General features: G+C 62.7%; 47 protein-coding genes (2 of these 47 cut by a window edge). 15 read left to right on the top strand and 32 right to left on the bottom strand.

The annotated features are described in order from the left end of the window. A protein-coding gene (gene argS, locus G8E10_RS06350; RefSeq protein ID WP_167127866.1) for an arginine--tRNA ligase crosses the window boundary here: on the bottom strand, window positions 1-1,006 show its 5' portion. The gene continues 755 nt to the left of window position 1, outside the view; the window shows 1,006 of its 1,761 coding nt (coding positions 1-1,006); the start codon lies at window positions 1,004-1,006; the stop codon falls past the left edge of the window. A gap of 104 nt (window positions 1,007-1,110) precedes the next feature. Beyond that, window positions 1,111-2,328 carry a deoxyguanosinetriphosphate triphosphohydrolase gene (locus G8E10_RS06345; RefSeq protein ID WP_132449313.1) on the bottom strand — a complete coding sequence of 406 codons (1,218 nt, stop codon included), beginning with the start codon at window positions 2,326-2,328 and terminating at the stop codon, window positions 1,111-1,113. A 199-nt stretch (window positions 2,329-2,527) separates the two neighbouring features. On the opposite strand from G8E10_RS06345, the gene erpA reads away from it, so the two are divergent. Next, on the top strand, window positions 2,528-2,860 hold the full coding sequence (gene erpA / locus G8E10_RS06340) for an iron-sulfur cluster insertion protein ErpA (protein ID WP_110732429.1): 333 nt from the start codon (window positions 2,528-2,530) through the stop codon (window positions 2,858-2,860). Window positions 2,861-2,899: 39 nt separating this feature from the next. Here the strand turns inward: erpA and G8E10_RS06335 are convergent, their stop codons facing one another. Beyond that, window positions 2,900-4,363, bottom strand: coding sequence for a phospholipase D-like domain-containing protein (locus G8E10_RS06335; protein ID WP_167127863.1), 1,464 nt, complete (start codon window positions 4,361-4,363; stop codon window positions 2,900-2,902). Between the two features lie 234 nt (window positions 4,364-4,597). On the opposite strand from G8E10_RS06335, the gene xth reads away from it, so the two are divergent. Continuing rightward, entirely contained in the window at window positions 4,598-5,404 is an 807-nt protein-coding gene (gene xth, locus G8E10_RS06330; protein WP_132663343.1) for an exodeoxyribonuclease III, read from the top strand. Between the two features lie 100 nt (window positions 5,405-5,504). Here xth and exoR read toward each other — a convergent pair whose 3' ends face one another. From exoR to G8E10_RS06285, 9 genes are all read right to left on the bottom strand, one after another. Beyond that, entirely contained in the window at window positions 5,505-6,302 is a 798-nt protein-coding gene (gene exoR, locus G8E10_RS06325; RefSeq protein ID WP_110798839.1) for an exopolysaccharide production regulator ExoR, read from the bottom strand. A gap of 766 nt (window positions 6,303-7,068) precedes the next feature. Beyond that, the gene (locus G8E10_RS06320; RefSeq protein WP_110798838.1) at window positions 7,069-8,325 is read right to left on the bottom strand and encodes an OmpP1/FadL family transporter; all 1,257 of its coding nucleotides are present in this window, start codon (window positions 8,323-8,325) and stop codon (window positions 7,069-7,071) included. Window positions 8,326-8,779: 454 nt separating this feature from the next. Then, complete coding sequence (locus G8E10_RS06315) at window positions 8,780-11,623, bottom strand: valine--tRNA ligase (protein WP_167127860.1); 2,844 nt, start codon at window positions 11,621-11,623, stop codon at window positions 8,780-8,782. A gap of 235 nt (window positions 11,624-11,858) precedes the next feature. Further along, window positions 11,859-12,824 (bottom strand): PopZ family protein, encoded by a 966-nt coding sequence (locus tag G8E10_RS06310; RefSeq protein ID WP_167127857.1) that lies wholly within the window; start codon window positions 12,822-12,824, stop codon window positions 11,859-11,861. A 166-nt stretch (window positions 12,825-12,990) separates the two neighbouring features. After that, window positions 12,991-14,349, bottom strand: coding sequence for a TolC family outer membrane protein (locus tag G8E10_RS06305; protein ID WP_132710805.1), 1,359 nt, complete (start codon window positions 14,347-14,349; stop codon window positions 12,991-12,993). 367 nt (window positions 14,350-14,716) lie between these two features. Next, window positions 14,717-15,376, bottom strand: coding sequence for a protein-L-isoaspartate O-methyltransferase family protein (locus G8E10_RS06300; protein WP_167127854.1), 660 nt, complete (start codon window positions 15,374-15,376; stop codon window positions 14,717-14,719). Between the two features lie 176 nt (window positions 15,377-15,552). Continuing rightward, window positions 15,553-15,987, bottom strand: coding sequence for a TonB system transport protein ExbD (gene exbD, locus G8E10_RS06295; protein ID WP_110729698.1), 435 nt, complete (start codon window positions 15,985-15,987; stop codon window positions 15,553-15,555). A gap of 3 nt (window positions 15,988-15,990) precedes the next feature. After that, complete coding sequence (exbB, locus tag G8E10_RS06290; protein WP_281517424.1) at window positions 15,991-17,013, bottom strand: tonB-system energizer ExbB; 1,023 nt, start codon at window positions 17,011-17,013, stop codon at window positions 15,991-15,993. Between the two features lie 156 nt (window positions 17,014-17,169). Continuing rightward, a complete protein-coding gene (locus G8E10_RS06285; RefSeq protein ID WP_281517423.1) occupies window positions 17,170-19,635 on the bottom strand; it encodes a ComEC/Rec2 family competence protein in 2,466 nt (821 codons plus the stop codon). Between the two features lie 331 nt (window positions 19,636-19,966). Between G8E10_RS06285 and gltA the strand changes: the two genes are divergently transcribed. After that, window positions 19,967-21,256: a citrate synthase gene (gene gltA / locus G8E10_RS06280; protein ID WP_167127851.1), complete on the top strand. Its 1,290-nt coding sequence runs from the start codon at window positions 19,967-19,969 to the stop codon at window positions 21,254-21,256. 156 nt (window positions 21,257-21,412) lie between these two features. Here the strand turns inward: gltA and G8E10_RS06275 are convergent, their stop codons facing one another. Next, on the bottom strand, window positions 21,413-23,308 hold the full coding sequence (locus tag G8E10_RS06275) for a L,D-transpeptidase family protein (protein WP_167127848.1): 1,896 nt from the start codon (window positions 23,306-23,308) through the stop codon (window positions 21,413-21,415). Between the two features lie 509 nt (window positions 23,309-23,817). On the opposite strand from G8E10_RS06275, the gene fumC reads away from it, so the two are divergent. Both fumC and G8E10_RS06265 read left to right on the top strand, forming a co-directional pair. Continuing rightward, a complete protein-coding gene (gene fumC / locus G8E10_RS06270) occupies window positions 23,818-25,209 on the top strand; it encodes a class II fumarate hydratase (RefSeq protein ID WP_110798831.1) in 1,392 nt (463 codons plus the stop codon). A 310-nt stretch (window positions 25,210-25,519) separates the two neighbouring features. Continuing rightward, entirely contained in the window at window positions 25,520-26,590 is a 1,071-nt protein-coding gene (locus G8E10_RS06265) for a GGDEF domain-containing protein (protein WP_110798830.1), read from the top strand. 123 nt (window positions 26,591-26,713) lie between these two features. Here the strand turns inward: G8E10_RS06265 and G8E10_RS06260 are convergent, their stop codons facing one another. Genes G8E10_RS06260 through G8E10_RS06250 form a run of 3 tightly spaced genes read right to left on the bottom strand, consistent with a single transcriptional unit; the run spans window position 26,714 to window position 28,912 of the window. Next, complete coding sequence (locus G8E10_RS06260) at window positions 26,714-27,292, bottom strand: nucleoside 2-deoxyribosyltransferase (protein WP_110798829.1); 579 nt, start codon at window positions 27,290-27,292, stop codon at window positions 26,714-26,716. 34 nt (window positions 27,293-27,326) lie between these two features. Beyond that, entirely contained in the window at window positions 27,327-28,514 is a 1,188-nt protein-coding gene (locus G8E10_RS06255) for a low temperature requirement protein A (RefSeq protein ID WP_425530819.1), read from the bottom strand. Further along, window positions 28,511-28,912: a gamma-butyrobetaine hydroxylase family protein gene (locus G8E10_RS06250; protein ID WP_167127845.1), complete on the bottom strand. Its 402-nt coding sequence runs from the start codon at window positions 28,910-28,912 to the stop codon at window positions 28,511-28,513. Before G8E10_RS06250 ends, G8E10_RS06255 begins: the two co-directional genes overlap by 4 nt. A 255-nt stretch (window positions 28,913-29,167) precedes the next feature. On the opposite strand from G8E10_RS06250, the gene moaA reads away from it, so the two are divergent. The 3 genes from moaA to mobB are packed head-to-tail and all read left to right on the top strand — an operon-like array spanning window position 29,168 to window position 31,315. Continuing rightward, on the top strand, window positions 29,168-30,157 hold the full coding sequence (moaA, locus tag G8E10_RS06245; RefSeq protein ID WP_425530826.1) for a GTP 3',8-cyclase MoaA: 990 nt from the start codon (window positions 29,168-29,170) through the stop codon (window positions 30,155-30,157). A gap of 1 nt (window position 30,158) precedes the next feature. After that, window positions 30,159-30,803 (top strand): molybdenum cofactor guanylyltransferase MobA, encoded by a 645-nt coding sequence (gene mobA, locus G8E10_RS06240; RefSeq protein ID WP_343289705.1) that lies wholly within the window; start codon window positions 30,159-30,161, stop codon window positions 30,801-30,803. Then, the gene (gene mobB / locus G8E10_RS06235; RefSeq protein WP_167127842.1) at window positions 30,800-31,315 is read left to right on the top strand and encodes a molybdopterin-guanine dinucleotide biosynthesis protein B; all 516 of its coding nucleotides are present in this window, start codon (window positions 30,800-30,802) and stop codon (window positions 31,313-31,315) included. The genes mobA and mobB overlap by 4 nt, the downstream gene beginning before the upstream one ends. A 9-nt stretch (window positions 31,316-31,324) precedes the next feature. Here the strand turns inward: mobB and G8E10_RS06230 are convergent, their stop codons facing one another. Together G8E10_RS06230 and G8E10_RS06225 are read right to left on the bottom strand one after the other, a co-directional pair. After that, complete coding sequence (locus G8E10_RS06230) at window positions 31,325-32,059, bottom strand: polysaccharide deacetylase family protein (protein ID WP_167127839.1); 735 nt, start codon at window positions 32,057-32,059, stop codon at window positions 31,325-31,327. A 122-nt stretch (window positions 32,060-32,181) separates the two neighbouring features. After that, entirely contained in the window at window positions 32,182-34,479 is a 2,298-nt protein-coding gene (locus G8E10_RS06225) for an OmpA family protein (RefSeq protein ID WP_167127836.1), read from the bottom strand. A gap of 357 nt (window positions 34,480-34,836) precedes the next feature. Between G8E10_RS06225 and G8E10_RS06220 the strand changes: the two genes are divergently transcribed. The 6 genes from G8E10_RS06220 to G8E10_RS06195 all read left to right on the top strand — a co-directional run bounded on the left by G8E10_RS06220 (window position 34,837) and on the right by G8E10_RS06195 (window position 39,690). Then, window positions 34,837-35,619, top strand: a complete 783-nt coding sequence (locus tag G8E10_RS06220; protein WP_110729688.1) for an ABC transporter substrate-binding protein — start codon at window positions 34,837-34,839, stop codon at window positions 35,617-35,619. Window positions 35,620-35,739: 120 nt separating this feature from the next. Continuing rightward, entirely contained in the window at window positions 35,740-36,543 is an 804-nt protein-coding gene (locus tag G8E10_RS06215; RefSeq protein ID WP_167127833.1) for an ABC transporter permease, read from the top strand. A 53-nt stretch (window positions 36,544-36,596) separates the two neighbouring features. Next, window positions 36,597-37,457, top strand: coding sequence for an ABC transporter permease (locus tag G8E10_RS06210; RefSeq protein WP_167128072.1), 861 nt, complete (start codon window positions 36,597-36,599; stop codon window positions 37,455-37,457). A 149-nt stretch (window positions 37,458-37,606) separates the two neighbouring features. Then, window positions 37,607-37,873 carry an usg protein gene (locus tag G8E10_RS06205; RefSeq protein ID WP_092933569.1) on the top strand — a complete coding sequence of 89 codons (267 nt, stop codon included), beginning with the start codon at window positions 37,607-37,609 and terminating at the stop codon, window positions 37,871-37,873. A gap of 83 nt (window positions 37,874-37,956) precedes the next feature. Beyond that, window positions 37,957-38,781, top strand: coding sequence for a class I SAM-dependent methyltransferase (locus G8E10_RS06200; RefSeq protein ID WP_110798822.1), 825 nt, complete (start codon window positions 37,957-37,959; stop codon window positions 38,779-38,781). Window positions 38,782-38,817: 36 nt separating this feature from the next. Next, window positions 38,818-39,690 (top strand): NAD(P)-dependent oxidoreductase, encoded by an 873-nt coding sequence (locus tag G8E10_RS06195; RefSeq protein ID WP_110798821.1) that lies wholly within the window; start codon window positions 38,818-38,820, stop codon window positions 39,688-39,690. Window positions 39,691-39,733: 43 nt separating this feature from the next. Here G8E10_RS06195 and G8E10_RS06190 read toward each other — a convergent pair whose 3' ends face one another. The 3 genes from G8E10_RS06190 to G8E10_RS06180 all read right to left on the bottom strand — a co-directional run bounded on the left by G8E10_RS06190 (window position 39,734) and on the right by G8E10_RS06180 (window position 41,455). Next, window positions 39,734-40,222 carry an Lrp/AsnC family transcriptional regulator gene (locus G8E10_RS06190; RefSeq protein WP_062596499.1) on the bottom strand — a complete coding sequence of 163 codons (489 nt, stop codon included), beginning with the start codon at window positions 40,220-40,222 and terminating at the stop codon, window positions 39,734-39,736. Window positions 40,223-40,289: 67 nt separating this feature from the next. Beyond that, window positions 40,290-40,931: a uracil-DNA glycosylase family protein gene (locus G8E10_RS06185; RefSeq protein WP_110798820.1), complete on the bottom strand. Its 642-nt coding sequence runs from the start codon at window positions 40,929-40,931 to the stop codon at window positions 40,290-40,292. After that, a complete protein-coding gene (locus tag G8E10_RS06180; protein ID WP_281517422.1) occupies window positions 40,916-41,455 on the bottom strand; it encodes a thermonuclease family protein in 540 nt (179 codons plus the stop codon). Before G8E10_RS06180 ends, G8E10_RS06185 begins: the two co-directional genes overlap by 16 nt. A 153-nt stretch (window positions 41,456-41,608) precedes the next feature. Between G8E10_RS06180 and G8E10_RS06175 the strand changes: the two genes are divergently transcribed. Continuing rightward, on the top strand, window positions 41,609-43,144 hold the full coding sequence (locus G8E10_RS06175; RefSeq protein ID WP_167127827.1) for a sensor histidine kinase: 1,536 nt from the start codon (window positions 41,609-41,611) through the stop codon (window positions 43,142-43,144). A 19-nt stretch (window positions 43,145-43,163) separates the two neighbouring features. On the opposite strand, the gene G8E10_RS06170 is transcribed toward G8E10_RS06175, so the two are convergent. The 11 genes from G8E10_RS06170 to G8E10_RS06120 form a co-directional block, all read right to left on the bottom strand. Then, window positions 43,164-44,240, bottom strand: a complete 1,077-nt coding sequence (locus G8E10_RS06170) for an ABC transporter ATP-binding protein (RefSeq protein ID WP_167127824.1) — start codon at window positions 44,238-44,240, stop codon at window positions 43,164-43,166. Beyond that, the gene (locus G8E10_RS06165) at window positions 44,237-45,787 is read right to left on the bottom strand and encodes an ABC transporter permease (RefSeq protein WP_281517458.1); all 1,551 of its coding nucleotides are present in this window, start codon (window positions 45,785-45,787) and stop codon (window positions 44,237-44,239) included. The genes G8E10_RS06170 and G8E10_RS06165 overlap by 4 nt, the downstream gene beginning before the upstream one ends. Window positions 45,788-45,996: 209 nt before the next feature. Beyond that, window positions 45,997-46,953: an iron ABC transporter substrate-binding protein gene (locus G8E10_RS06160; protein WP_425530825.1), complete on the bottom strand. Its 957-nt coding sequence runs from the start codon at window positions 46,951-46,953 to the stop codon at window positions 45,997-45,999. Window positions 46,954-47,147: 194 nt separating this feature from the next. Further along, window positions 47,148-47,588 (bottom strand): diacylglycerol kinase, encoded by a 441-nt coding sequence (locus tag G8E10_RS06155; protein WP_425530818.1) that lies wholly within the window; start codon window positions 47,586-47,588, stop codon window positions 47,148-47,150. A gap of 1 nt (window position 47,589) precedes the next feature. Beyond that, the gene (locus tag G8E10_RS06150; protein WP_167127815.1) at window positions 47,590-49,215 is read right to left on the bottom strand and encodes a phosphoethanolamine transferase; all 1,626 of its coding nucleotides are present in this window, start codon (window positions 49,213-49,215) and stop codon (window positions 47,590-47,592) included. A gap of 153 nt (window positions 49,216-49,368) precedes the next feature. Next, complete coding sequence (gene hflX / locus G8E10_RS06145; protein WP_167127811.1) at window positions 49,369-50,691, bottom strand: GTPase HflX; 1,323 nt, start codon at window positions 50,689-50,691, stop codon at window positions 49,369-49,371. 79 nt (window positions 50,692-50,770) lie between these two features. Continuing rightward, on the bottom strand, window positions 50,771-51,013 hold the full coding sequence (hfq, locus tag G8E10_RS06140) for an RNA chaperone Hfq (RefSeq protein ID WP_018325164.1): 243 nt from the start codon (window positions 51,011-51,013) through the stop codon (window positions 50,771-50,773). Between the two features lie 190 nt (window positions 51,014-51,203). Further along, window positions 51,204-52,568, bottom strand: a complete 1,365-nt coding sequence (ntrX, locus tag G8E10_RS06135; protein ID WP_062596507.1) for a nitrogen assimilation response regulator NtrX — start codon at window positions 52,566-52,568, stop codon at window positions 51,204-51,206. Next, on the bottom strand, window positions 52,558-54,918 hold the full coding sequence (locus tag G8E10_RS06130) for a sensor histidine kinase NtrY-like (protein ID WP_167128066.1): 2,361 nt from the start codon (window positions 54,916-54,918) through the stop codon (window positions 52,558-52,560). Before G8E10_RS06130 ends, ntrX begins: the two co-directional genes overlap by 11 nt. Before the next feature lie 178 nt (window positions 54,919-55,096). Continuing rightward, window positions 55,097-56,551, bottom strand: a complete 1,455-nt coding sequence (gene ntrC / locus G8E10_RS06125) for a nitrogen regulation protein NR(I) (RefSeq protein ID WP_092933547.1) — start codon at window positions 56,549-56,551, stop codon at window positions 55,097-55,099. Beyond that, on the bottom strand, window positions 56,548-57,671 hold the 3' portion of the coding sequence (locus tag G8E10_RS06120) for a two-component system sensor histidine kinase NtrB (RefSeq protein ID WP_132710834.1). Its footprint extends 22 nt past the window's final position; 1,124 of the gene's 1,146 nt are visible here — the last part of the coding sequence; its start codon lies beyond the right edge, outside the window; the stop codon is at window positions 56,548-56,550. Before G8E10_RS06120 ends, ntrC begins: the two co-directional genes overlap by 4 nt.

Raw genomic sequence — 57,671 nt, 5'->3', positions numbered from 1 at the left:
CTGCGAAATAGGTGTAGGAGCCGTCGGACTTGATCAGCGGGCGATCAATATCGTCGCCGACATCCGTCGAGCGGAACAGCGTCTGCTCGCGGTCTTCCCAATCTTCCGGCACCTGCCCCTTCGGCGGCGGCAGGCTTCCCTTGTAGACATGGCCTTTGAACGTCAGGTCGTTGATGGCGGAGCGGATACGCTGGGCGCCGTCGGCATGCAGCGTGCGCTCTGAAAAGAAGACGTCGTGATGGACGTTGAGCGCGGCCAGATCCTCGCGGATCATCGCCATCATCGCCGCGATGGTGCGCTCCTTGACGAGCGGCATCCACCCGTCTTCAGGCATGCCAAGCAGGCTCGAACCGAACTCGTCCGCGAGCGCCTGCCCGACCGGCACGAGATAATCGCCGGGATAGAGACCTGCCGGGATCTCCCCGATCGTTTCGCCCAGAGCTTCGCGATACCGCAGCATGGCGGACTTGGCGAGGACGTCGATCTGCGAGCCCGCATCGTTGATGTAGTATTCCTTGGTCACATCCCAGCCGGCGAAGCCGAGCAGGTTGGCCAGCGTGTCGCCCACCACCGCGCCCCGGCAGTGGCCGACATGCATGGGGCCGGTCGGGTTGGCGGAGACGTACTCGACATTGATCCTGCGTCCGGCGCCGACCTGGCTCCGGCCATAGGTGTCGCCGGCGGTGACGATCGCCGCCAGAAGCTTCTGCCAGTAGCCGACCGACAGGCGGATGTTGATGAAGCCCGGGCCGGCGACGGAGACCTCGGCGATATCGGCATCTTCCCGGAGCGCTGCGGCAATGGTTTCGGCGAGCGAACGGGGATTGGTACCCAGCGGCTTTGCCAGCACCATGGCGGCGTTGGTGGCGACGTCACCATGGCTCGGGTCGCGCGGAGTCTCGACCGCAACACGCTGGAAATCGACCTCTGAGCGCTTTTCCTTTACCAGATCAATGGCTTCAAGGACGTTCTTCACTCTGGCTTCGAGGTCGGTGTAAATGTTCATGATATCCATCGTCCGGGAGGGCGCGCCTCATCAGGCCGCGGTCCGCATCAAGGTGGCCCGGCTCTGACAGACCAAGATCTGCGACCGGGCGGGTGGCTGGCGCTCTAGCGCAAATCCGGGGTGTGGTCAAACAAACGCCGGTGCGTGGAAATCGCGTAGGTATCGGTCATTCCGGCGATATAATCGGCGACATGACGGGCCTTTGCGGGCTCCGCGAGCCCGGCAATCTGATCGATCCAGTAGTGCGTCTGCATCTCGCGCGGCTCGGCCATGAAGGCATGGTAGAGATCGACGACGATCCTAGCGGCGTTCTCGCGCACCCGCATGACGTCGGCGTGGCGATAGATGCGGGTCATCAGCATGCGCTTGATCTGCCGGTCGGTCTCCGCCATTTCGGGAGAAAAGGTGGCAATGACACGTCCGGCCATGCGGATGTCGGTGGCACTTTCCGGGCGGATGTCGCGCAGGTTGCCTTGCGCGACGCCGATGACGTCCTCGACCATGGCGGTGATCTGCCTGCGCATGATCTCATGGGTGAAGCGGGCCGCCTCCAGACCCGGATATTTCGCCCGGACTTCCTGCATGAGGCTGGCGAGAAACGGGATCTCTTCCAGCATGTCGAAGGTCAGGTAACCCGAGCGCAGGCCATCATCGATGTCATGCGTGTTGTAGGCGATATCGTCGGCGATGGCCGCCACCTGTGCCTCAAGGCTGGCGAACGTGCCAAGCTCCAGATCGTGCAAAGCGCAATAATCGAGGATCGGTTGCGGCACGACGGGATGGAGCGGATCGGCCGCCGGCCCCGTTAGAGGTCCGTTGTGCTTGACCAGCCCCTCTAGGCTCTCCCATGTGAGGTTCAGCCCGTCGAACTCGGCGTAGCGTCGCTCCAGCTTGGTGACGATACGCAGCGACTGCGCGTTGTGATCGAATCCACCGTGGGCGGAGAGCACGTCCTGAAGGGCATCCTCGCCCGTGTGACCGAAGGGGGTGTGGCCGAAATCGTGGACGAGCGCGACACCCTCCGCCAGATCCTCATCGAGACGCATCGCGCGTGCAAGCGCCCGCGCGATCTGCGCCACCTCGATCGTGTGGGTCAGCCGGGTGCGGTAGTGATCACCATCGGCGGCGATGAAGACCTGTGTTTTATGCTTCAGCCGGCGGAAGGCCGTGGTATGGACGATACGGTCGCGGTCGCGCTGGAAATCGGAACGCGTCGTGCTGGTGCCCTCGGGGTGAAGGCGCCCCCTGTTCGTCCAGGGATCGGACGCGAAAATCGCCCGTTGTCCGGTGCCGAAACCCAGTGCATCCTTGTCCAAAGCCATTTGCATGCAGCATCCCATTGACGCGGTTTTAAAGCCTTCATACCTATAGTGTTGGCCGCATGAAAGCATGGACTGTTACTCTACGGCATGATCCGTTCAGAATCATGACGTTGGCGGCCGCAGCGCAGACCATGGATACAGATTTCGCCGTAAGCGGCGACAAACTCTCCGGATCTTGACCCCGGCAGGAGACACCAGAATGACCGAGACCACCGTTACTCTCTCCGATTCCGCCGCAAAGCGCATCGGCACGATTCTCAAAGGCGATGCGGAGAAGCACGCGATGCGTGTTTCCGTCGAAGGCGGCGGCTGCTCCGGCTTCTCCTATAAGTTCGATCTCGTCGACGATGGATCGGACGACGATCTCGTTCTGGAGAAGGGCGAAGCGAAAGTGCTGATCGACAGCCTGTCGCTCGTCTATATGGAGGGGTCCGAGATCGACTTCGTCGACAATCTTCTCGGCCAGTCCTTCCAGATCCGCAATCCGAACGCGGTTGCGAGCTGTGGCTGCGGGACCAGCTTCTCGATCTAACAGATCAGAAAACATGTATAACTTGCTGTAAGGTATACATTAAAGATATGGCGACCCAAGCCAGAAGACCCGGTAGAGAAGTCGCGTCAAGAACGGCCGGGCACGGAGCCCGGCCAGAGTCACCTCAGTCGACGCGCCGCGCACGGCTTCGAAACGGCGCTCAAGATCAGCGGCGAACGTCGTATCGAGCACCTCGAGGTCGATCTCGAAATTGAGCCGCAGCGATCTCGGATCGATGTTCGAGGAACCGATATAGGACCAGCGTCCATCGATGGTCAGCAGCTTGGAATGGTTGAAGGTGCCCTGTGCCCGCCAGACCCGGCAACCGCCTTTCAGAACTTGGTCAAACTGCGCGGTCATGGCCCGATCGACGAGCGTCAGATTGTTGACGGCGGGCACGATGATGTCGACGTCGACGCCACGCAGTGCCGCTGTCACCAAGGCACTCACCAGTTCCCGATCCGGCAGGAAGTAGGGCGACATGATCCGGATACTTTTGCGAGCGACCGAGATCGCCCCCATCAGCATCTTGTGATTGGCCTCGTTGGCGCGGTCTGGCCCGGTGGGTATGGCGCGCAGGATCATCGGCGACTTGCGCTCGCTGTCCGGCGGCGGATCGACGCCCCAGATGTCGCCTTCCAGCACCTCGCCAACGGCGAACTGCCAGTCCTCGCAGGCGACATGCAGCAGATCGGCGACCACGGGACCCCGCACCTCGAAATGCGTGTCGTGCGCTTCCTCGCCCGCTGCGAATTCCGATGTGAAGCCGGCGCGGATGTTCATACCGCCGGTATAGGCGACACTGCCATCGACCACGAGGATCTTCCGGTGTGTGCGGAGGTTCGCATAGGGCAAACGCAACCCCATGACGATATTGCCGTTGAAGGTCCGTGTGGTCACGCCACCCTTGCGCAGATGGCCGACAATGCTCGGCACGGAATAGCGCGCACCGACCGCGTCGATCAGCACCCGTACCTCAACGCCACGCTCGGCGGCCGCAATCAATGCATCGGCAAAGCGCAGGCCGATCGGGTCCCGGTCGAAGATGTAGGTCTCCAGCAGGATGGAGCGCGTGGCACCGGCAATCGCCTCCAGCATGCGGGCATAGGCGATGTCACCGCCTTCCAGCATAACGATTCTGTTGCCGGCCGACATGTGGTGACGGCTGACCTTGTCGCCGAGAACCTTCATCGAGCAGAAGCGCTGACCGAAGTGTTCGGCGACGAGGGCATCGTTGACATCGAAGCGCCGCAGCGCGTCGGCCGTCCGGTCCTTGAGCAGCGAACGCTGCAGGCCGATGGAGCTGCGCCGGATGCGGTTGATACCGGCGACGGCATAGATGATGGCGCCGAGGACCGGAGAGAGAACGATGACGCCGACCCAGCCGAGCGCCGCCCGCACCTCATCCTTGGTCATGGTGGCATGGATGGCAGCGGGAACGCCTATGAGCACCGAGAGAACGGCGAGAATGTGCGGCCAGTAGGTGGCAAGCGTCTGGATCATGCTCCCCGGTCTATCCCTTCTCATCAACAGTGGCGTGACGTGTCTGTGACGTCATCTGCTGACTTAGCGCATCGGAAGGTAAACGTGTATCTCAGGCCGGAGATTATTGGCGTTCTCCTATCTTCTCACCCTCACGGGCATCGGATACCGGGAACAACGATTTTCCCGCCGACGCGTTTGTCAAAGCGTGCGGTGCGCTTTAAGACGAGGCGGCAGCCACGGGAGACAGAGACCATGAAGATCGCGACCTGGAACATCAACGGCGTCAGGGCCCGCATCGACGCTCTCCTTGCCTGGCTGCAGGAGTCCCGACCCGACATCGCCTGCCTGCAGGAGATCAAGACGGTCGATGAGGGCTTTCCCCGCGCCGAGATCGAGGCGCTCGGCTACCATGTCTTCACCCATGGCCAGAAGGGCTTCAACGGCGTCGCGCTTCTGACGCGCATCAAGCCGGACGAGATCACCAACGGCCTTGCCGGCGATGACGAGGACGTACAGTCACGCTTCATCGAAGGTGTGTTTTCCGTCGAAGGCGGGGTCATCCGGGTGTGCTCGCTCTATCTCCCGAACGGCAACCCGCCGGAAACGGAGAAATACACCTACAAGCTTAGCTGGATGGAGCGTCTTCAGGCCTTCGCGGCATCACGGCTGACGCTGGAAGAGCCGCTGATCCTTGCCGGCGACTACAATGTGATCGCGGAGCCGCATGACTGCTGGGACCCGCGCGTCTGGGAGAACGACGCCCTCTTCCTGCCGCGCACGCGGGCAGCCTTTCGCCGACTGGAACAGTTGGGCCTCACCGACGCCGTTCGCGCCACGACCGACGCCGCCTCGCACTATTCCTTCTGGGATTATCAGGCCGGCGCTTGGCCCAAGAACCATGGCATTCGTATCGACCATCTGATGCTGTCGCCCGAGGCGACCGACAAGCTCATCTCCACCGATATCGAGAAGCATGTCCGCGCTTGGGAAAAGCCGTCCGACCACGTGCCCGTCATCGCACATTTCGACTTCACGCCAATCGACGTCGTTGCTGCCTGAAACGTCTAGCGTCGAACGGTTATGATCGGAGGTCACGGAGGTGACGCCGTATCGGCGCTCAACAGCATTTTTCAGAATCGGTTGAGCGGCGACGGAGTGCTCAGTCCGCTTCGCCCGGACGGATGGCGTGGGACATGTTGATCGCGACGCGGCGATCGGACTCGGTGGCAAGCGAGAAGGCCTGCTCCTGCATCGGCTGCAGCCACTGACGGTCCTTCGGCGAGCACTGGTCGAGCGCTGCCGTCATGTAGGCGAGGCCGCGAACGGTCTGGCCTTCCTGGAAGATGACGTTGCCGAAGACGCCCATGGCGCCAGCATGGCCCTTCTTGCGGGCGCGGTTCAGCCACTTCTTGGCCTGCTGGACATTGACGCTGCCGCCATCACCGGACAGCAGCATCTTGGCCAGCTGGAACTGGGCTTCCGCGACACCGAAGGTCGAGGCAGCCTGGAAGTAGAGCTGACGCGCCTGGCTGAGGTCGGCGGAAACGGGTGTATCGGGAATGCCGCGGCGGTAATAGCCGGCGAGAGAGATCAGCGCGTTGACGAAATAGCCCGTATCCTGCGAGCCTGGCTCAACACCATTCTCGGCGATCTCGCTATAGATCTTGAAGGCTTCGAGGTCGTTTTCGGTGACACCGTCACCATCGGCATACATGTTGGCCAGAGCCCAGCGAGACGCCGTATGGCCCTTTTCGGCGGCATAGCGATAAGCCTCGATGGCCTCATCCTTGCGGCCGTTCTTGTAGGCGGAGAAGCCGAATTTGAAGAGTGCGAACGGACCGGATTCCTTCGTGACGCCGGCATTGGGGTCAAAGGCGCGAACCGCACCGCAAGACGCCCCAAGCGCTGCCGCCAAACTCAATACCACCAACGTCAACGACCTGCATTCGCGTAGCATATTCGTCAAAATCTTCCGTTCAACCCGGCTCGCCTCATGTTCGATCCGGCGCTTCCCCACTCGGTCCATGCCTGCCGAAATGCCGCAGCGACCCCTCGCCCGCATTCCCCTGTCGCAACCGCTGCCGGCTGCCGTCTCCTTGAGTGTCAAAGCCAGGCTAGCGCCGATTTTCGGCGACACTGCGGCCCTGTCTCGATCCTCTGCAGATCCGGGGTTCCCCATACCGGTTCCACCCGTCGATGTTCTCGAAGTTCGCCATGTAACATCATGAAACATCACTACTTCGTTTCACCTGCCGAAAATTGTTCCCCTTGGAGCACTCTTGGTTCGCTCGGGGTTCATCTTCCTGCGGCAGGAGATCGATGCTCTCTGTTTGTGGCGGGAAATAGACTGAAACAAGGGCCTGCGGGGGCCACCAAACCATTCAAACCGCGTGTTGCGGAATCGTCACAAAATGCGTGTGTCAGGAGGCGATTTCCCGTCGCACTCTTCTCTTTCAGGTTCAGCCACCACCTGCAGATCGCGCCTGACTGCGAGACGGCAGTTGACCGTCTATGGATGTCGCGAACTGCGAGCCCTGACGATCGACACGGTACGCGGTCGGCGGCGCTGCGTCATCGTCACCCACAGCGCATCGTAGAGGTCGACCCGCCGTATCCACCGCTCTACCCGAATACGGGCTCGCCTCACGCACCTGCGTCTCCAAACGCAAAAGCGCCCGGCTTTGAACCGGGCGCTCTTTGACTTTGCATCTGGTCGCGATGGATCAGAAGCGAACTTTCAGCGACGTCGAGACGGCGGTGACGACGTCGTTGCCGTAATCATAGCTGACGTTGCTGCCGAACGGCACGCCATTGATGGTGGTCGAGCGGGACGAACCGCTGGTCAGGATGCCCACTGCACCAGCCAGACGGAACTCGACGTTTTCGACCGGCTTGTAGGCAACGCCCGTGCCGAGCGTCCAGGTGTCGCTCTGCGCATTGATGACCGTGCTAGTACCGCGATCCCAGGTCAGGCTGACGGCGCCGCTCCACTGATCGTTGAACTTGTGACCGACACCTGCCGTGACGGTCAGGCCGTCGCGGTAGAGCAGGTCGAGGCTGGTGCAGGGTGTCAGAGGACTTGCTGTCGCCGGGCAGAAGGCGACCGACTGCAACACGCTCCAGTCGGTCCACTTGATCGATCCGAAGGCCAGCCAGTCGGGTGCGATACCGCTCTGGATCTTGTACTCCAGCGACTGCGGTACGGATGCCTCACCGCTTATGTCATACTTACCGAACTGGATCGGGCGGGTCGGTCCCAGCGGACCGGGTACGCGCACTTCGCTAAGGTCGATCGTGCCTTCGATATCGTCGAACTTGACTTCGCTGTTGTAAACAAGGCTCGTCAGGAAGGCATATTCCGGAATTTCATACGCAAGACCAACGCGACCGCCCCATCCGTTGGCCTCAAGATCCAAGCGACCGATGCCGTTGCCTGTACCGTAGAAGTTCGGCGCGACCAGACGCTCCTTGAAGCCGTTGACCTCCTGGTAGAAGCCGCCACCGATGACCCGGATCTTACCCGGACCCATGGCCCACTTATAGGAACAGGTCACCGCGTAGTTGTCGGTTTCGATCTTGGTCTTGGTATTGTCGTTGGCACCGATCCAGTTGCGGCCCGGATTGGTGTAGGCACCGAACGGCTGCGAATAGTCGGCCATGCAGTCGATGCCGCTATCGCCGAGAGCTGCCTTGATGCCGACACGCGGTACCCAGTAGCTTTCCGTGTCACGCGTCGATGTCGAACCACCGCCGCGACCATCGGCGCCAAGGCCGTTCGCCGGATTGGTGTCGCGGCCGTTCTTCAGGTCGCGCTGCGGGTTCACGTATGTCGTCGTGGCCTCAAGAGCATAGGCAGAGGGATCGAACAGAAGGTCGATGTTGTAGCCGCCGCGCTCCAGACCACCTGCGTGAGCCGATGTTGCTGTCATCGCGGCGAGAACTGCCATGGCGACGACGGACCGTGTATGTTTGAAATTCATGTAACCTCCCACTCAACGTGACGACACGCCCTCGGATGCCGCCTTATTGAACATGAGGATATGCGAATACAAACCGAATGCAATTCCCATAAATTGATGGTCACATCTGGTTGCATGCAGAAATTGACGTAAGAATTTCGTCTGCATGCCGAATTTTGGGTGATTTGGAAATTTTTTTCTAGTGAACTGGGGTTTTCCGATCGAGAGGGTATGAATTTGCTCTGCTCCCTGCACTGTCACCCACATGCCACAACCTGCCCTTTTTCAGACATGTTTCGCTCCCGGTCGTGCCCCGGACGGAACTTTCCTCGTGTGACACTATCTCTTTCTCAGCGACGTCCTCGCATCGCTGAGTCGCTGGATCCACGAACTCGGACATGAGAAGGGGCCGCGACGATGTCGCGGCCCCTTCGATGCTCACATCATCCTACATGCGATAGCCCGGTCGCGAACCTCAGCTCGCGTCCGCGATGCGTCCTAGGGCGACATCGAGCGCGGTCTTCTGGCCGTCGAGTTCGACCAGTCGCTCACGCTCGGCCTCCACGACCTCCGGCTTGGCGTTGGCCACGAACTTCTCGTTCGACAGCTTGCCGAGGATACGCTGACGTTCGATTTCGATCTTGTCGATCGCCTTGCCGAGGCGTGCCTTTTCGGCGACCAGATCAATCAAAGCACCGAGCGGCAGGCAGAACGTCGCCTCGCCGACCACGATCTGCGCGCTGCCCTTGGGCGCCATCGTCGCGATGTCGATCGCATCGACGCGAGCGAGCCGGCGGATGGCGGCGGCGTGACGTTCCAGCCGCTCGCGTGTGGGAATGCCGGCATCGACCACCACCAGCGGCGCAATCGCCGACGGGGGCACGTTCATTTCCGAGCGAACCGAGCGGATGCCAGAGACGAGATCGATGAGCCAGTTGATCTCCGCCGCTGCGTGCTCATTGGCAAAGCCGGCAGCGGGCCACGCCGCGTGGCACAGCAGGCCGTCCCGCTGGGCGCCCTCGTCTGCGGTCGCCGTCCACAGCTCCTCCGTCATGAAGGGCATGAACGGATGCAGAAGCTTGTAGGCCGCTTCGAGAACATAGGCGACGCAGGCCTGGGACTCGGCCTTCGCGGCTTCGTCCTCACCGGCAAAGACCGGCTTCAGCAGTTCCAGATACCAGTCGCAGACCTGGTTCCAGACGAAACGATACAGGCTACCGGCGGCCTCATTGAAGCGGTAGGTTTCGATGGAGGCCGTGACATCGCGAACCGTGCGCGACAGTTCGGTCAGGATCCACTGGTTGACCGGGAGGACGCAGGCCTCCGGCAGGAAGGACGGATCGGCCTTCACACCATTCATCTCGGCAAAGCGCGTCGCATTCCAGAGCTTGGTGCCGAAATTGCGGTAACCGGCGATACGCGCGGGATCGAGCTTCACGTCGCGCCCCTGCGCCGCCATGATGGCCAGCGTGAAGCGCAGAGCGTCGGCCCCGTACTCATCGATCAGGTCGAGCGGATCGATGACGTTGCCCTTCGACTTCGACATCTTCTGCCCGTTCTTGTCGCGAACGAGAGCGTGAACATAGACAGTGTGGAACGGCTCGACCGGGTTGCCGCTCTCGTCCTTCATGAAGTGAAGGCCCATCATCATCATCCGGGCAACCCAGAAGAAGATGATGTCGAAACCCGTGACCAGAACGTCCGTCTGGTAGTACTTCGCCAGTTCCTTGGTCTGATCGGGCCAGCCGAGCGTGGAGAACGGCCAGAGCGCGGAGGAAAACCACGTGTCAAGAACGTCTTCATCCCGCGTCAGGATCTCGCCGACGGCAAAATTCTCGATCCGATCCTGAACGAAAGCCTTCATCGGGCCTTCATGTGACAGGTAATGCTGGATGGCGGCGTGCAGCGCCTCTTCCTCGGACTTCTCGACGAAGACCTGGCCATCCGGTCCGTACCATGCCGGAATCTGGTGTCCCCACCAGAGCTGACGGGAAACGCACCACGGCTGGATGTTTTCCATCCACTCGTAATAGGTTTTTTCCCAGTTCTTCGGGACGAAGTTGGTCCGGCCCTCGCGAACGGACGCGATGGCAGGCTTGGCGAGTGTCGCCGCATCGACGTACCATTGCTCCGTCAGGCGCGGCTCGATCGGCACGCCACCGCGGTCGCCATGGGGAACCATGTGCTTGTGCGGCTCGATCTTGTCGAGCAGGCCGCGTTCTTCGAACAAAGAAACGATGATCTTGCGGGCCGCGAAACGCTCGACGTTTTCGAGAATTTCGATCAGCGCATCGAGTTCGCCGGTCGCCGGCAGGCCTTCGAGGAAGTCCTCGTTGTCCTTCAGCGTGACATGGCCATCGATCGTCAGAATGTTGATCTTGCGCAGATCATGACGGCGCGCGACCTCGAAGTCGTTGAAATCGTGGGCCGGCGTCATCTTGACGGCGCCGGTGCCGGCGGTCGGATCGGCGTAATCGTCGGCAACGATCGGAATGCGGCGGCCAACCAGCGGCAGCACGACGTGCTTGCCGACGATCGCGCGATAGCGCTCGTCTTCCGGATTGACCGCGATGCCGGTGTCGCCAAGCATGGTCTCTGGCCGCGTCGTCGCAACGACCAGATAGTCGCGCGTCTCGAACGCGGTGGGTTCGCCCTCTTCGTTGAAAGCAACGGGGTGCTGGTAGGTAACGCCGGGCTCCAGCGGATAACGCAGATGCCAGAGATTGCCGGCAACCTCGATCTGCTCGACCTCGAGATCCGAAATCGCAGTCAGGAGCTTCGGATCCCAGTTGACGAGCCGGTTGTCCTTATAGATCAGGCCCTGCTTGTAGAGCGTGACGAAGACCTCGAGGACAGCCTTCGAGAGCCCCTCGTCCATGGTAAAGCGCTCGCGCGACCAGTCGCAGGAGGCGCCGAGGCGCTTCAGCTGGTTAAAGATCAGACCGCCCGATTCGTCCTTCCAATCCCAGATCCGGTCGATGAAGGCATCGCGGCCCATATCGCGCCGGCCGGGAAGCTGGCGTTCCATCAGCTGGCGCTCCACGACCATCTGCGTCGCGATGCCGGCATGGTCCATGCCCGGCTGCCACAGCACGTCCTTGCCGCGCATCCGCTCGAAGCGGATCATGATGTCCTGCAACGTGTTGTTGAGCGCATGGCCCATGTGCAGAGAGCCGGTCACGTTCGGCGGGGGAATGACGATGCAGAAGGGCTCGGCGCCGGGCTTGGCGCCCGCACCAGCGCGAAAGACGTCGGCATCGTCCCAAAGCTTGGCGATACGCGGTTCGACCGCAGCGGAATCATAGGTTTTGTCAAGCATTTCGGAGCCAAACGTGCTGGTGGATGTGGGAGGCTTGTAAACCGGAACCGCGCAAGCACGCAACATTCCGCCCCGCGAATATGGGAGGTGTTGACCGAGAATGCTATGCCTGCGGGTATCAGGAGACGAACAGAAGACTGCCCGCAGTGCCTGAACGCCCTGCGGTTGATGATCAGGCGTCGGCGTGCCGAACGCGCAAGAATGCGCTCCTGCCGGACGCTGCTATCGAAGGGGGTTAGCGGCGCGGGCCGCGCGCAACGCGTTCGATTTCTTCGCGCACGAGGCGCTCCACCAGCGTCGGAAGATTGTCGTCGAGCCATTCATGAAGCATCGGGCGGAGCATTTCTTCCGCGATCTCATCGAAGGAACGGCGCGGGCTGCTGTCGATTGCCAGCGCCAGTTCGCCGAACGAGCGGGACACCTGCTCGCTGACCGCATCCGAAAGGATGGCGGTGACGTCTTTTTCCCGGGACTGCGACGATGCGTCGGACGACGCAATCGGCGCTGCAGCTGGCGTTTCCGGCTGTGTCGTCACGGTCGTTCCAGCATTGGCGGTCTCGGGGGCGGCAACCTCGTTTGTCACGAGGTGCGGCGTGACAACGTCGCGCGCCATGGCGCGAATGGATGCCTCCACCTCGGCCTGATGAGCAAGATCATGCTCGCTCTGTGTCTCCACGACAACCGGTTCGCGGTAGGCTGCCACACGAGTCGGTTCCGGCTCGGAAGCCGCTGCGACGTTTGCCTGAGGCAGAGGTTGCTGCATGTCCTGGCGCGGTGCGGTGGTCTGGGGTGCCCTCGCCTGCTGATCGCGGGGTGTGGCAACGGCTTCGCGCGGCATCGTCTGGCGTTCGGACGCAGCCCGAACGCGGGCGGCAACATCTGCCAGCGACAGCGGGGCGGAGGGCACTGTGCGGGGTGGCTCTTCCATGGCGTAGGACGGGGACGGCACCTGACGATGACCGGTATCGGCCTCGGATGCATCGAACTCGGGGAAGACGGTGTCGTCGATCGTCAGCTGGATGTCTTCGGCCTGCTCCTCGTCGAGGTAGGCTCGGTCGCTGGCGTAATAGCTGTCCGACATCGGACCGTGATCATTGGCGGGAAGACCAGGGCCCGTCGCCTCGTTGCTCTCGATGATCTTGCGGATCGAAGCGAGAATTTCGTCCATCGACGGTTCGCGCGCCAGGTTCGATTGTGCCATTGCAGATCCTCGTTTCATTCAACGCGCGCCGCCGCTTCGCGCAGAGCCTGATGACCCTTAAGCGACTTGTCCGTTAGGCGGAATGCCGCGAATCATCCTCCCGCGATGATGCACAGATTTGTTTCTCCCGTCATCCGGTCCTTGCAGGCAAACGAGACTTCGGCGGTCAACGCCCCTCAACAGGGCTCAAGCCGAACCATTTGTTCTTCACCGCCTCGTAGTGTTCTTCCGGACGATATTCCGCAACGTTCAGGTTCTGACCTCGTACGGTGAGCGCGCCCATGCTGGCGAGCAGAGAATAGCTGGCGACGACGGCGTTGCGCTGTGATGCCGCGAGGCTTTCGCGCGCGATCAGCACCGATTGCTGGGCGTCGAGCACGTCGAGCGTCGTGCGTTGCCCCACCTTGCGCTCCTCGATGACACCAGCCAGCGCCTGGTTCGCAGCCCGGATCTGCTCCTTATTGGCGGTAATGGAAGCGCGGGCGGCATCCAGTTGGGCGTGGGCGCTGACGACCGTCTTCTCAACGTCGAGCCGGACACTGTCGACGACGATACGTTGCTGGCCTGCCCGCTCCTTGGCCTGCCGCACCTGGCCGTATTCGGCACCACCCTGGTAGATGGGCACCTGAAGGCGCGCGGTGATCGACCCCGAGGTGCTGTCGATCCCGCCATTGTTGACAGAATCGCCGGTGTTGCGGCTGACCGAGCCCTGGATCGTCACGCCGGGCAGCATGGTGCCCTCCGCCTGCTTCACCCGGTAGCCGGCGGCATCGACGGCATATTCCGCGGCAATGATCTGCGGATTGTCCCGAAGGCCTGCGGCGACGGCCTGGTCGAGCGTGCGCGGCATGCCGATCTTGGCGGGTGACGCTGCCTTGATATCGCGAGGCGCGCCACCGACGATCTGGACATAGACCGCCTCACTCTGCTTCAGCTGCGATACCGCCGTGGCAAGCAGCGCCTTGGCACTTGCAAGCTCCGCCTCGGCTTGGCTGACATCCGTACGCGTGCCCTCGCCCACCGTCAGCCGGGCATTTGCGGCCTTCAGCTGCTCCTTGAGGAAGGCAAGGTTCTGGCGGCGAATGCCGACGACCTGCTGGTCGCGGACGATATTGGCATAGGCTTCCGCAGCCGAGAGCAAGATGGAGATCTCGTTGGCCTTCAGGCTTTCCCGATTGGAAAGGACGGTGGATTCGGAGGCGCGGACCTCGTTCAGGGTCTGGAAACCGTCGAAGATCTGCTGGGTGATCGTCAGTCCGGCGGAACCTTGGTGGAAATCGCGCGGCCGCCTCTGCAACTCGCTATCGAAGCGCGTCTGCGTGCCGCTCGCCACCGCCGAAACCTGGGGCCGGTAACCGGACTTCGCGATCGTGACAGATTCGTCCACAGCCCGAAGACCGGCGCGCGCCGCGTTCAGGTCCGGGTTGTTGGCATAGGCCTTCGCCATGGCTTCCGCGATCGTCTCGGCAGAGGCAGGGGAAACGAGAGCCAGCCCGAGTATAGCAGCGGTGTGCAGCATTTTCATGCGATGCCTCCAGTATGACAGGACCCAGCAATTCGGCACCCGCACATCGACGTCAGTGTTTCCGCGGCAACAGCCATACCGACGGTGGGACAGCTACGACCGCAGGACTATTCGATGCCAGCCCTGCAGCAATGTGCGCAAGACGGAAACGGCTCTGCGTAACCTTACAGTGGCGTAGCGTTGCTGTCGCGCATCAGGTCGCTCTAAAGCCGGACCGGTATTCAAGCTAGACCTAATTGGCCAGCATGGCGCCGGGCTGACCATAGCACGTTCGGGCGAGCCGCGGCGGTTCGCGGGCATGAAAAAGCCGGGACGCTTTCTCGGCGGCCCGGCTTCTCGTATCCATCGAAGATTGGCGATCAGACGATCAGAACACGAATTCCTTGGCGATGCGGAAGCCCGGCAGCGGCTTGACGGCCGTGTTGAAAGCTTTGCGCTCGGATGCCTTGCCACCCTCGCGCATGAAAACCTTGGCCCGCGAAGCATTGCCGAAGCCGACGACGGCGATCAGGCGACCACCATCCCTCAGCTGGGATGTCAGAGCTGCGGGAACCGTTTCGATCGCGCCATTGACGAAGATGACATCATACGGCGCTTTGCTGGGGTAACCGGCTTCAAGGGGACCCGTCACGACATTGACGTTCGCGTAGCCGAGGCTGGACAGGTTGGCTTTCGCCTGGGCGGCCAGATCGGCGTCGCTTTCCAGCGCGATCACATCCTTGCCCAGCAGAGACAGGAGGGCCGAGGTGTATCCAGTCGTGCAGCCGATCTCGAGAATGGCGTCAGTCACGGTGATCTCGCCAAGCTGCAGCAGCTTCGCCAACGGCGACGGCTCCATGACATAGCGGCCGCCATCGGCCTGGGACACAGCGATATCCGTGTCGATATAGGCGAGTTGCTTGCGGTTTTCCGGAACGAACGCTTCGCGGGGAACCGCGAGGAAAGCGGAAAGGACCGTATGAGAGGTGACATCCGTGGTGCGAACCTGGTTGTCGACCATCTTGATACGTGCTGCTTCGAAATCCATCGCGCGTGCCTCTTCGATCCGCTTTGAACGCCGCCCTTATGGACCATTGTCCGGACGGCCTGCGTCCGCCGCATTGGCGGGCTGCCTTGCAAAGCTCATAAATCGCCGCTTCGTGCGTTTCAAGCGGCGAATGCAGGGATCGGAAAATCGCTCTTCGTCCCGTGCGCCTGAAGCACTCATCGTGCGGCCGGTGCACCCTCGAGGCCGACCAGTGCGATCTTGCTGTAACCTGCCTGCTGGATTCTGTTCATCAGGTCCATCAACGCGCCGTAATCGACCGTCTTGTCAGCCCGCAGGAGGATGCGCGTCTGTTTGTTGCCTTCGGTCATACCATCGAGATCCGCAGCAAAACGCGTTTCGTCCGTCGTCTCGTTGCCGAGCGCAAGCGTCAGGTCGGACTTCAGGGTGATGAACACAGGCTTGTCGTCACTGCGCGGGGTCGGCTTTGCCGCCGATTGCGGAAGATCCACCTTCATATCGACGGTGGCCAGCGGCGCGGCGACCATGAAGATGATCAGAAGCACCAGCATGACATCGATGAAGGGTGTGACGTTGATCTCTGCATTTTCCTCGAGATCGCCGCCACCGCTGTCGCCAAGTCGCGTTGCCATGGTCTACCTCGCCCGTGCGACGGGCGTTTCGCCCTGCTTGATGGTGTCGGCCAGCCGTGGCGCGGTGCGGCGGGCCAGGCGGAAATCGAGGTCGCGGCTGACGAGACGATCGACGGCTGCGGCCGTGTCCGCGAGAATCAGGCGGTAGCCGGCGATGGAGCGAGCGAAGTAATTGTAGATGACCACAGCCGGGATCGCCGCGACAAGACCGATCGCCGTCGCCAGAAGCGCCTCGGCGATGCCGGGTGCGACGATGGCAAGGTTCGTGGTCTGGGCCTGGCTGATGCCGATGAAGGAATTCATGATGCCCCAGACGGTGCCGAACAGGCCGACGAAGGGCGAGATGGAGCCGACGGTGGCAAGCACGCCCGTGCCGGACGCGATCTTCTTGCCCGCACCGGCTTCGATGCGCTGAAGGCGCGAGGCGACGCGCTCCTTGACGCCTTCACCCGGCACGAGATCAAGGACTGGCTCGGATTTGGTCAGTTCCTGACCTGCCGCCGTCAGCATCGCCACTGCCGGTCCGCTGCGAACTGCACCGTTTTCGGACGCGTCACGCAGGCCTGTCGCATCGGTGAGATGGGCGAGCGCACGGCGCAGGCGCGCCTTGGCTGCCGAGAGTTCGAAGACCTTGAAGACGAGAATCGACCAAGTGGCGACCGAGGCGAGCGCCAGCGCGATCATCACGCCCTTCACCACATAGTCAGCCGCCAGGAACATGCCGACCGGCGACAGATCATGCGGCAGCGCCGGGTTGGCGCCGTCTTCAGCGGTGAGCTCCTGAAGTTCCGTCGGGGGCTCGTCGGGCGCAGGCGTGGCCGGAGCCGTTTCGGATGCCGCCGGTGTCGTCGTCTGTGGCGCTGGTACCGATGCGGCGGGATCGGTGGGCGTCAGCTGGGCCGAAGGCGCCGGCTCCGTGGCGGGTGCCGGAGGGGCAGCCGTCTGGGCGTAGCCCGGCAAGGACATCGCGAGGGCCCCCATCAGGGCGGCGGCGAAAAAGGGCGTGGAAAACTTGCGGTTCGACATGATCCGTCCATCTCAAGCGATCCATCCGTGCCAAGTGGCGGAGGATGATCTCGGGCGCCGGCCGCAGCCGGTTTCGTCACCTCTGTGACGTCGTTCGCGCTCTCATATGACAGAGACGGTGTGGAAGGCAAGATTTGTAGAGTGTTTTGATCATGATTATTCACCGACGGCAGACTCGAGGGCTTCGCCGCTGGCGGGCGCATCGTCTAGAAACGAATCGAGCCGCCAGTCATAGGCGCGGTGGCGCTGCCACGGACGGCTGAGCCCATCCATCGCCGGGACGATCCGTCTGCCGTCCGGCGCGCTTGAGTCAGCGTAGATTTCGAGCGCGCCCGTTTTCCGGAGCATGCGGGCGCCGGCGAGGAATGCTCCGGACCGGCAGGTGGGAAAGGCAAGGCTCGCGGATGTCACGACGAGATCGGCGAGATCGCAGGCCGCACCCACGAGCCTTCGATCCTCCACCGTCACGACGACCCAACCCTGACGCGACGTCGTGGCACACCATTGTTCGGGGACGCAGGTGAAACGGCCCTTTTCGCCTTCGCCAATCAGCCGGCTGAGAACAGCGCGGGCTGCGGAGGGTTCGAAGGCAGGCCGGTTCCGCCTGTCGGTGGTCGGCGATGGCGGCTCGGGCAGAGCGAGATCGATCCGGGCAGTCGGTGCATCGTGTCTGTCCAGACGGAGCGCCCGCGTCCACTGGCCATAAATGAAGGCGGGTGGCCGGGTTCGATTGCTGGCGCCGGCCGTACCGTCGATGATCGCGGCAAGCCGTCCGTCCTCGGCGATCACCACAGCCGGACGTTCGGACGGAGCAGCGATGGCAATACAGAGGCCAAGGATGGCGAGCCCGAGACCAGCGAGCGCGAGTCGCGTTCGCAATAGGCAGAGAACAACACCTCCGATGGCGATCAGCGCGAAGGCCGCGTGCGGCAGGCGCCCGGTCATGATCTGGCCACCCAGCGACGAGACGAAGCGGGCGACCGCCAGCATAACCTCCAGCCCGTATCCCATCACGATCAGCGGCAGGGTATCGAGCCCGAGCGGCATCAGCAGCATCGCGATAAGCCCGGCCGGCATCACCACGATGCCGATGACAGGCATGGCCAGCATATTGCCAAGCAGGCCATAGGCCGGCAGCTGGTTGAAGTGGGCTGCGGAATAGATCATCGTCGAGACACCACCGATCAGCGAGCTGAGAAACAGGCCCGCGAGGAAACCGCGAATGCCGGCAAGCATTTCGTTTCCCTCGCGCCGGCCGGTGGGCACCTCGCGCTCCCGCCAGCGCGCATAGCCGGCGACGAGCGCCAGCGTTGCGGCAAAGGACATCTGGAACCCGGGACCGGACACGGCGGACGGGTCCACCGAGAGGATCACGAGCGCTGCGATGGCGACATTGCGGAGGCTGATCGAAGGGCGATCGAAGAAGACGGCGACGAGCATGATGACGATCATGATCCACGACCGGACCGCGGAAACGGCACCTCCGGAAATCAGGATGTAGAAGCACACCATCAGCAGAGCCCCGGCCGCTGCGATTTTCTTGATCGGTGCGCGGTGCGCGAGGCCGGGCACAAGGCTGAGACCCGTTCGCAAGCCGACCAGCAGCGTGCCCGCGGCCAGCACCATATTGAGCCCCGAGATCGCCAGCACATGGCCGAGACCGGAATTTCGCAAGGCGGTAATGCTGTCGCGGCTGATCGCTCGCTCCTCCGCCGTGACCAGAGCCGCCGCAATGGCGCCCGCATCCCCGGGGATCGTCGTACGGATCCGGATACCGATCGCTTCGCGCCAAACAGCCAGGCCGGCCCAGCCCCTATCGATCAAGGACACATTGCCCGTCTCTCGGCCGCCGGCATCAGCAACGACCTGCGGTTTTCCATAGGCATAGCCCACGGCACCAATGCCTTTGAAGAAGCTGTCGAAGCCGAAATCGTTGAGGCCAGCGAGTGCGGGACCGGAGGGAGGCGAAAGACGCGCCCTGCCCTTGATGACATCGCCGACCTTCGCCGCGCCACCGTTGCGAACGACGAGCGTCAGGGTCGTCGGCGGCCGCCGCAGCGTCGGCGCCTCGGTGCGCTGAAGGGCGACGATGTATCGATAGGCATTTCTTCCGGCGATCTCCCGGCTCAGGATTCGCCCTGTCATCGTCGTCGTTACCGGCGAGTCCAGCATGACGGTGGCCGTCCGGGCGGTCTCGAAGGCCGCCGATGTCGCGCCCAGCAGCAGGCCCGTTGCCATGAGCACGACCAGACGCACCCATCCGGGCCGCGACAGGAGCACGCCACTCGCCATGCAAAAAACACATGCCAGCACTGCAACATTGACGAGACCGGGTGGATCGCGTGCGGAAAACCAGAGAAGAGCCCCCAAGGCAATCAGCAGCGGCAGGAAGAGAAACGGATGCCCGAAAGCCGCCTCCTCTTCCCAAGCCGCGCGGCAACGATCCGGCCAGGTGGAAGGGCGCAGCCGCAGGGCGGCGATCCGGCGACCTTGTGCGCGCATCGAAAGCTGCGGAAATCGCGGGAAACTCCGGTTGGCCGGGGACGAGACGACCAGCGGGCGTTCCTCAGAACGCGGCTCATGAAGAGCGCGATCGGCCCAAGGCGGGCGGACGTCCGTCATCGTTTCGGGCACCTTACGCATCACATGCATGCCCCCTCTCACCACCGTCGGAAAATGTTGCAGAAAACAGACCGATTTACAATTTCGAGTTACTGCCTAATTCTTCATCATGTCGCCGATCAAGCGCGGAAAGCCGCGACTTTCCTATGCAGCTGCGATTGGAACTGCCGACAATCCATGCAACTATCGCGCCGCAAGATGTTTATGCTGCATCGCAAAACGTAAGCCCCCGAGCGCTTGGCAGGGGGTATCAAATGCGGTAGCACTGAGGCAACAACGATGAATTGCGGCACGCTTTCGTGCCGTTTCGGTGCAAATGGAGGATCGCTATATGGCAGGCAAAAGCGCAACGGTGACGGTCAACGATAAATCGGTCGAGCTGCCGGTGCGGTCCGGGTCCATCGGCCCAGAGGTCGTCGATATCGGCACGCTCTACAAGCAGACGGGCCAGTTCACCTACGATCCGGGCTTCACGTCGACCGCGTCCTGCGAGTCCAAGATTACCTATATCGACGGTGACGAAGGCATTCTTCTCCACCGCGGCTTTCCCATCGAGCAGCTCGCCGAACAGGGCGATTTCCTCGAGGTCTGCTACCTTCTTCTCTACGGCGAACTGCCGACCAAGACGCAGAAGATCGACTTCGATCACCGCGTCACGCACCACACCATGGTGCACGAGCAGATGTCGCGATTCTTCACCGGCTTCCGCCGCGATGCCCACCCGATGGCTGTCATGTGCGGCTGTGTCGGCGCGCTTTCGGCTTTCTATCACGACTCGACGGATATCACCGATCCGCACCAGCGTATGGTTGCAAGCCTGCGCATGATCGCAAAGATGCCGACGCTCGCCGCTATGGCCTACAAGTACCATATCGGCCAGCCCTTCGTTTACCCGAAGAACGACCTCGATTACGCATCGAACTTCCTGCACATGTGCTTTGCGGTTCCGTGTGAAGACTACAAGGTCAACCCGGTGCTCGCACGCGCCATGGACCGAATCTTCATCCTCCATGCCGACCACGAGCAGAACGCATCGACCTCGACGGTTCGTCTCGCCGGCTCGTCGGGCGCAAACCCCTTCGCCTGTATCGCGGCCGGCATTGCCTGCCTCTGGGGCCCGGCTCACGGCGGCGCCAACGAAGCGGCTCTCAACATGCTGGCGGAAATCGGCACGGTCGATCGTATTCCGGAATATGTCGCCAAGGCCAAGGACAAGAACGATCCGTTCCGTCTGATGGGCTTCGGTCACCGCGTCTACAAGAACTACGATCCGCGCGCCAAGATCATGCAGAAGACCACGCATGAAGTGCTGGCCGAACTCGGCCACAAGGACGATCCGCTGCTGCAGGTCGCCATGGAACTCGAGCGCATCGCGCTGACCGATCCCTACTTCATCGAGAAGAAGCTCTACCCGAACATCGACTTCTACTCGGGCATCACGCTGAAGGCGCTCGGCTTCCCCACGACCATGTTCACCGTGTTGTTCGCGCTGGCTCGCACCGTCGGCTGGATCGCGCAGTGGAACGAAATGATCGAGGATCCGGAACAGCGCATCGGCCGTCCGCGCCAGCTCTATGTCGGCGAACCGAAGCGCGACTACATCCCGGTTTCCAAGCGCTGACATTCAACATTTCGTTGAAAGACAAGCCGCGGGTTCACAGCCCGCGGCTTTTTCGTATCCGCCTTCGGATGAAGACTCACGCACACGAAAAAGCCGGCCCGTTCAACGGGCCGGCTCGGATAAGACTTTGCAGAGGGGCTGGCGCGATGCGAAGGCTCAGCCTTCGATGCGGCGGACCTGGCGTGTCGCGTCGAACGCGCGGTTCATGTACATGTCGCGATCGTAGACATCGTCGAAATAGGCGATGCGCCCATCCTTGTCCGGCCACGCCGTGAAGTAGGCGACGTAAACGGGGATGCGGCCGGGAACCGAGACGCCCTTGTTGCGGCCGCCGGCGATCTGCTTGGCGACATCGTCCACTGTCGTGCCGAGCACGGCAGCGGCCATGCGGCGGGGATCGGCGAGCCGGACGCAGCCATGGCTGAGCGCCCGCATGTCCTTCTTGAAGAAGCTCTTGGACGGCGTGTCGTGCATGTAGATCGCATGCGCGTTGGGGAACAGGATCTTCAGTTCGCCAAGCGCGTTGTCATCAGACGGCGGCTGGCGCACGGAGACACCCTTGGTGGAGCCGTACCAGTCGACGTCGTAGGACGACACGGCGCGGCCGGCGACTTCCACCTGATAGCCCAGACGATCGAGATAGCCCGGATCGCTGCGCAGCTTCGGCAGCATTTCGTTGATGATGATCGACTGCGGCACGCCCCAATAGGGGTTGAACTCGACGGTCTGGATCTGGTCTTCGAAGAAATACGTCTGGTTCGTCTTCGAACCGACGACGACGCGCATGTTGAACTGCTCAACGCCCGCGTCATGATAGGACGCCGTGAAGGCCGGCTGGTTGATGAAGACGTAGCGGCTGCCGAGGTCGGCGGGAAGCCAGCGAGCCTGCTCCATGGCGATGCGGAGCTTGGCGATCTTGTCGGCATTGCTATCGCCGCCGCTCAGGATACGGATCGAGGCGCGTCCGACGATGCCATCCGGCTTCAGGCCGTTTTCCTTCTGGAATCCCTCGACCAGCGCCACGAGATCGGGCGTATAGTCCTCGCTGCCCTGATAGGCGGCGAGTGTCGCGGCATGGTCCGTTTTCAGCGCATCGGACCCCTTTACCTTGATGGCAGCGACGACAGCCGGCATGCCGGGATCGGCGATACCCGGCTTCAGGAGCGTACCTTCCGGGATCTCGATGCGCGGCTGGCCGTCGGCAGTTGCCTCCAGCCGCTTCAGCTCGTCGCGAAGGGCGGTGAATTCAGGGTTGGACGGCGTCTGCGTCGCCAGGAAGGCAGCGACATCGTGGCTGGCGGCGATGACGCGCAGTTTGCCAGCGAGGTTGACGTCCTTGCGCTTGAAATCGTGGTAGCCGGAGATCGCATTCGGATCGATACGACCGCGAACCGTATCCTGCACATAGGTCATTACGGCCGCGCTCAGGCGGATCTCGAAGGAGACAAGGGATTTTTCACGGGCGGCCATATCGGTCGCATCAGGCGTTTCCGAGGGAAGCGTGACGGCGTAATCCTGGGGATCGAGCCCGATGCTGGCGGCATCCGCCAGTACGGCCATGGCGGCACGCGCGCGGTCGTTCACGCCGGCGGCGTCGATCCAGATCAGCGCATCCGTCCCGGCGTAATAGGCCTCGATCGTCTTGGCGACATCGGGAGCCGCATAAGCGGTGACGGACGGCATGTAAGGCCTGATATCGCTGAGCGGCGTCGTGTTGCCGGTCGATACCAGATCGGGGCGGAGCGAGCCGGTGACGACCGGATCGACGAGGCGATCGGTCTCGATGCGGCGTGGGGCTTCAGCCTTGTAGGTGTAATATTTGGGGCCGACGACACGGGGTGCCGGCGATGACGAGGCGCTCCGCCTGGCCGGTGCGGACTGCTCCTGAGCGGGAGCCGGAGCAACCTCAGGCAGGGTCTGAAGGGTCTCTGGCGCGCGGTTGCGACGGAACAGGTCCATCAGCGTCATGGCGTCGGCATGACCGACGTGGAGCGTGGTCAGGGCGCACCCCGACATGAGGGTGACGATCGCTGCTGTCTTCTTCAATGTCATAGCCGAACTTTCCGTATCGCAGTGCCGCCTCATGGCGGGTGGCGCCCGATGCCGTTCATGTCACCAAGCATCCGACTTATAAGAAATGTTGGTGAATGAAAAGGAAACGCGCTTGGCGGAATCAGGCGGGTACTTACGGAAAAAACCCGTCTCGACGAAGAGTGGAGCAGGTCAAGAAACTGATAGTTCTTGCTTTTCGCCTTGATGGATTTACAGCGCCGGCCGTGATTATTTTCGGCATGCGGCCAAGGGTTTTCGAGAGACATTCAGCCTGTGTTACAAAAGGCACAGAAAGCGCCTCCGAGCCGCTGTCACCGGGACGTGTCGAGTTCCTTCACCGCCCGGGATCTTTCAAACGATTGTACGGCCGGCAGCCCTCTCCTGCCTCTTTACAACCGGGCGGCTCCTGGGCCACAGAAGACGCCAGCCCGGCCGGGCCTTGTCGCGGCCGGCTCCGGGGATCTTGCAGCGCTCGACGGTGCCGCATCAGACGAAGCAGGGAAGAGACGATGACAGCCACCCGCACGGAAACAGATACATTCGGCCCGATCGAGGTCCAGAACGACCGCTATTGGGGCGCACAGGCCCAGCGTTCCCTCGGCAATTTCAAGATCGGCTGGGAAAAGCAGCCGCTATCCATCGTGCGGGCCCTCGGCATCGTCAAGCAGGCGGCGGCCAAGGCCAACATGGCACTGGGACGCCTTGACCCCGCCGTCGGCGAACCGATCATCCGCGCTTCTCAGGAAGTGATCGACGGCAAGCTCGACGATCATTTTCCGCTCGTCGTCTGGCAGACCGGTTCCGGCACGCAGTCGAACATGAACGCAAACGAGGTCATCTCGAACCGGGCGATCGAACTGCTCGGCGGCGTCATGGGCTCCAAGAAGCCGGTTCACCCGAACGACCACGTCAATATGAGCCAGTCGTCCAACGACACGTTCCCGACCGCCATGCACATCGCCTGCGCGGAACGCGTGGTGCACGACCTGCTGCCGGCACTGAAACATCTGCATGTGGCGCTTGAGGCCAAGGTGAAGGCCTTCGACCACATCATCAAGATCGGCCGCACGCATACGCAGGACGCAACCCCGCTGACGCTCGGCCAGGAGTTCTCCGGCTATGCAGCGCAGGTGGCCTCCTCCATCAAGCGCATCGAGATGACTCTTCCCGGCCTGCAGGAACTCGCCCAGGGTGGCACCGCGGTCGGCACCGGGCTCAATGCCCCGATCGGCTTTGCCGAAAAGGTCGCCGAAGAGATCGCAGCGATCACCGGCATCGCCTTCACCTCGGCGCCGAACAAGTTCGAGGCGCTGGCCGCTCACGATTCCATGGTGTTCAGCCATGGCGCCATCAATTCGACGGCAGCCGCTCTTTTCAAGATCGCCAACGATATCCGGCTTCTCGGCTCCGGTCCGCGCTCGGGCCTCGGCGAGCTGTCGCTGCCGGAAAACGAGCCGGGCTCCTCGATCATGCCGGGCAAGGTCAATCCGACGCAGTGCGAAGCGCTGACCCAGGTCTGCGTTCAGGTCTTCGGCAACAACGCCTCGCTGACCTTCGCCGGCAGCCAGGGCCATTTCGAGCTGAACGTCTACAATCCGCTGATGGCCTACAACTTCCTGCAGTCCGTCCAGCTGCTAGCGGACGCCGCCGTATCCTTCACCGACAACTGCGTCATCGGCATCGAGGCGCGCGAAGACAACATCAAGGCGGCCCTCGACCGTTCGCTGATGCTCGTCACGGCGCTGGCGCCGAAGATCGGCTACGACAACGCCGCCAAGATTGCCAAGACCGCTCATAAGAACGGGACGACGCTCCGCGAAGAAGCCGTCGGCGGCGGCTATGTGACGAACGAGGAGTTCGATGCTGTGGTTCGCCCGGAAACGATGATCAGCCCTTCGTGATGGCGATCATAGCCTGATCCACTGAAACGAAGCATGCGGCCGCTTGCGGACGAGCGGCTGAAACGATTGCCTCAAAAACCTTGCTGGTCTCCAGCAAGGTTTTTTTGTGCGCACGCGAAGCTCCGGTCTTGATGGGTTAAAGAATGTTTTGAACAATTGTTAAACTTTCTCTCATCTTTTCCTCCCTAGAATACGCCATTGCAGAACGCCTCCTCCGATCGATCGAGAGGCACACCTGCAGCCAAGTGCGTTCGCGGAGCGACAATGACGTCGTTCCCGATGCCAAGGTCAGGAAAACAGGAGGGCGTTCGTGCAGCCTGCGACATCACCCAAGGGGCAAGCTCCGGATATTGCGGCGCAGGTTACCTTTGCGATGCGGATCATGGGCATTGCCCCGATCCCGCGCAATTACGAGCTCTATTACGAAGCCTATATCGGCTCGAACCCGCGCCTGACGAAAGAGCTCGCTGCTCTCGGCAGCAAGGCCACGCAGGAAGAACTGGACGAGATCGGCGCCCGCTACTTCGCCCATATCCATCACGCTGCCGGCGTCGAGCGCGCGCATAGCCGTCTTGCCGCGCAGTTGAACGACCTCCTGGCCCTGATGCGCGACGAGCAGTTCGCGCTCGAGAGCTACAATCGGGTCCTCGGGGAAGCCGCCGACAACATCAACAACAAGAGCGCTGCGAGCGTCGAGATCCTTCGCAGTGCGGTGACGCTGCTCTCCCGCGCCACCGAAGACACGATGAGCCAGGGCAAGGAACTGGCCGAGAACGTCTCCCTGAAATCGGTGGAGATGGATGTCATCCGGCAGGAACTGGACGAGTACAAGCGGATCGCCAACACCGATTCTCTCACCCGCCTTGCCAACCGACGAGCCTTCGACGAAAAGCTGTCGTCGGTCTACAATTCGGATCAGATCAAGACCTATACCGGGCTTCTGATCGCCGATATCGATCACTTCAAGAAGGTCAACGACACGTTCGGCCATCCGGTCGGCGACAAGATCCTCGCGACGGTCGGCACGGTCATCCGCTCGAACCTGCGCCGGGAAGCCTTTGTCGCGCGCACCGGCGGCGAAGAGTTCGCGATCATCCTCAACGACCAGACCGTCGAGGAATGCGTGCAGGTCGCCGACCGCATCCGCACGGCGCTGGCCAACACGCCGTTCAAGAATTCGAAGACGGGCGTGAACTACGGCCCGATCACGCTATCCATCGGTGTCTGCCAGGCCTCCCTCGCGGAAGACCCGGTCGATCTCTACAACAAGGCCGACGTGGCGCTCTACTGCGCCAAGAACGCCGGGCGCAACCGGACCATGCTGTTCGAGGACGGCATGAAGAAGGACACCGGCCGCAACTGGCTTCTCTATCGCCGTTAGAGCGCCACGCGTCATTTATGACGCGCTAAGATCGCTCTAAGACATGAAATTTGCTACATAATTTTATCCTCAAGCCGATTCCGGCTTAAGGAATTATGCAGTGAGATCGATCGAGGACGACGGTCAGGCCGTCGTGCCCTGCTGCTCGGCGAGCAGGCGAAGGCATTCCTCGAAGGCAGCAAGATCCGTGTAGAGAGCATCGGCCGCCGCATTCCCCACCACCAGCGCGCCACCGCGCGCGGCAATGCCGCCGTCCAGCATCAGATTGTCCGCCATGTCGAAGTTCTCTATGGAGATACCGTCGGGCCCGCGATGCCGGCCATCGGTCGTCTCACGAATCTCGCCGCCATAATAGGCCGAGCAGCGGTCATAGTGAGATCGGGCAATGTTCGTATAGGCATAGACCAGCTTGCCCTGCGCGCACATGAAACCGACCTCGAAAGCCGTGCCGACATCGGCGGCGACGCCGCGGAACGGGGTGAGGTTGGCGATGACGGCATCGGCCGCACGCATCATCCCTTCATTGACCTGGCTGATCGCAAGACCCATGCCGAACTTCGTCTCGGCCGGAGGGATCGCAAGATCGCCTGGGCTCAGCGGCTCGAAGCCTGCAGCCCTCGCGCGCTCCGCCTTGAGATCCAAGATCTCCCGCGCGTTGGGCAGGAAGACTTCGGGGCCGGCGAGGTAGACTTTCAGGGGCATTGTTCTTCCAGTTCCAGATGGGTTTGATGCGGGTTCAACGCACGGATTTGAGCGTCAGGTATTCCCAGACGGCGACGATGACGAGAATGATGAAGGAGATGATCAGGAGGACGTGCGGCTCGACCACGAAGGCGAGCGGTGCCGCGAGCACCAGCAATCCTATGCCCGCGAGATGCGAGACCGACAGGCCCGGTGCGACCGAACTCTTGATCCAGACATTGCCAGCGAGAAAGACGATGGGGCCACCGATGATGGCGCTGGCCGTCTTCAGGTCGATCGCGCCATGCGGATGGGCGAGCACGAATTCGTCGGCGACGGCGCAGAGTATGATGCCTGCGACCACGGGGATATGGGCGTAGGTGAAGATGGTGCGCGCGACTTCGCCGGGCGACTCGTCGCTCTCGATCTGCGCAGCCGCTCGTTCCTGCCCGAACCGGAAATAGATCCACCACATCGTGACGGTCGACCCGAAGCTGCTGACGGCGAGAACGAAGACGAGCGGCGTCACCTCCATTTCGGCAAGCGTGCGGCCCGTTACGAGAATCGTTTCGCCGAGACAGATCAGGACGAAGAGAGCGCATCGCTCGGCCATGTGTGCACCAAGCACGTCCCAATCGTCGAACTCGGAACGGCCCAATCCGGGCACCCGGAAGCCGACGGCAGGCGAGACATATTCGATGGTGAGCGCAGCGATCCAGATGAAGAGCTGCGCTTCGCCGCCGATCAGGGCGCCTGCGATCCAGAACACGCCGGAGAGGATCAGCCAGCAGGTGATGCGCAGGAAATCGCGCGCGTTGTCGGGGCTGTGCCCGTGCATCGCATAGACGGTGAACAGCGACCGGCCGACCTGCATGGCGACGTAGGAGATAGCGAACAACAGCGCCTTATCGCCGAAGGCGTCGTTGATCGCGGTCGATAGCAGGAGGGCGCCGAACATCAGGGCGAACAGCATGGCGCGAACCGGCATCCGGTCCGGATCGAGCCAGTTCGTGACCCAGGTGGTGAAGATCCAGACCCACCAGACGGCGAGAATCATCAATAGCGCTTCGAGCGCACCCATAAGGGAGTAATGACCGGCAAGCGTGTGCGACAACTGGATCAACGAGAAGACGAAGACCAGATCGAAGAACAGCTCGGGAAACGCGACCTTGTCGTCCTCTCCCTCACGACGCTCCCGCATCCAGCCGGCCCGATCCCGCAGCGACTGGAAAAGCGTGCTCATCGCGCCGCGTCCTCATTCGTAGCCTGCCCGCTGCGAACGGGGCCGCGGTCGAGGCCTTTGGCGCTCAATTCCTGTTCGTAGGCCGCGAAGGGCGTGGCACCGTCGATGCTGAGGTCCCGCAGGTAGGTCCAGGTGAAGATGCCGGTGTCGTGACCATCATCGAAGGCGATCCGCACGGCGTAGTTTCCCGTCGGCGTCATCGCGGCGATGGCGACGTTGCGCTTGCCGGGCACGGTGACCTTCTGGCCCGGACCATGGCCCTGGACTTCCGCAGATGGCGAAAGCACGCGCAGCATTTCGGCGGGAAGGACGCCGGCGACACCGTCATTGAAGGTCACGGTCAGCGTCCTCCGGTCCTTGGAGACACGCAATTCCTTAGGCCAGATCTCGCTCGTCATGTCCGTCCCTCCGCGCCCGTTACGCCCGTGCGCCAGCCACCGCTTGATTTTTCAGAGACCTAGCGCAGTTTCCCCCTCAAGGAAACTGACACGCCCATCATTGCAGGCCGCGAACCACAGCCGGCCTTGACGCATCTCGTCCCAGGCACGATGTTTGTGGGCAGGACGACGGAGACGCTTGTGAACACCATCATCATCGACAGACGCCCGATCGACAAGCGCGGAGCCGTGGCGCTCGTAAACTCCACCGCGCCGATGATCGATCCGTTCGGCCGGGCGGTCACTTACCTGCGCGTCTCCGTCACCGACCGCTGCGATTTCCGCTGCACCTACTGCATGGCGGAGAACATGAATTTCCTGCCGAAGAAGGATCTCCTGACGCTGGAAGAACTGGAGCGCATCTGTTCCGCCTTTATCGAAAAGGGCGTGCGCAAGCTGCGGCTGACCGGTGGCGAACCGCTGGTGCGCAAGAACATCATGCATCTCGTGCGGGCGCTGGGCAAAAAGATCGAAGAGGGAACGCTGGACGAGCTGACCCTGACCACCAACGGCTCGCAGCTCGCGCGCTACGCGCAGGAACTGGCAGACGCCGGCGTGAAGCGCATCAACGTGTCGATGGATACGCTCGACCCGGTGAAGTTCCGGGAGATCACCCGCTGGGGGGATCTGTCGAAAGTGCTGGAGGGCATCGATGCCGCGCAGGCGGCGGGCATCCACGTGAAGATCAACGCCGTCGCCCTCAAGGGCTTCAACGATCTCGAAATTCCCGACATGATTCGCTGGGCGCACGGTCGGGGCATGGATCTGACGCTGATCGAGACCATGCCGATGGGAGAGGTCGAGGAGGACCGGACGGATCGCTACATGCCGCTGTCCGAGATGCGCGACCGGTTGGCGAAGATCTTCACTCTGACCGACAATGCCTATGCGACCGGTGGCCCGGCGCGTTACATGACGGTCGCGGAAACCGGCGGACGGCTCGGCCTCATCACGCCGATGACGCATAATTTCTGTGAAAGCTGCAATCGGGTGCGGCTGACCTGCACGGGCACGCTGTACATGTGCCTCGGACAGAACGATGCCGCGGATCTGCGTGCCGCCGTCCGCGCATCTTCGGAAGACGCGCTTCTATCCCAGGTGATCGACGAGGCCATCGGCCGTAAACCGAAGGGCCACGATTTCATCATCGACCGCACGCAGAACCGCCCGGCCGTTGCGCGGCATATGAGCGTAACAGGCGGCTGACGTGACTGCAGATGTACCGCGAGCCATCCTCGGCGTCGTGCTCGCCGGCGGCCTGTCGAGCCGAATGGGGCGTGACAAGGCCGCCCTGCCCCTTGGTGGAACACCGCTCGCCATACGCGCCCTCGAGCGGCTGCGGCCGCAAGTGACCACCCTCGCCTTCAACGGCGCTCCCGTCTTCCCAGGACTGGCCCCGGATATCGAAACCATCCCCGATGCGGTGCCGGGGGCGTTCGGTCCGCTTGCGGGCGTTCTCGCCGGGCTGCGTCTGGGGCAATCCCGCGACATCCCGCTTGTCGCCAGCGTTCCCGTGGATGCTCCATTTTTCCCGCATGCATTCGTACGCCGGCTTCTCGAAGCCCTCGAAGAGACGAACAGCGTGATCGCCGTGGCGGCATCCAGGGACACCCTGCATCCCGTCTTCGCACTTTGGTCCTCTTCGCTTGCCGACGATCTGGAGCGCTTCATCGCAACCGATGCCAAGCGACGGGTCCGCGGCTTCATCGAGCAGCATGCGCATGTCGTCGTCGATTTCACGGCGACGGGAGATGCCTACGGGGATATCGATCCCTTCACGAACATGAACAGGCCGGGAGATGTCGAGATGATCGAGCGGATGCTTTCCCGCGCGGAGACCGCAGAGCAATGACCGCACCGAAGATATTCGGCATTGCCGGCTGGAAGAACTCCGGAAAGACCGGGCTTGCCGTGAGGCTGGTGACGGAACTTACGGCGCGGGGTTACACGGTTTCCACTGTGAAGCACGCTCACCACGATTTCGACATCGACAAGATCGGCGCCGACAGCTGGCGGCATCGCGAGGCAGGTGCGCATGAAGTGACGATCGTCTCGGGCACCCGCTTTGCGATTATGCATGAGCTTCGTGGCGAACCGGAGCCGTCTTTCCAGGCCATTCTCGCGCGTCTCGCGCCGTGCGATCTCGTTCTCATCGAAGGTTACAAGCGCGAACCGATCCCGAAAATCGAGGCGCGACGGCTGGAGGCGAAGAACCGCGAGCCGTTGGCGCCCGGCGACCCGCACATTCTCGCCATCGCGGCCGATCACGCCGTTCCCGACGCAGGCCTTCCGGTGTTCGATCTCGATGATACCGGCGTCATTGCGGATTTCGTGGAGGCGACCTGCGGGCTCAAGCGTCGGTGAGACGACGCGTCAGTTGACGGTCGCGTTGCTGCCTTCCTCATGGACGGCGTCGAGCCGCACGAACTCGTATCCTTTTGCCTTCAAGGCGAGGATACCCGCCGCAACGCCTTCGCCGGCTGCATGTGTCGGCTGGTTGATATGCGAGATGATGACGTCGCCATCATGGGCGTTGGCGATCCGCCGCGTGGCCATCCTGGCGCCCAGAAGCGATCCGTCGTCGCCGTTCAGCGAGTAGCCCGCAACATCGAACCCGAGGGCCCGGATCTGCGCGATCGAGGATGCCGTGTACTTCGCGGTGGCGCCGCGAAACCAGTGGGGCTGTGGTGCGCCGCTGGCGACCAGCGCATTCGCTCCGCCCATGACTTCGGCCTCGACAGCCTGCGCAGAGCCGGCCGAGGCAATGCCGTAGACCGGGACCGGACGATCGATGGCCGGCACGTGCATCGCACCGTGGTTTTCCAGCTCGAACAGATCGGCATGAGCCCGGAAGATCGCGAACGTCTCCGCGTTCCGCTTCAGCCAGCGCTCCGTGATGAAAATCGTCGCCGGGATGCGGTTTTCGATGAGGACGGAGATGATGCGCTGGTCGGCCAGCCCCATGCAGGCGTCGAAGGTCAGTGCCACGCGCGGTGTCTTGCTGCCTGCCGCGATATGCAGCTTCGGTTCCAGCAGACCGTCGTGGGCCAAAGCCGGGGCAGCCAAGCCGAGGGCGGCGAGGAGCGGCAGGAGGAGAATCGTTTTCATAAGACGTCCAGACGAAAAGAACCCGGCGCGACAAGCACCGGGTTCTTCATCTTCAGGGCCTTGAACATGGCAAATTCTGGGCAGGCGGCCATGTCTGGCTACCTGCCCCTCACCTCAAAACCTTACTTCTGTGCGACAGGCCGGACGAGCGGGGTGACGCGGCGAATGGTGACGCGGCGGTTTTCCTGCTCGGCTTCCGACGTGCGGACCTTGAGGAATCGCTCGCCGTAACCCTGTGTGACCAAGTTTTCCGGCGGGATCTCGTAGATGTCGGTCAGAAGTGCGGCGACCGATTCGGCCCGTTCGTCGGAGAGAACGAGGTTCGACTGGTCGGAGCCAACCGCATCCGTATGACCTTCGATCAGGAAGGTCTCGCCGGGATCCTTGTCGATCACCTCGATCATCGCGTCCGCGACCTTGCGCAGGGTCTTTGCCTGCGACGTCGGGACCTCGGCGCTACCCGTGGCGAAGGTGATCGTATCGAGATCGATACGGCGCACCTTGTCGCGGATGCGGGCGGAGTTCCGGACTTCATCCAGCGAATAGGTCCGCTCGACCCGTTCGACCGGCGGCTCGGCCAGGAAGTCGTAGTAGTCGCGATCCGGATCCGTCGAGGTATCGATGATGTAGTCGCGCACCGGCACCGTCAGGCGCATGGGCGGCAAATCCTCGCCGACATCGTAACGCGGCGGGCGCTTTTCTTCGTCGACTTCCGGCGCATAGACCATCAGGTACTCTTCGCCATCGCTATTGATGCGCGTGCGCTGGATGACGTCGCCGTAGCGATTGTAGATCGTCACGACACGCATGCCGTTCGGACGCTCGATGACCTCGCGGGTTCTGCCACGCGGCAGTTCCTCGTAATAGGTCTCGCGGGCATCGCGGCGCAGGCGCGGACGATCGTCGCTCCGCACGACGATCTCGTCGCCGAAATCGAGCACGGTGCGGTTGTTGCGCTGCTCCTCGATCCGCGGACGTTGACCCGTCAGCGCATCGATCAGATCGCCGGCATCGAATTCCGGCGCCCGGTCGATGCGGCGGCCGCGCTCGTTGTTGGCAGCGTTCAGCTCTTCGCGATCCGGCCGGCGTTCGCGGTGCTCCGACTGGGCGTCGGCATCGGTGCGCGGCGGCGGCTGGTTGTCGCGTTCCTGGCGAACCTGTTCACGCTCGCGACGGCGGCGGTCCCGGGTGTCTTCGTTGCCGCGATTGTCGGCATCCTTGTCGCTGTCGAGCACGGCGGCACCGTTCTCGACCGGCAGGACGACCGTTTCATCGCTCTTCGACGGGTCGCGCGCCAGCTTCTCGCGTTCTTCACGCGAACGCTTGTCCACGACGTCCCGCGCGGGACGATCCCGGTTGGCACCGTTGTCGCCCGCCTGCGCAGGATCCGTGGCGTTCGGCTCGCTGCCCGGGCGTGCCGGATCCTCTGCCTGCTGACCTTCGGCCTCGCGCTGCTTGCGGCGCTCGGCGCGGATGCGAGCCCGCTCTTCGTCGGTCATGTCGCCGGCAGCTGGCTGCTGGTCGCCAGTAGCGGGCTGCTCGGCATTGTCGCCCGGCTGGGCCTGCTGGTCGCCATTCTGTTGTCCGTTGAGGCGTTCCGCCTCACGCTTGCGGATGCGCTCTTCACGCTGCTGCTTGCGTTCGGCGGCATCCGGTGCGTCGGCGTCCTGCCCCGTCTGGCGCGGCCGGGTCGCATCGAGATCGGATGGCTTAATCTGCTCTTGCGTGTCGGCGCCGTCCTGCTTCTTTTGCTGTTCGGCCTCGCGCTGCTTGCGACGCTCTTCGCGGCTCTGGCGTGGCGCCTGACCATCGAGATCCGGCATCGGCTGGCCCTCGGGCTGTGCCTGCTCGCCGTTCTGCTTCTGCTGCTCGGCCTCACGCTGCTTGCGGCGTTCCTCGCGGCTCGGTCGCGGTGTCTCCTCGCCCGAAGGCTGGGCCTGCGGCTGTTCGCCGTTCTGCTGCTGCTCGGCTTCTCGCTGCTTGCGGCGCTCTTCACGGCTCGGGCGCGGCGTATCCTCGCCGGCAGGCTGGGCCTCGGGTGCCGCCTGCTCGTTGTTCTGCTGCTGTTCGGCCTCGCGCTGTTTGCGACGCTCCTCGCGGCTCGGGCGGGGCGTGTCGTCGCCCGAAGGCTGTGCCTGCGGCTGCTCTTCACCCGATTGCTGCTCGGCGTCGCGCTGCTTGCGGCGCTCTTCGCGGCTTGGGCGGCCTTCGCCACTCTCAGACGGTTCCGCCTGCTGTTGCGGCGCCGCATCCTGCTGCCCTTCGGCAGGCCTGCGCTTCCGGGGCAACTCTTCTTCCGGATCGGCCTGCGCCACCTGGAACGGCTTCATCTGCGCGTCGGCCAAGGCCGGCTGCAAGCCTATGGTCATCGTGAGCAACGGCATTGCTACCGTTGCGAAAAGCTTGGATCGAATGGTCATGGTGTCTCCTCCTGAGAGAGATCCCGTTCTTGTTCTTGTCAACCGGCACCGATGATCCGGGCCGGTATGTGTTTGAACGCCGCGTAACGGACGGTCGCAACTGTGGCTGCGATCCATGGCCAGAGCGGTAGCAACAAGCGCATGAATTGGCGATGAATGCCGCGTTCACCCGGCGGACATAGGCTTTCCTCCTCTTCCCGCCAGAGCCTGTTCACGCTTTTCTCCCCGCGCGCTTTTCCTGTTGCATTTGCGAACGGGTGACGGAATATCGCAACCGAAGCGACCGTTCACCGTCGCTTGCGAATGGCCCCGGGACACAAAGAACAAGCCGGGCCTGCGCCAACAGAGAGGATCGACATGCCTATCGCCAAACGTTTCACCATGGCTGCCGCCGCGGCCGTTTTCGCCCTGACCGCGAGTACCGCGCTTGCCGCCGGCGAAAAGATCACCATCGGCACCGAAGGCGCCTACCCGCCCTTCAACGTTCTGGAAGCCGACGGCTCGCTGACCGGCTTCGACATCGACATCGCCAAGGCACTCTGCGTCGAGATGAAGGCCGAATGCACCTTCGTCACCCAGGATTGGGATGGCGCCATTCCCGCCCTGATCGCCAAGAAGTACGATGCCTTCATCGCCTCCATGTCGATCACGGCCGAGCGCAAGCAGCAGGTGGACTTCTCGGAAAAGTACTACAACACCCCGCCGGCAATCGCCGTGCCCAAAGATAGCCCGATCACCGAGGCGACCGAAGCCGGTCTCGACGGCAAGACGCTCGGCGCCCAGTCCTCCACGACGCATTCCAACTATGCCGAAGCGCATATGAAGAAGGCCGAGTTGAAACTCTACCCGACCTCCGACGAGTACAAGCTCGACATCGCCAACGGCCGTATCGACGCAGTCATCGACGATGTCGTCGTTCTCTCGGAATGGCTGAAGACCACCGATGGCGACTGCTGCAAGCTGCTCGGCACGCTGCCGATCGACCCCGTCATCAATGGCGAAGGCGCTGGCATCGCGCTGCGCAAGGGCGACAACGATCTGCGCGAAAAGTTCAACACGGCGATCAAGGCCATCCGCGCCAACGGCAAGTACAAGGAAATCAACGACAAGTACTTCTCCTTCGACGTCTACGGCGGCTAATTCCCCGGCTTGTCCGAAATCCTGCGGCGGGAGCTTGCCCTCCCGCCGTTTTTGTTTGACAAACGATGCCGTAAGCAAGAGGCGCCCAACAAGAAGCGCCTCAAGGGGACAGACCAGACGATGAGCGGAATCATGGCCGCGCTTTCTTCCGCCGTGTCGTGGCTCGGCGCCACGCTCGATCCGTGGTGCGGACCGATCGGCATTTTCCGCCTTCTCGCCGGCAACACGCTGCTCGCCTGCGGCGATGCCGGCTGGGGCGACGAGATCGGCTACGGCTTTCTCATCACCGCATCGCTGGCGATATCAACGCTGCCGGTCGGCTTGGCGCTCGGCTTCTGTGTCGCACTGGGCAAGCAGTCGAGCGAGAAGTCGCTCCGCCTGTCCTCCGATATCTACACCACCATCTTCCGCGGCCTGCCGGAACTGCTGACGCTGTTCATCGTCTATTACGGGCTGCAGATCGTGGTGCAGCAGGTTCTCGCAGGCGTCGGCTACTCCGGCCCTGTGGAGATCAACGCGTTCTTCGCCGGTATCGTCGCACTCGGCGTCGTCTTCTCGGCCTATTGCTCCGAGGTCCTGCAATCCGCCTTCAAGGCCATTCCCAGAGGGCAATACGAGGCGGGCGACGCGCTCGGCTTCAGCCGGGGAAAGACCATGCGGCTGATCGTGCTGCCACAGCTTTTCCGCATCGCCCTGCCGGGCCTCGGCAATCTCTGGATGGCGCTTTTGAAGGATACCGCCCTCGTCTCCGTCATCGGCCTACCCGATATCCTGCGCCAGACCGGTGTTGCCGCGCGTGTGACCAAACAGGCCTTCGAATTCTTCGGGCTCGCCTGCATCCTGTTCCTGCTGCTCGCCGCAGCATCCTCCGTCGTCTTCTCCGCGCTGGAGCGCTGGGCGCGCCGTTCGGAGGTGGCCCGATGAGCGCGACACCACCTCTTCCGCCCGTCGGCGCGCCGCCAGCGCTCGATACGGATATGCCGGGTCCAGGCGTCCGCTCGGTGCAGGCCTTCGTCTCGACGGACCTGCTTCCGCCGCAGCCTGCGCCCCGCGAAGCGGCGCGTCCCTACACCTTGTCTCGCCTGTTCGGGCGCGTCCTTCTCGGCGTCTGGCTGGCGGTCTTCGTCGGCCTCGGCATGCTCATCGTCGGCGGGTTCGATCCGGAAAAGTTCCAGCGCTACGGACCCGGCTACATCTCCGGCCTCGGCGTCACGCTCGGTCTCGTCTCGACCTCCATCGTGCTCGGCGCGCTTCTCTCGCTGCCGGTCGCGCTCGGGCGCATGTCGAAGAACAAGGTCGCGAACTGGATCGCGTACGTCTACGTCTATTTCTTCCGCGGCACGCCGGTCATCATGCAGCTCTTCCTCATATATTACGGCCTCGGGAGCTTCCGGCCGCAATTGACCGAGATCGGGCTCTGGTGGTTCTTCCGCGAGGCTTGGTACTGCGCGCTGCTGACCTTCGTGCTCAACACGGCGGCCTATCAGGCGGAAATCCTGCGCGGCGCGATCGAGAGCGTGCCGCGTGGCCAGCGCGAAGGTGCGGCCTCGCTCGGCCTGTCTGAGCGCATCGCCTTCTTCAAGATCATCCTGCCGCAGGCGATGATCGTGGCGCTTCGACCCTACGGCAACGAGATCATTCTCATGATCAAGGCGTCGGCCATCGTCGCCATCGTCACCGTCTTCGACCTCATGGGCGAAACCCGCCGCGCCTTCTCCCGCACCTTCGACTACCAGACCTATCTCTGGGCCGCGATCTTCTATCTCATCATGGTGGAAGCGCTGCGCAATCTGTGGGTCTGGCTGGAAAACCGGCTGACCCGGCACCTGAAGCGCTAGCGGCGGAAGAGTTGGCAGCACTCTCGACCTATCGCTGCCAAGCCTCTGGTAAAACACGATTTTTTCGTCACATGACCGTCATTAAGACTTGCTTAACCATTCCGGCGCTTCATTCTAGAGACCGTCATTCAGCAAAGATGAGGTTTCGCATGGCATCTGACATGGAACTGCAGCTGAAAGGATACGGCCTCACCACGGCCGAGATCCTCTACCGAATGCCGGATCGCCAAGCGATCCTGCAGAGCTACCTCTGGCAGCATTACGACCTGGCGCCGCATTTCCCCGAAATGAAACGCTTCCTGAAATTCTGGCAGGAAACGCTCGATGGGCCGCTCCACTCGGTACGCTACGTCCATCGCAAGCTGATATCGGCGGGCGACTGGCGTGCGTTGCGGGGGGAATTCATCATCAACTGATGTCTCCTTGACGATCCTTTACATTGGTTTCCGGTCGGCGGATCGGGATTGCCATTCGGCGACACCCATCCTACAAAGCCGCCATGCAAAAGAAGATCGACGAAGAAGCTTTGGCCGAGGCCTATAACCGCGCTCTCGCGCTTGAAAAATCCGGCGATGTGGAGGCGGCGGTTGCCGCTTACAGGCAAGTCCTGGTGCTTGATCCGGAAGATCATGGCGGCGCTGCCGTGCGCATCGCCTCCATGGGCCGCGGCGAGACGCCCGACAAGGCGTCGGACGCCTATGTCACGACCCTGTTCGACCAGCATGCCGACGTGTTCGAGGACGTGCTCGTGGAACAGCTCGGCTACTCCGTGCCGATGATGGTGCGCCAGCGGCTGCAGGCGCTTGGGCTCGGTCCCTTCAAGAGCCTGCTCGACCTCGGCTGCGGCACGGGCCTCACCGGCGGCGCGTTGCGCGACATGGCCGAAAATCTGACCGGCGTAGATCTGTCGGAAAACATGGTCGAGATTGCCCATGAGAAGGATCTCTACGACGCGCTCTATGTCGGCGAAGCGGTGGATTTTCTCGAGGATAACGACGACGGACCGTTCGATCTCGTAACTGCGACGGATGTCCTGCCCTATCTCGGCGGTCTCGAAGCGCTGTTCTTTGCGGCAGCGGAGACCATGGAGCCGGGCGGGCTGTTCATCTTCTCCAGCGAAACACTCCCGGACGATGTCTTTGCCGGTCGCCGCTTCATGGTCGGTCCGCATCAGCGTTTCGCCCATGCGCGCGACTACGTGCTCGAGCGGCTGGAGGCCACGGGGTTCGAGCTGGTCGATCTCACGGATATCACCGTGCGCATGGAAGACGGCGCACCGATTGCCGGTCATCTGGTCGTGGCGCGGCTGCGCAATCCATCCTGAGCCGACGTCTGATTCCATAGCCTTAAGGAGCATCCCATGGCCAAAGTCGCCTTCATCGGTCTCGGTGTCATGGGGTATCCCATGGCCCGCCATCTCGCCGTCAAAGGCGGCCATGACCTGACCGTCTATAACCGCACATCGGCAAAAGCCGAAACGTGGGTGTCGGAAAACGGCGGCACGTCTTCGGCGACCCCGGCCGAAGCTGCGCGCGATGCGGATTTCGTGTTCTGCTGCGTCGGCAACGATGATGACCTGCGGTCGGTCACCACGGGCAAGGACGGCGCGTTCGAGACGCTGCGGGCCGGTGCGATCTTCATCGACAACACCACCGCTTCCGCCGAAGTCGCCCGCGAACTGGACGCGGCAGCGCAGGCGCGTGGCGCGCATTTCATCGATGCCCCGGTCTCCGGTGGGCAGGCGGGTGCTGAGAACGGCGTTCTCACCGTCATGTGCGGTGGCAATCCCGACGTCTTCGAACAAGCACGACCTGTCATCGACGCCTATGCACGCATGGTTGGGCTGATGGGGCCGGCCGGCAGCGGTCAGCTCACCAAGATGGTGAACCAGATCTGCATTGCGGGCCTCGTCCAGGGACTGGCGGAAGCGATGCATTTCGGCAAGAGCGCCGGGCTCGATATGGAGGCCGTCGTGGACGTGATCTCCAAGGGAGCGGCCGGTTCCTGGCAGATGGAAAACCGTCACAAGACGATGATTGCCGACACGTACGACTTCGGCTTCGCTGTGGACTGGATGCGCAAGGATCTGGACATCGTGCTGACGGAAGCCCGCCGCAACGGCGCGAAGCTTCCGGTCACCGCTCTGGTCGATCAGTTCTACGGCGACGTGCAGGCGATGGGCGGCAAGCGCTGGGATACCTCGTCGCTGCTGGCGCGGCTGGAAAAGAAGTAGACGCGCCCCCGCGCCTGCTTCCCGTTCCATTTCCCAGAGGACCTCAGTCCTCCTGGGACTTCGCCTGCTCCAAGATCATGTAATCGAGCGGCATCTGCGTCGTGTACTTGATCTGCTCCATGGCGAAAGCCGAGGATACGTCGCGGATCTCGATCTTGGCGATCAGGCGCTTGTAGAAGGCGTCATAGGCCGCGATATCCGGCACGACGACGCGTAGCAGATAATCGACATCGCCGCTCATGCGGTAGAGTTCGACCACTTCGGGAAATTCTCCGACGACCTCCGAGAACCGCCGCAGCCACTCGATCGAGTGGGCATTGGTGCGGATCGACACGAAGACCGTGACCTTGGTGTTGATCTTCGCCGGATCGAGCAAGGCGACGCGGCCACGGATGACGCCCTCTTCTTCCATCTTCTGGATACGGCGCCAGCACGGCGTGGTCGACAGGCCAACCTTCTTGGCCAGGTCGGCAACGGCGAGTGTCGAATCTTCCTGCAGAAGTCGCAGGATCTTGCGATCGAGACGATCCATTTCAGTAGCCCCCTTCGAATATTATTTCTTCTATAGCGTCAAAAGGGGCCAATGCCAGAGTGAATTCTTACGATATCCGCAATGCAATTTCAGCGCGGAGCACGGGCAGCAGTTCGGCTTCGAACCAGGGGTTCCGCTTCAGCCATGGCGTGTTGCGCCAGCTGGGGTGCGGCAGAGGCAGCAGCTTGGGTCCTTCCGCCCGCTCGAACGTCCGCCGCCAGTCCGCCACCGTCGCCGTCATCGAGGCCTGCCGTTTCGTGCCGAGATGATAGGCCTGAGCATAGGCGCCGATGACGAGGATGAGCGAGGCGTTCGGCACGGCGGCGAGCGCCGTCTCCCGCCAAACGGGCGCGCATTCGCGTCGTGGCGGGATGTCGCCGCCATGTTTGTCGTAGCCGGGGAAGCAGAACCCCATGGGAACGATGGCGAAATTGTCGGGATCGTAGAAGGTCGGTCGGTCCACGCCGAGCCAGTCGCGCAGCCGGTTGCCGGAGGGATCGTCGAAGGGGACGCCGCTGACATGCGCGCGCATGCCGGGGGCCTGGCTCGCGATCAGGATGCGCGCCTTCGCCGAGAGCACGAAGATGGGCCTGGGCTCATGCGGCAGGGGTGCACCGAAGACCGGCGCGTCGCGACAGATGCGGCAGGCGGAGATCGTTGTGGAGAGTTGATCGATGTCGTCTCTGGTCGGTGTCAGCGGGATGTCCATGCGGTCTCGATGCGGCGCAGCAGCGCCTTGATCCAATCCATGTCGATATGGGGCGCCTCAGCCATTCCGCCATGGCGGGCGCGCCAGTCTCTTGGGCGATCGAAGGTGCCCGCCCAGAGCCCTGCCCGGCGTGCACGCGCATCGGCTTCCTCCGCCTCATAGTCGCCGAAGGCAATCGCAAATCCGTCCTCGACCATGCGTGCGTTCAGCTCTTCACGCCCAGCCGCGCACACGGCAAGCCGCCGGCCGTAGCGGTCGTCCGCACGGCCCTCGCATGCGACGGCGGCCTTGCCGATCAGCCGCGCCAGATGCCGTCGGGCCTCCTGCCCGCAATCCCAGTCCCTGCCGTCGCGCTCGCAGGTCTGCGCGCTCTCGGGCGCATCGATGCCGATAAGGCGAATGCGATCTCGCCCGATAGCGAGCGTGTCGCCATCCACCACGCGCGGCTGGCCGATCACCGTCACGCCGCCACCAGCAAGACGATGGGCGGCAAGCCAGACGAGCCCGAGGAAGAGGATCGTCAACAGACCGTCCCGGACAAGCGACCGTCGCCGGCCTACCATGGAAAACACCGAAGAATTCGGCTGTCGTAGGGCGGGGCGAACGGGTGCAGGAAGCAAGTTCTTAACAATTCTTACCTAGAATCTGTTGGGTATCCGTCAGACTTTCCGGACAAGATGAATCAGGGCGTCAGCACATCGACCGACAAGATCATTGTCGACAAATCGCGCAGCCATCGCAACAAGGCTGTGTCGAAAACCGTGCGCGCGAATCGCGAACGCCTGCAATCCGGCCCGTCGAACGGTGCCGGCTTCGACAAGGAAATGCTGGCTCTCTACGTCGCTTCCGTCCTGCAGGGCGCAGCAGCGATGCCGATTCTCCTGATGATGATCGCGGCCGGCGGGCTCTATCTGACGGAGAACGTGCAGATCGTCGGTTGGCTGATCGTAGCCCTCGTCATCCACGCCCTCGGCCTCCTTGCAGCACAGCGGGCCCGACGAAAGGATCTGACGCCGGAGGCCGTCGTCTACTGGCGTCGGCGGTTCCTTGCCGTACAGGGTCTGATGGGCATTGTGTGGGCGCTGTTCCTGCTGCAGGATTGCCAATCCTGCGTGCCGCGCGATTTCGGGCTGTACAAGGGCGTGGCCCTTCTCGTGGCCCTTGCCGCCACGGCCATCGCCACCATTCTGCTCCGCTATGCGCTGATCGTCACGTTCGCACCCTGCGTCGCCCTTCTCACCGGCACCGCCATCATGGCCGGGCGTGGGGATCTCGTCGCGCTCGCCATCGTGCTTTCGACGTCGCTTGCCTTTCTCGTCTACATGACGACGCGGATGCGACGCGCCAATATCCAGATCCTCTCCGTTCAAGCCGAGAAGGACGATCTGATCGCGGAACTGGAAGTCGCGAAATCCATGTCGGACGAGGCACGCCGGCGGGCGGAAGAGGCGAACCTTGCCAAATCCCGCTTTCTCGCCTCCATGTCGCATGAGTTGCGCACGCCGCTGAACGCCATTCTCGGATTTTCCGAAGTCATGTTTACCGAGGTCATGGGGCCGCTGAACAACCCGACCTACAAGGAGTATACCGGCGATATCCACCGCTCCGGCAAGCACCTGCTCGACCTGATCAACGAAATTCTCGACCTCTCCCGCATCGAGGCGGGCCGCTACGACCTCAACGAGGAAGCGATTCTGCTTGCAGAGATTACCGAGGACTGTATCGGCATGGTGCAATTGCGCGCCCGTACGAAGAGCATCACGATCACCGAACAGTTCGAGCAGGGCATGCCGGCCGTCTGGGTGGACGAGAAGGCCATGCGGCAGGTAACGCTGAACCTGCTGTCGAACGCCGTGAAGTTCACCCCACAGGGCGGACAGATCTCGGTCAAGGTCGGGTGGACGGCGGGCGGCGGACAGTATCTGTCCATCAAGGATGACGGTCCGGGCATCCCGGAAGAGGAAATCCCCGTCGTGCTCTCGGCCTTCGGCCAAGGGTCGATCGCCATCAAGAGCGCGGAACAGGGAACAGGTCTCGGCTTGCCGATCGTGCAGGCGATCCTTGCAAAACACGATGGCGAGTTCATCCTGCGCTCGAAGCTGCGCGAAGGGACGGAGGTCATCGCCATCCTGCCGGCGCGCCGCGTGCTTCAGACGGTCCCGGCCGTGCAGGAAACCGCCGCCGTGGCACGTCGTCGGAAGAGCTTCGCCTGATCAAGACTTTTTGATAGCGTCAGGCGGGCAGGACGTGTGCCTGCCCCACCACCTCGATGGCCACCGTCTCACCCGGTGCGGCGACATCGAAGCCCGAGACGCGCAGATCGAGAACGGTGCGGGCCGGGCCCTCGCCCACCTCCACCGTCAACCGGCAAAGGCCGCCGCCGAACTCGCTGTCGAGCACGCGTGCCTGCACACCCTTCATCAGATCAGCCTCGCCAAGACCGAGCCAGCGAATGCGCAACTGCTCCGGCCGGAGCATCACGAGCGACCGCGATGCTGTGTCGGAAGAGGCTTTGTCGGTCGGTCCGACAGGAATAGGACCGAGAACGGTTTCCGCCTGTCCTGCGATCACCGTCGCGTCCAGCAGCACCGCATCACCAAGAAAAAGCGCCGTCTGCCGATCGGCGGGGCAGCGGTAGAGCGATTGCGGGCTACCGGCTTGAACCAGTCGTCCCTCCCGAAACACCGCGACATGATCGGCGAAGGACAGTGCCTCGCCCTGATCATGCGTCACGAGAATGGACGTCGTTCCTGAAGCCGAGAGGATGCGCGAGACGGTGCGGCGCATGGTGTCGCGCAGGCCGGTATCGAGGGCGGAGAACGGCTCGTCGAGCAGCATCAGCCGGGGTTCGAGCGCCAGGGCGCGGGCGAGCGCCACGCGTTGCTGCTGGCCGCCGGAGAGCTGGTGCGGACGCCGCGAGAGCATGTCCGCGTCGAGTTCCACCGTCGCCATCAGCGCAGCAATACGCTTGTCGCGGCCTTCCTGCCGTTTCGGCAGGCCGAAACCGATATTCTCGCCGACGGTCAGATGCGGAAACAGTGCGCCGTCCTGCGAGACGATGCCGATGCCACGCTTATGGGCGGGCACATGAACGCCCTCGCCAGCCAATAAAGCGCCTTCCAGCGTGATGCGGCCGGCATCGGGTCGCTCGAAGCCGGCGATCAACTTCAGAAGCGTCGTCTTGCCGGAGCCGGAGGGACCGACGATCGCGGTTCGCGCACCGGCGGGAACGATGAGGGAAACGTCGATCAGGGCGCGCGCATCGCGGCCGTAGGTCTTGCTGACGGATTGGATGGACAGCAGGCTCATGCGGCGCTCCCGCTTGCGCGACTGGATTGGCGGTGGAGAACCAGCGTCAGTGGCAGGGACAAAAGCACCATCATCAGCGCGTAAGGTGCCGCAGCGACATAATCGATCTCGCTCGTCAGCGACCAGAACTTGGTGGCAAGCGTTTCGACGCCGGTTGGCGATAGCATGAGGGTGGCGGTGAGTTCGTTGGTGATGCCGAGTGCAACGAGGGCGGTGCTGGCAGCGGCACCGGGCGCGGCAAGGCGCATCGTCGTGACGCGGACGGCCTGCAAGGGTGCCCGCCCAAGCGCCATCGCGGCACGCTCGAGCTCGACCGGCGCCTGTGCGATACTGGCCCGCAGCGCTACCAGCGCGCGCGGCAGGAACAGAAGGCCATAGGCCAAGAGAAGGGTTGCGAATGTCTGGTAGAGCGGCAGAACCAGCCGAACGGTGATGGTGACCAGCGCCAGCGCCACGACGACGCCCGGTAGGGAGCCGACATAATAGTGGCAGGCTTCCAGCACCCGTTGCAGGCGGCCGGGTGCGCGCACCGAGAGCCAGGCCATGGGCGCGGCGGCAACCGTGGTCAGCATGCCGCCCATGACGGCGAGGAGAACGGTCTGCAACACGGCATTGCCCACCGTCTGCAACGGCCAGATCTCCAGCCCGCCGATGGCCAGCCACCGCGTCAGTGTCGTGAACGGCACGCCGATGGCGAGCGCGGCCGTGAGGAGATTCAGACCCAGCGCCGGCCACAGCCATACACCGAGCGCGTGGCGCGTCACCATGCGCGGCGCGCCAGAACCGACGCGGGCATAGCGCTCGCCGCCCCGCGCCAGCGCTTCCGTACCCAGAAGCGCCAGGCAGCAGAGGACGAGGACGCTGGAGAGCATGTTGGCGGCGGGGCCGTTGAAGGCCGACTGGAACTGATCGACGATCGCCGTCGAAAACGTATCGAACCGGATCATGACGAAAAGGCCGTATTCGGCCAGGAGATGCAGGCCGACGAGCAGGCTGCCGCCGCAGATCGCGACCCGCAATTGCGGCAGGACCGCTCGGAAGAAGACCCGCCACGGGCTGAGACCGAGCGACGCCGCGGCATCCTCGATGGCCGGATCCAGCCTCCGCAGCTGCGCGGCCACCGGCAGATAGAGGAATGGAAAGTAGGCGAGCACCGAGACGAGGACGCCGCCGCTGAGGCCTTTCAGGCCCGGAACGAGGCTGATCCAGGCGTAGGAATGCACGAAGGCGGGAACCGCGAGCGGCACAACGGCGAACCAGGCCCAGAGCCTTGCGAACGGCAGGTCCGTGCGCTCCGTCAGCCAGGCCAGCGCGACGGCGAGCACGATGGTCAGCGGCACCGTCGCCGCTTCGAGAAGAACGGTGTTGATGAGGAGATCGCCGACACGGCCGCGAAAAACGAGCGCGACCACCTGATCCCACCCCGTCTGCACCGTCACGATCGCGACGAAACCGAGCGGAATGAGACTGACCAGAGCCACGAGCAGGGCCGGCAGCGTGACCAGAGGGTAGGCAAGCCGCGCGCGCCGTCGCTGCCCGAGCGTCAGACGGCCCGGTGTCGCGCCGGGGGAGACAGCGAAGGACTTGGCATCGGCATGCGGCACGGGTGGCGCCTCTAGACGGAACGGAAAGATGCGCGCCTCCTAAAAGGAAGCGCGCACGGGTCGCGATGACCTATTGCGGCGATTGTGGATGAAATCAATCCAGAATCGTCACGCAGACGTGATGTTGCGTCGGGATGACGCCGGGCCAGCGATTAGAGAATGCCGGCTGCCGTCATCAGATCGGTGACCGACTTGCTGTTCAGCGACTGCGGATCGACCTTCGGGTAGTCCAGCGTGGAGAGTGCCGGAAGCGCCGCATTGGATTCCGCATCCTTGGAAACGGCATATTCGAACGAGGTGCCGTCACGGAGGACGGCCTGTCCGCCCTTGCCCGTCAGCCACTTCAGGAAGGTTTGTGCCTCGGTCTTGTGCTGGCTGGACGCGAGGATGCCGCCGCCGGAGATGCTGACGAAGGCGCCCGGGTCCTGATTCTTGAAGAAATGCAGTGCGACGTTCTTGCTGTTCTCGCCGGTCTTCGCCTGATCGCCGAAGTAGTAGTAGTGGTAAATCACCGCGCCTTCGACTTCACCGGCGTTCACGGCCTTCATGGCCGTCGAATTGCCCTTGTAGGCGGTGAAGTTCGTCTTCATCGCGGCGAGCCATTCCTTGGTGGCAGCTTCGCCCTTCAGCGCCAGAAGCGCGCTGACGATCGCCTGGAAGTCGGCGCCGGCCGGCGATGCGGCCCAACGGCCCTTCCATGCGGGATCGGCGAGGTCGAGCAGCGACTTCGGCAGCTTGTCCTCGGTCAGCTTGGTCTTGTCATAGGCAAAGACGGTGGAACGGGCGGCAACGCCGACCCAATGGCCGTTCGACGGCTGGAAGGTCTCGGGAACCTGCGCGAGCGTGTCTTTTGCGACCGGTTCGAACAGGCCGGTCTGATCGACCAGCGACATGGCCGGCGAATTCTCGGTGAGGAAGACGTCAGCGGGGGATGCGGCACCCTCCTGAACGATCTGGTTGGCAAACTCCATGTCGCTGCCCTTGCGCAGCGTCACCTTGATGCCGGTTTCCTTGGTGAAGGCTTCCGCCCAGGCAACGCCGAGGCTCTCGTGCTGCGCATTGTAGACGACGATGCCGGCGGATTCGGACTGGGCGAGCGCGGGGTTCATCCCAGCCAGAAGAGCAGCTGCGGCAACGAAGCCTGCGGCGCGAACGGAAATTTTCATAACGACCTCCTGAGAGTGCCCGGGCGACGCGCCCGGCAGAGGCGGTATAAATAAGCTGAACCTGAAGGTCAACTTTTAGAAGCGCTTGCTTTCATGCACAGTTTCGCAGGAAGCGCGCGGTGGTCACCTTTGCGGCATTACAGCCCGGTCAACGGCATGTCGGTCACGACATGCGAGAGGAAGACGACATAGAACGCATAGCCGGCATTGGCGAGGATCAGGCAGAGGCACGCGAGCGAGCCCAGATCCTTGGCATTGCGGCCCATTTCCGAAATTTCGGGAGACACCCGATCGACGATTTCCTCGATCGCCGTGTTCAGCGCCTCGAACGCGATCATCAGCAGGAAGAGCAGCATCATCGCGACGTACTGGAACAGTGTTGCACCGCTGATGGCGAAGGCCAGCATCGCCAGGGCAAAGCCGATAAGCTCCTGCCGGAAGGCGGCTTCGCCGAGAAGACGCCGGGCGCCCCCCACAGAGTAGGTCGCGGCGGCGAAGAAGTGCTGGAAGCCTGTGAGCTTTCGCGGCAGCTTCTGGGTCGGCTCTCGCTCCTGCATGCGCAGCGTATTCCTGTTCATCTCAGCTTCTTGCCACGCAGGGCGCGAAAGCGTCCAGTTCGCGATTATAGACATCCGTCTGGATGTTCATCATGCCGAGCACCGTGTGAAACAGGTTATCGTGCGACATGGCCGCATCCGAATAGGCGAGAAGGCACTTCGTATCAAGCCCCATGGTCCGGGCATAGGACGGCGAGAACCAGGAGATAAAGGGAACATGGGTCTGCTCCTTCGGCGCGATCGCGTAAGGCGCGCCATGGAGGTAGATGCCGTTTTCCCCGAGCGATTCGCCGTGGTCGGACATATAGATCATGGCGCCGGATATCGTGTTTTCGTGCTTTGCCAGCAGTTTGGCGACACTGGCGAGGATGTGGTCGGTGTAGAGGATCGTGTTGTCGTAGGCATTGACGATCTCGTCATGCGAGCAATTCATCAGCTCGTCCGTGCGGCAGTCGGGCGTGAAGCGGCGGTACGCCTCGGGATATCGGCCGAAATAGCCGGGACCATGGCTGCCCAGCTGGTGCAGCACGATCACCGAATCGTGTTTGATCGTGGCGAGTTTGCTGTCGAGGCCATCGAGGAAGATGCCGTCGAGGCATTCGCCTTCATGACAGAGCGGGCTGTTCTGGCGACCGTTGATCGCGGCATAGTCAATCAGCTTGGCGATACCCTTGCTGCCGGTATTGTTGTCCCACCAGGAGACGTTCACGCCGGCATGGGTGAGGACATCGACGAGGTTCTGGCGGGTGTGCGCCTTGCTCTCGCTGTATTCCGTCCGCCGGTAGCCGGAGAACATGCAGGGCAAGGATACGGCGGTTGCCGTGCCGCAGCTGCTCGTGTTGGCGAAGTTGACCACGCCGAGCGCCTTGAGCTCGGGATTGGTTTCGCGGGCATAGCCATCCAGAGAGAAGCTGGCGGCGCGTGCGGTTTCCCCCGCAACGACCACGACGACGACCGGCTTCTTCTCAGCAGCGAGCCGATCTCCCGCCCGGGCGTCCGTGCCGAAGGGGGCGACCACGGCATCGACCTCCTTATAGGCGGAGAGCGCGAACCGGACGGCCGACGACAGCGGCGCTGCAGGGTTGAAGACGTTGAGCACTTCCTTCCGCTCACGGGCGACAAAAGCGATGGCCGCATAGTTATAGCCGATGAGAACGAGCGCCACGGCGAAGGCCGGAAGGATCAGGGCGAGGTTTCGCAGGGCTTTTTGCAGGAACGGACGGTGGCGGACGCGCACGAGGCCGATCAGGATAGCCGGCAGGACGGCGAAGACGAGGACGTGAAGCACGAAATGCGGCGTCAGGATGTGCCCGGCCTCCGCCCCCGTCGTCACGAAGGCGCTCTCCACCATCTCCTTGTCCACGACGACGCCGTAGGTGTCGGTGAAGTAGGACGCGAAGCCAGCGACGAGAACGCAGAGGATCAGGACAGGCTTGACGACGTAGCGGACCGAGAGGGTCACGAGCGCGCAGATCGTCAGCAGCGATATCGCGACCGAGAAGGCTAGAAGGCTCGTTTTGTTGGAGGAGAACGCTGCGGCGGTGCGGCTCCAGAAGGTGATGTTGGTGACGACGAGCAGATAGGCCGACACGATGAGGGTCAGCGGGATACTGCCGATCTCAGGTCGAGAAAACGTGGGGATTTTCAAGGGGTCACTCCCGTCAGAACGCCGGCGGGAACCCGTCAGGCTATGCTGAGGGTGTGGTAGAGCCGAAATCCTGTCGGGAAACTGTCAGGTCGCAATGCCCTGATATTAAGGGCTAGAACAGGTAAGGCGCCACGTGGCGTGGCGCCTCTTTTGCTATTCCCAGTCTTCCGCGGCTGGTTTCTGTCCCTGGCCGAGACGACGGTCGAGTTCCCCCGCCTCCGTTTCCGTCAGGCGCAGATCGAGCCGGATGGAGCCATCCTCGAGATCTTCGCGATGATCGACGATCGCATGCTCGTAAAGCCAGGGCAGAAGCTGCAGGCGGTCGACGGGCAGCGTGACCGTCGTCTCCATCATGACGCCGGATAGACGACGATTGATCTCCTGCATAAGGGCATCGACCCCCTCGCCTGTCACGGCTGAAACGGTGATCGTATTGGGCGTATGCACCGCTTTTTCGAGCATCGCCGCATGCGGCTCTTCCTCGAGCCGGTCGATCTTGTTCCAGACCTCCAGCAGGCGCTCGGTGCGCGCCTTCTCGTCGATGCCGAGATCTTCGAGAATGCGCTCGACGTCTTCGGACTGTGCCGCGTGATCTGGATCCGACACGTCGCGGACGTGCAGGATCAGGTCGGCTTCCAGCACCTCTTCGAGCGTCGCCCGGAATGCCGCCACAAGATGCGTTGGCAGGTCCGAGATGAAGCCGACAGTGTCTGAGAGGATGACGGTGCGGCCTTGCGGCAGCTTCATCCGGCGCAGCGTCGGATCGAGGGTCGCAAACAGCATGTCCTCGGCCAGCACGCCCGCGCCGGTGATCCGGTTGAACAGCGTCGATTTGCCGGCATTGGTATAGCCGACGAGAGCGACGATGGGATGCGGCACCTTGCGGCGCTTGGAGCGGTGCAGCTGGCGCGTCCGACGCACCTGCTCCAGCTCCTTTTCCAGCTTGATGATTTTGTCCTGAAGCTGGCGGCGGTCGGCCTCGATCTGGGTTTCACCCGGACCACCCATGAAGCCCGCGCCGCCGCGCTGACGTTCAAGGTGGGTCCAGCTGCGGACCAGACGGCCCTTCTGGTAGTTCAGATGCGCCAGATCTACCTGCAACGTGCCTTCCTTTGTGGAAGCGCGACGGCCGAAGATCTCAAGAATGAGGCCCGTGCGGTCGATGACCTTGGCGTTCCATTCCTTCTCGAGATTGCGCTGCTGCACCGGTGTCAGCGGGTGATCCACGATGACGAGGCCGGCATCCTGCGTGTCCAGCAGATGGCCGATCTCTTCGATCTTGCCGCTGCCGAGCAGCGTTCCCGGCTTCGGCTGGGCGATAGGCACGACCAGACCCTGGACGACGGACAAATCGATGGCACGTGCCAGACCGATCGTTTCCTCGAGACGAGCCTCGTCCGAGCGGATCGAATGCGGTTGCTCGGCGTGCTGCCGCCCGGTTTTTTTGACGACCGGGACGATGACCAGCGCCCGCATGTCGTCGCGGTGCTTTTCGGTCTCGGGGATGATGCTGTCTGGGGTATCGTTGTGTTTTGTGATGGCTTCAGTCCGGTGTTCAGGAGGCGGATTCTTCGCTCTCGAACATCTGCATGGGCTGGCCCGGCATGATGGTCGAGATGGCGTGCTTGTAAACGAGCTGGGAATGCCCGTCGCGCCGCAGCAGCACGCAGAAATTATCGAACGAGGTAACGACGCCCGTCAGCTTGACGCCGTTGATGAGGAAGATGGTGAGAGAGATCTTCTGCTTGCGAACCGTATTGAGAAAAAGGTCCTGCAGGTTCTGAGAACGTTCCGCCATAGCGCCGCTTCTTTCTTTATTGCCGGTTCGAAATCAACCGGTTGATACGTCTGTAAATCGAGAGTTGCCCCGCGCGCCTGCCCCTCAGACGCTGCGGAATCTGGTATCGCATCAAGGTCTCTTTCGCAATGTCGAAAAAGCCTGCGCGACGTTTCCGTGACACCGTAGGGTCCGCAGCGTTCCCTAGCTCTTACACACCGAGCGACTTCAGCTTGCGATGCAGGGCGGAACGCTCCATGCCCACGAACTCCGCCGTGCGCGAGATGTTTCCGCCGAAACGGTTGATCTGCGCGATCAGATAGTCCCGCTCGAACATTTCGCGCGCCTCGCGCAGCGGCAGCGTCATGATGTGCTGGTCCCCCTGGGCGGAGATCTTCGGCAGGCTGTCGCCCACTTCCGTCGGCAGCATGTCGGCCGAGATGACCGTGTCCGGGCCGTCCGAACGCGCGAGGATCATCAGGCGCTCGATATTGTTGCGAAGCTGGCGGATATTGCCCGGCCAGCCATGTGCCTGCAGGACGGCCAGCGCATCGTCGCCGATCTTGCGCGAGCGGATGCCCGCCTGTTCGCTGATCTGGCGCATGAACATATCGACTAGGAACGGAATGTCTTCCCGGCGATCGGCAAGTGCCGGCACACGGACGGGAATGACCGCCAGACGGTGATAGAGATCCTCGCGGAAGGCGCCCTCCGCAATCAGGCTCTCCAGATTGTAGGCGGTCGAGGAGATGATGCGGACATCGACCTTGACCCGCTTCGAACCGCCGACGCGCTCGAACTGCTGGTCCACAAGCACGCGCAGGATCTTGTTCTGCGTCTCGCGCGGCATCTCGCCGATCTCATCCAGATAGAGCATGCCGCCATGGGCTTCCTCCAGCGCGCCGGTCTTGCGCGGCTGGCCCGGCGTTCCCTCCGTGCCGAACAAGGCGATTTCCATGCGGTCGGGCGTGATCGCCGCAGCGTTCAGCGCCACGAAGGGGCCGGCGGCGCGGGCGGACTTCTTGTGGATCATCCGCGCCACGAGTTCCTTGCCGGAGCCGGAGGGCCCGTGGATCATGATGCGGCTGTTGGTCGGCGCGACCTTTTCGATGGTCTGGCGCAGCTGCGAGACGGCGACGGAGGTGCCGATCAGCTCCACCGGATCACCGGAGCGCTTCTTGAGCTCCGTCACTTCGCGCTTCAGCTTGGAGTTTTCCAGCGCCCGTTCCGCGATCAGAATAAGGCGGTCCGCTTTGAAGGGCTTCTCGATGAAATCATAGGCACCCCGACGGATCGCCGAGACGGCGGTCTCGATGTTGCCATGACCGGAGATCATGACGACCGGCAGGTCCGGATGCCGGCTCTTGATCTCGTCCAGTAGGGACAGACCGTCGAGGCGACTGCCCTGCATCCAGATATCGAGGAAGACGAGGCGCGGCACGCGATCGGAAATGGCGGCCAGCGCGCTGTCGCTGTCGAACGCCATGCGCGTCTCGTAGCCTTCGTCTGACAGGATGCCGGAGACGATCTCGCGAATGTCCTGTTCGTCGTCTACAACCAGAATATCAGCGGCCATCGGTCAGTTCCTTGCTTTGTCTGTCGTCGTCTTTGTGTTCCGCATCGGCGGAGCCCGTTCGTTTCGCATCAGGGCCCAATAACTCTATGGGCGGACCAGCGATAACCGGGCGGTTTCGCTCCGCCTCTGCGATGATCGCCGGAGGCAGGATGATGCGGATCATCGCGCCATGGCCCTGGTCGAAATCGGCCGGTGCGTCGTGCAGTTCGAGATGCCCGCCGTGGTCTTCGATGATCTTCTTGACGATGGCGAGCCCGAGGCCGGTGCCTTTCTCGCGCATTGTCATGTAGGGCTCGAGGATCCGGTGACGGTTCTCGGTTGGCAGGCCTTTGCCGTTGTCGATGATATCGACCACGTAGGTGCCGCTCTTCTCGTTGAGACGGGAGCGGATCATGATCTTCGGCTCGTCGCGTTCCGCATCGGCGGGCAGCGACTCGATCGATTCGACCGCATTCTTGATGATGTTCCCGAAGGCCTGCCCCAGCATGCGGCCATCGAACGAGCCATCCAGAGCATCATCGCCGAAATCGCGGATGAACTGGATGTCGCTCGTGCCCATTTCCCGCAGGAAAACGGCATCCTTCAGGATCGCGCGGAGGTCGGAGCGCTCCTTCGTCGGCTTCGGCATGCGGGCAAAGGATGAGAATTCATCGACCATGCGGCCGATATCCTCGACCTGACGAACGATCGTGTCGGTGCACTGGTCGAAAACGGCCCGGTCGTCCGGGTTGATCTGCTTGCCGTAGCGGCGCTTCAGGCGCTCGGCGGAGAGCTGGATCGGGGTCAGCGGGTTCTTGATCTCGTGCGCGATGCGGCGGGCGACGTCGGCCCAGGCAGTCGAGCGCTGGGCAATGACGAGATCGGTGATGTCGTCGAGCGTAATGACATAGGATTCGGCCGTATCGGTCGCCTCCTCGCGGGTCACCTGAACGTTCAGCGTGCGCTCCTTGCCGTTGCGCATGATGTTGATCTGCTTGCGGAAGTCGTTTCGCGGCCTGGAGATCGCTTCGGTCAGCACATCATCGATCTCGGGGGCCACATCCGCCAGCCGCTCACCGACGATGTCGAGGGTCGGACGAGAGAGGAAGACCTCCGTCGAGGGGTTGGCGATGGTGATGCGGCGATCGTCCTCGACGCCGATAACGGCCGCCGTCACGCCCGACAGTACGGCCTCGATGAAGCGACGGCGGTTGTCCATCTCGTCCTTCGCCTCGAGCAGCTGATGCTGTTGGGTGCGAATCTCTACGATCATCTTGTTGAAGGTGCGCGAGAGACTGCCGACATCGCCATCGACCGCGTGAACGGGTACGACGACGTTGAGGTTGCCCGAGGCAACGCTGTCGGCAGCGCCGATCAGCAGGCGGATGGGGCGGACGATCCGGTCCGCGACCGCAATCGCCGCCCAGATCGCCGCCAGCAGAACGATGAGCGCGAAGCCGAGATAGAGGACCCCGAAGGCCACCTGAAGCGAGGTGCGGCCGGCGGCGAGGTTGCGGTATTCCGCAACGTTCTCCTCCATCAGCCGCATCGAGTTCATCACCTTGGGATCGACGGTGCGAACAGTGTAGAGATAGGCCCCGGCGATATTGTCGAGTGGAATGATGGCGCCGACGAGATTGGTTATGCCGGGCGGGATGAGCGTTGGCTGGCCCGAGACGGTGCTTGCCAGAGCATCGACCGGGATGGCCGGCAAGGGCCGGTCGGTCGGGATGTTGGCCTGGAGGATCGCCGAGCCATCCGCCCGCACAAGAAAAGCACCGAGCATGCCGCGGGCCCGCGCCTGCCGGGTCATCAGATCCACGAAACCGGTGCGGTCGAGACTGTAGAGCTGGCGATTGCGCTCAAGGTCGGTCGCCATCGACGCCGTTTGCCCCTGCAGATAGCTCGCGTTCTCCAGCACATAGGCCTGCGCGACATCGATGGAGGACCGCACGATCGCCTGCGTCCGCAACGAGAACCAGCGATCGAGCCCGACATCGAGCGTGATCGAGGCAAAGATGGCAACGAGAATGGCGGGCGTAATGGCGACGATGGAAAACAGCGCGACGATGCGGACATGCAGCCGTGCCGCAGCCCTGCCCTTGCTGCGGGCTCGCAGCAGCCGCATGATCTCGCGGCCGATCAGGTAGATCAGGCCGATGACGAACAGCGCGTTGATCGCCGCGGAGGCTATGACGATATTGGTTTCGGGCTTGATCGGCGTCAGGCCGAGCAGCACCAGCAAGGAAATCATCGCGCAGGCCAGCGCACCGGAGGCCAGCACGAGACCCGGGAGAGCGAAGGCGGCGCGGCGATCCGTGCCGTTGCCCGCCTCGTCCTTTGCCAATGGCAGTATCAGCCCTTCGGCCATGCGTATTCCACCCATTGACGGCATCCGGCAAGAACCGGTCCCGCTCGTCCAGGGATCTCAGCGACCCCGGACCTCGCCCGATGACCATGAGGCCCGAACTCTCCTTGCGGACGAGTCGGTTCCCATGTGTCATCCAAGCAACACAATGTGGCGTAAATGCAACGGTCGGTAAAGGGTGTCAAGCGTTCCGCGAGCTGCGATAGACGGAGACGCCCAGTTCCCGGATCTTCTTGCGCAGCGTATTGCGGTTGAGGCCGAGGAGATCGGCAGCCTTGATCTGGTTGCCGCGGGTCGCCGTAAGGGCTGCGAGGATCAGCGGATATTCCATTTCCGCCAGCACGCGGTCGTAGAGACCGGAGGGCGGCAGGCCGTCGCCGAAACCTGCGAAATACTGGCGCATGTTCTCCTCGACTGCCTGCGAGATCGACATCGGACCGGATCGTCCGCTTGCCTTTTCGATCGGGCTGTCGGGAATGTCGGAGCGCAGCTCGCTCTCGATGATCTCCCGGCTGATGACCTCCTGCGGATAGAGCGCCGTCAGACGTCGGACGACGTTTTCCAACTCGCGCACATTGCCCGGCCAGGGGTGGGACTTCATCAGTTCCAGCGCTTCCTGTTCGAAGCGTTTGACATCGAGGCCTTCCTTCTCCGCCATCTGGACGAAGTGGCGAACGAGATCGGGAATATCCTCCGCCCGGTCGCGTAGCGGCGGTAGGCGCAGGGGCACGACGTTGAGGCGGTAGTAGAGGTCCTCACGGAAGAGCCCCTGGTTGATCGATTGTTTCAGGTCCTTGTTGGTCGCCGCGACGATACGAACGTCGGAACGGATCGGCGTGCGTCCGCCAACCGTCGTATATTCGCCCTGCTGCAGAACGCGCAGAAGCCGGGTCTGGGCATCCATCGGCATATCGCCGATTTCATCGAGAAACAGCGTCCCGCCCTCGGCCTGCTCGAAGCGGCCGGTGGACCGGTTCTGCGCGCCGGTGAAGGCACCCTTCTCGTGGCCGAAGAGCTCCGACTCGATCAGGTCACGCGGAATGGCGGCCATGTTGATCGCGACGAAGGGGCCGTTGCGGCGTTTGCCGTAGTCATGCAGCGCCCGCGCCACCAGCTCCTTGCCGGTGCCCGATTCGCCGGTGATCATCAGCGTCAGGTCCGTCTGCATGAGACGGGCGAGCACGCGGTAGATTTCCTGCATGGCGGCGGAGCGGCCGACCAGGGGCATGCCGTCCTGCGTGTCGTCGTCCATCTTCGCCGGCTTGCGCTTGGGTTCCGCCAGAGCGCGGCCGATGATGGCGACGAGTTCGGTCAGGTCGAAGGGCTTTGGCAGGTAGTCGTAGGCGCCTTTTTCCGACGCCTTGATGGCGGTCATGAAGGTGTTCTGCGCGCTCATGACGAGCACCGGCAGCTCCGGCCGGGCTTTCTTGATGCGCGGCAGCAGGTCGAACGCGTTTTCATCCGGCATGACGACATCGGTCAGCACCAGATCGCCATCGCCCGCCGAAATCCAGCGCCAGAGGGTCGCGGCATTTGAAGTGATGCGGACGTCGTACCCGGCGCGGCTGAGCGCCTGATTCAGCACGGTGCGGATGGCTGCGTCGTCGTCGGCAACGAGAATCGTGGCGCCAGTCATCGGGTCTTCCCTTTTACAGCAATGGGTTCGGGGTCCTCGGCGGTCGGTCCCTTCGACGCAGGCATGAGGACGCGGAATGTCGTACGGTTGGTCTGGCTGTCACATTCGACGATGCCTCCGTGACCGCCGATGATCTTTGCCACCAGCGCAAGGCCAAGGCCTGAGCCGTTGGTCTTGGTGGTGATGAAGGGGTCGAACAGGTGCGGCACGAGATCGGACGGCACGCCCGGACCGTTGTCATGCACGCAGAATTCGAGCGGCAGCGAGATCTTCTCGCGTGTGCCGGCGACCGACAGGCGGATGCCGGGGCGATAGGCTGTGGTCAGCATGATCTCGCCATCTGGCTTGTCGCCGATCGACTCTGCAGCGTTCTTCACGAGATTGAGGAACACCTGCACCAGCTGGTCGCGATTGGCATAGACCGGCGGCAGTGAGGGGTCGTAATTCTCGGTGATGCGGATGCGACGGGCAAAGCCCGCCCGCGCCACGGCCTTCACATGGTCGAGGATGGAGTGGATGTTAACCGGATGCCGGTCCACGGGGCGCTCGTCGGAGAACACCTCCATGCGATCGACCAGCGAGACGATGCGATCGGTCTCGTCGCAGATCAGCCGCGTCAGCGCCCGGTCCTCGTCATTGACGGAGCTTTCCAGCAACTGGGCGGCGCCGCGAATGCCTGACAGCGGGTTCTTGATCTCATGCGCCAGCATGGAGGCAAGTCCCGTCACCGACCGGGCGGCGGCGCGGTGCGTCAACTGCCGGTCGATCTTGTCTGCCATCGAGCGTTCCTGGAAGACGATGACAACGCAGCCGGGTTCAGACAGCACGGGCGCGACGTAGAGATCCACCAGCTTGTCGGCCCCCAGTCTCGGCGACGACAGGTCGACCCGGTACTCGTTGACCGCTGCCTTGCGCTCTCGCACCTGCTCGATCAGCGTCAGCAGCGGGCTGCCGAAGGGAATGAAGGTGCTGATATCGTGGCGGGCCAGATAGTTGGCGCTGGCACCGAAGAAGGCCTCGGCCTCCCAATTGGCGAAGGTTACCAGCCCGCTCTCGTTGACGAGGACCACCGGGTTCTGGATCGCGTTCAGCACCGCCATCGGCAACACGCTCTTTGTGT

The sequence above is a fragment of the Ferranicluibacter rubi genome, from assembly GCF_011603255.1.
GTDB classification, from domain to species: Bacteria; Pseudomonadota; Alphaproteobacteria; order Rhizobiales; family Rhizobiaceae; genus Ferranicluibacter; species Ferranicluibacter rubi.
The sequence above is the reverse complement of the archived record's forward strand: the minus strand, read 5'-3'. Positions and strand labels throughout refer to the sequence as shown.

Excerpts from the sequence above, each read along its gene's own strand:
- G8E10_RS06345 (WP_132449313.1), bottom strand. The coding sequence starts at position 2,328 with ATGGCTTTGGACAAGGATGCACTGGGTTTCGGCACCGGACAACGGGCG.
- erpA (WP_110732429.1), top strand. The coding sequence starts at position 2,528 with ATGACCGAGACCACCGTTACTCTCTCCGATTCCGCCGCAAAGCGCATC.
- G8E10_RS06335 (WP_167127863.1), bottom strand. The coding sequence starts at position 4,363 with ATGATCCAGACGCTTGCCACCTACTGGCCGCACATTCTCGCCGTTCTC.
- xth (WP_132663343.1), top strand. The coding sequence starts at position 4,598 with ATGAAGATCGCGACCTGGAACATCAACGGCGTCAGGGCCCGCATCGAC.
- exoR (WP_110798839.1), bottom strand. The coding sequence starts at position 6,302 with ATGCTACGCGAATGCAGGTCGTTGACGTTGGTGGTATTGAGTTTGGCG.
- G8E10_RS06320 (WP_110798838.1), bottom strand. The coding sequence starts at position 8,325 with ATGAATTTCAAACATACACGGTCCGTCGTCGCCATGGCAGTTCTCGCC.
- G8E10_RS06315 (WP_167127860.1), bottom strand. The coding sequence starts at position 11,623 with ATGCTTGACAAAACCTATGATTCCGCTGCGGTCGAACCGCGTATCGCC.
- G8E10_RS06310 (WP_167127857.1), bottom strand. The coding sequence starts at position 12,824 with ATGGCACAATCGAACCTGGCGCGCGAACCGTCGATGGACGAAATTCTC.
- G8E10_RS06305 (WP_132710805.1), bottom strand. The coding sequence starts at position 14,349 with ATGAAAATGCTGCACACCGCTGCTATACTCGGGCTGGCTCTCGTTTCC.
- G8E10_RS06300 (WP_167127854.1), bottom strand. The coding sequence starts at position 15,376 with ATGGATTTCGAAGCAGCACGTATCAAGATGGTCGACAACCAGGTTCGC.
- exbD (WP_110729698.1), bottom strand. The coding sequence starts at position 15,987 with ATGGCAACGCGACTTGGCGACAGCGGTGGCGGCGATCTCGAGGAAAAT.
- exbB (WP_281517424.1), bottom strand. The coding sequence starts at position 17,013 with ATGTCGAACCGCAAGTTTTCCACGCCCTTTTTCGCCGCCGCCCTGATG.
- G8E10_RS06285 (WP_281517423.1), bottom strand. The coding sequence starts at position 19,635 with ATGACGGACGTCCGCCCGCCTTGGGCCGATCGCGCTCTTCATGAGCCG.
- gltA (WP_167127851.1), top strand. The coding sequence starts at position 19,967 with ATGGCAGGCAAAAGCGCAACGGTGACGGTCAACGATAAATCGGTCGAG.
- G8E10_RS06275 (WP_167127848.1), bottom strand. The coding sequence starts at position 23,308 with ATGACATTGAAGAAGACAGCAGCGATCGTCACCCTCATGTCGGGGTGC.
- fumC (WP_110798831.1), top strand. The coding sequence starts at position 23,818 with ATGACAGCCACCCGCACGGAAACAGATACATTCGGCCCGATCGAGGTC.
- G8E10_RS06260 (WP_110798829.1), bottom strand. The coding sequence starts at position 27,292 with ATGCCCCTGAAAGTCTACCTCGCCGGCCCCGAAGTCTTCCTGCCCAAC.
- G8E10_RS06255 (WP_425530819.1), bottom strand. The coding sequence starts at position 28,514 with ATGAGCACGCTTTTCCAGTCGCTGCGGGATCGGGCCGGCTGGATGCGG.
- G8E10_RS06250 (WP_167127845.1), bottom strand. The coding sequence starts at position 28,912 with ATGACGAGCGAGATCTGGCCTAAGGAATTGCGTGTCTCCAAGGACCGG.
- moaA (WP_425530826.1), top strand. The coding sequence starts at position 29,168 with ATGATCGATCCGTTCGGCCGGGCGGTCACTTACCTGCGCGTCTCCGTC.
- mobB (WP_167127842.1), top strand. The coding sequence starts at position 30,800 with ATGACCGCACCGAAGATATTCGGCATTGCCGGCTGGAAGAACTCCGGA.
- G8E10_RS06230 (WP_167127839.1), bottom strand. The coding sequence starts at position 32,059 with ATGAAAACGATTCTCCTCCTGCCGCTCCTCGCCGCCCTCGGCTTGGCT.
- G8E10_RS06225 (WP_167127836.1), bottom strand. The coding sequence starts at position 34,479 with ATGACCATTCGATCCAAGCTTTTCGCAACGGTAGCAATGCCGTTGCTC.
- G8E10_RS06220 (WP_110729688.1), top strand. The coding sequence starts at position 34,837 with ATGCCTATCGCCAAACGTTTCACCATGGCTGCCGCCGCGGCCGTTTTC.
- G8E10_RS06215 (WP_167127833.1), top strand. The coding sequence starts at position 35,740 with ATGAGCGGAATCATGGCCGCGCTTTCTTCCGCCGTGTCGTGGCTCGGC.
- G8E10_RS06210 (WP_167128072.1), top strand. The coding sequence starts at position 36,597 with ATGCCGGGTCCAGGCGTCCGCTCGGTGCAGGCCTTCGTCTCGACGGAC.
- G8E10_RS06205 (WP_092933569.1), top strand. The coding sequence starts at position 37,607 with ATGGCATCTGACATGGAACTGCAGCTGAAAGGATACGGCCTCACCACG.
- G8E10_RS06200 (WP_110798822.1), top strand. The coding sequence starts at position 37,957 with ATGCAAAAGAAGATCGACGAAGAAGCTTTGGCCGAGGCCTATAACCGC.
- G8E10_RS06195 (WP_110798821.1), top strand. The coding sequence starts at position 38,818 with ATGGCCAAAGTCGCCTTCATCGGTCTCGGTGTCATGGGGTATCCCATG.
- G8E10_RS06190 (WP_062596499.1), bottom strand. The coding sequence starts at position 40,222 with ATGGATCGTCTCGATCGCAAGATCCTGCGACTTCTGCAGGAAGATTCG.
- G8E10_RS06185 (WP_110798820.1), bottom strand. The coding sequence starts at position 40,931 with ATGGACATCCCGCTGACACCGACCAGAGACGACATCGATCAACTCTCC.
- G8E10_RS06175 (WP_167127827.1), top strand. The coding sequence starts at position 41,609 with ATGAATCAGGGCGTCAGCACATCGACCGACAAGATCATTGTCGACAAA.
- G8E10_RS06170 (WP_167127824.1), bottom strand. The coding sequence starts at position 44,240 with ATGAGCCTGCTGTCCATCCAATCCGTCAGCAAGACCTACGGCCGCGAT.
- G8E10_RS06160 (WP_425530825.1), bottom strand. The coding sequence starts at position 46,953 with ATGAACCCCGCGCTCGCCCAGTCCGAATCCGCCGGCATCGTCGTCTAC.
- G8E10_RS06155 (WP_425530818.1), bottom strand. The coding sequence starts at position 47,588 with ATGAACAGGAATACGCTGCGCATGCAGGAGCGAGAGCCGACCCAGAAG.
- hflX (WP_167127811.1), bottom strand. The coding sequence starts at position 50,691 with ATGCGGGCGCTGGTCATCGTCCCGGTCGTCAAAAAAACCGGGCGGCAG.
- hfq (WP_018325164.1), bottom strand. The coding sequence starts at position 51,013 with ATGGCGGAACGTTCTCAGAACCTGCAGGACCTTTTTCTCAATACGGTT.
- ntrX (WP_062596507.1), bottom strand. The coding sequence starts at position 52,568 with ATGGCCGCTGATATTCTGGTTGTAGACGACGAACAGGACATTCGCGAG.
- G8E10_RS06130 (WP_167128066.1), bottom strand. The coding sequence starts at position 54,918 with ATGGCCGAAGGGCTGATACTGCCATTGGCAAAGGACGAGGCGGGCAAC.
- ntrC (WP_092933547.1), bottom strand. The coding sequence starts at position 56,551 with ATGACTGGCGCCACGATTCTCGTTGCCGACGACGACGCAGCCATCCGC.